Source organism: Mycolicibacter sp. MU0083, from assembly GCF_963378075.1.
In the GTDB taxonomy this organism is placed as follows: domain Bacteria; phylum Actinomycetota; class Actinomycetes; order Mycobacteriales; family Mycobacteriaceae; genus Mycobacterium; species Mycobacterium kokjensenii.
Genome location: NZ_OY726394.1, coordinates 2,632,898 through 2,689,128, shown reverse-complemented (window position 1 = coordinate 2,689,128; position 56,231 = coordinate 2,632,898). Strand labels below are relative to the sequence as shown.

The 56,231-nt window shown below is 68.9% G+C and carries 58 protein-coding genes (2 of these 58 running past the window's edge); 44 read left to right on the top strand and 14 right to left on the bottom strand.

From position 1 onward, the window contains the following. Together RCP38_RS12525 and cofC are read right to left on the bottom strand one after the other, a co-directional pair. Positions 1-2,163, bottom strand: the 5' portion of a protein-coding gene (locus RCP38_RS12525; RefSeq protein ID WP_308473274.1) for an RNA degradosome polyphosphate kinase. The gene continues 42 nt to the left of window position 1, outside the view; the window shows 2,163 of its 2,205 coding nt (coding positions 1-2,163); its start codon is at positions 2,161-2,163; its stop codon lies beyond the left edge, outside the window. Next, on the bottom strand, positions 2,156-2,842 hold the full coding sequence (gene cofC / locus RCP38_RS12520; protein WP_373692351.1) for a 2-phospho-L-lactate guanylyltransferase: 687 nt from the start codon (positions 2,840-2,842) through the stop codon (positions 2,156-2,158). The genes RCP38_RS12525 and cofC overlap by 8 nt, the downstream gene beginning before the upstream one ends. Positions 2,843-2,903: 61 nt before the next feature. Between cofC and RCP38_RS12515 the strand changes: the two genes are divergently transcribed. Further along, entirely contained in the window at positions 2,904-3,932 is a 1,029-nt protein-coding gene (locus tag RCP38_RS12515; protein WP_308473273.1) for an NAD(P)H-dependent glycerol-3-phosphate dehydrogenase, read from the top strand. Between the two features lie 79 nt (positions 3,933-4,011). After that, the gene (locus tag RCP38_RS12510; protein ID WP_308473272.1) at positions 4,012-5,124 is read left to right on the top strand and encodes a D-alanine--D-alanine ligase family protein; all 1,113 of its coding nucleotides are present in this window, start codon (positions 4,012-4,014) and stop codon (positions 5,122-5,124) included. A gap of 28 nt (positions 5,125-5,152) precedes the next feature. On the opposite strand, the gene RCP38_RS12505 is transcribed toward RCP38_RS12510, so the two are convergent. Further along, the gene (locus RCP38_RS12505) at positions 5,153-5,695 is read right to left on the bottom strand and encodes a DUF3515 domain-containing protein (protein ID WP_308477250.1); all 543 of its coding nucleotides are present in this window, start codon (positions 5,693-5,695) and stop codon (positions 5,153-5,155) included. 42 nt (positions 5,696-5,737) lie between these two features. Between RCP38_RS12505 and RCP38_RS12500 the strand changes: the two genes are divergently transcribed. Further along, positions 5,738-6,694 carry a thiamine-phosphate kinase gene (locus tag RCP38_RS12500; RefSeq protein ID WP_308473271.1) on the top strand — a complete coding sequence of 319 codons (957 nt, stop codon included), beginning with the start codon at positions 5,738-5,740 and terminating at the stop codon, positions 6,692-6,694. 41 nt (positions 6,695-6,735) lie between these two features. Then, complete coding sequence (locus RCP38_RS12495; protein ID WP_308473270.1) at positions 6,736-7,416, top strand: uracil-DNA glycosylase; 681 nt, start codon at positions 6,736-6,738, stop codon at positions 7,414-7,416. A gap of 106 nt (positions 7,417-7,522) precedes the next feature. Here the strand turns inward: RCP38_RS12495 and rpmB are convergent, their stop codons facing one another. Next, positions 7,523-7,714 (bottom strand): 50S ribosomal protein L28, encoded by a 192-nt coding sequence (gene rpmB / locus RCP38_RS12490; protein WP_308473269.1) that lies wholly within the window; start codon positions 7,712-7,714, stop codon positions 7,523-7,525. Positions 7,715-7,907: 193 nt separating this feature from the next. Between rpmB and RCP38_RS12485 the strand changes: the two genes are divergently transcribed. Genes RCP38_RS12485 through RCP38_RS12475 form a run of 3 tightly spaced genes read left to right on the top strand, consistent with a single transcriptional unit; the run spans position 7,908 to position 12,495 of the window. After that, a complete protein-coding gene (locus tag RCP38_RS12485; RefSeq protein WP_308473268.1) occupies positions 7,908-9,548 on the top strand; it encodes a DAK2 domain-containing protein in 1,641 nt (546 codons plus the stop codon). Positions 9,549-9,550: 2 nt separating this feature from the next. Beyond that, positions 9,551-11,782 (top strand): ATP-dependent DNA helicase RecG, encoded by a 2,232-nt coding sequence (recG, locus tag RCP38_RS12480; protein ID WP_308473267.1) that lies wholly within the window; start codon positions 9,551-9,553, stop codon positions 11,780-11,782. Next, positions 11,779-12,495, top strand: coding sequence for an HNH endonuclease family protein (locus tag RCP38_RS12475; RefSeq protein ID WP_308473266.1), 717 nt, complete (start codon positions 11,779-11,781; stop codon positions 12,493-12,495). Before recG ends, RCP38_RS12475 begins: the two co-directional genes overlap by 4 nt. A 6-nt stretch (positions 12,496-12,501) precedes the next feature. Here RCP38_RS12475 and RCP38_RS12470 read toward each other — a convergent pair whose 3' ends face one another. Both RCP38_RS12470 and RCP38_RS12465 read right to left on the bottom strand, forming a co-directional pair. Next, entirely contained in the window at positions 12,502-13,341 is an 840-nt protein-coding gene (locus RCP38_RS12470) for an aldo/keto reductase (RefSeq protein WP_308473265.1), read from the bottom strand. A gap of 1 nt (position 13,342) precedes the next feature. Continuing rightward, positions 13,343-14,188 carry an aldo/keto reductase gene (locus RCP38_RS12465; protein WP_308473264.1) on the bottom strand — a complete coding sequence of 282 codons (846 nt, stop codon included), beginning with the start codon at positions 14,186-14,188 and terminating at the stop codon, positions 13,343-13,345. On the opposite strand from RCP38_RS12465, the gene RCP38_RS12460 reads away from it, so the two are divergent. The 6 genes from RCP38_RS12460 (at position 14,187) to coaD (ending at position 21,168) form a co-directional block, all read left to right on the top strand. Next, positions 14,187-15,296, top strand: a complete 1,110-nt coding sequence (locus RCP38_RS12460) for an alpha/beta hydrolase (RefSeq protein WP_373692350.1) — start codon at positions 14,187-14,189, stop codon at positions 15,294-15,296. The genes RCP38_RS12465 and RCP38_RS12460 overlap by 2 nt on opposite strands. Positions 15,297-15,361: 65 nt before the next feature. Further along, positions 15,362-16,114, top strand: coding sequence for a DsbA family protein (locus tag RCP38_RS12455; protein WP_373692349.1), 753 nt, complete (start codon positions 15,362-15,364; stop codon positions 16,112-16,114). Then, the gene (locus RCP38_RS12450) at positions 16,111-16,722 is read left to right on the top strand and encodes a vitamin K epoxide reductase family protein (RefSeq protein ID WP_373692348.1); all 612 of its coding nucleotides are present in this window, start codon (positions 16,111-16,113) and stop codon (positions 16,720-16,722) included. The genes RCP38_RS12455 and RCP38_RS12450 overlap by 4 nt, the downstream gene beginning before the upstream one ends. Positions 16,723-16,730: 8 nt before the next feature. Beyond that, positions 16,731-20,114, top strand: coding sequence for a pyruvate carboxylase (locus RCP38_RS12445; protein ID WP_308473263.1), 3,384 nt, complete (start codon positions 16,731-16,733; stop codon positions 20,112-20,114). After that, entirely contained in the window at positions 20,111-20,665 is a 555-nt protein-coding gene (gene rsmD / locus RCP38_RS12440) for a 16S rRNA (guanine(966)-N(2))-methyltransferase RsmD (protein ID WP_308477242.1), read from the top strand. The genes RCP38_RS12445 and rsmD overlap by 4 nt, the downstream gene beginning before the upstream one ends. A 23-nt stretch (positions 20,666-20,688) precedes the next feature. After that, a complete protein-coding gene (coaD, locus tag RCP38_RS12435) occupies positions 20,689-21,168 on the top strand; it encodes a pantetheine-phosphate adenylyltransferase (protein WP_308473262.1) in 480 nt (159 codons plus the stop codon). A 12-nt stretch (positions 21,169-21,180) separates the two neighbouring features. Here coaD and RCP38_RS12430 read toward each other — a convergent pair whose 3' ends face one another. Then, positions 21,181-21,840: a TetR/AcrR family transcriptional regulator gene (locus tag RCP38_RS12430; protein WP_308473261.1), complete on the bottom strand. Its 660-nt coding sequence runs from the start codon at positions 21,838-21,840 to the stop codon at positions 21,181-21,183. 51 nt (positions 21,841-21,891) lie between these two features. Here RCP38_RS12430 and RCP38_RS12425 point away from each other — a divergent pair, with 51 nt between their 5' ends. From RCP38_RS12425 to RCP38_RS12415, 3 genes are read left to right on the top strand one after another with little or no spacing between them, the layout of a single operon-like run. Further along, complete coding sequence (locus RCP38_RS12425; RefSeq protein WP_308473260.1) at positions 21,892-22,650, top strand: DUF1989 domain-containing protein; 759 nt, start codon at positions 21,892-21,894, stop codon at positions 22,648-22,650. Next, entirely contained in the window at positions 22,647-23,264 is a 618-nt protein-coding gene (locus RCP38_RS12420; RefSeq protein ID WP_308473259.1) for an urea amidolyase associated protein UAAP2, read from the top strand. Before RCP38_RS12425 ends, RCP38_RS12420 begins: the two co-directional genes overlap by 4 nt. After that, positions 23,261-25,270, top strand: a complete 2,010-nt coding sequence (locus RCP38_RS12415; protein WP_308473258.1) for a 5-oxoprolinase/urea amidolyase family protein — start codon at positions 23,261-23,263, stop codon at positions 25,268-25,270. Before RCP38_RS12420 ends, RCP38_RS12415 begins: the two co-directional genes overlap by 4 nt. Here RCP38_RS12415 and purU read toward each other — a convergent pair. Continuing rightward, positions 25,267-26,208: a formyltetrahydrofolate deformylase gene (gene purU / locus RCP38_RS12410; protein ID WP_308473257.1), complete on the bottom strand. Its 942-nt coding sequence runs from the start codon at positions 26,206-26,208 to the stop codon at positions 25,267-25,269. The two genes, RCP38_RS12415 and purU, sit on opposite strands and share 4 nt — an antisense overlap. A gap of 142 nt (positions 26,209-26,350) precedes the next feature. Between purU and sepIVA the strand changes: the two genes are divergently transcribed. Genes sepIVA through mutM form a run of 4 tightly spaced genes read left to right on the top strand, consistent with a single transcriptional unit; the run spans position 26,351 to position 29,300 of the window. After that, positions 26,351-27,088: a cell division protein SepIVA gene (gene sepIVA, locus RCP38_RS12405; RefSeq protein ID WP_308473256.1), complete on the top strand. Its 738-nt coding sequence runs from the start codon at positions 26,351-26,353 to the stop codon at positions 27,086-27,088. Between the two features lie 39 nt (positions 27,089-27,127). Then, positions 27,128-27,736, top strand: a complete 609-nt coding sequence (locus tag RCP38_RS12400) for a YceD family protein (RefSeq protein ID WP_308473255.1) — start codon at positions 27,128-27,130, stop codon at positions 27,734-27,736. Continuing rightward, the gene (rnc, locus tag RCP38_RS12395; RefSeq protein ID WP_308473254.1) at positions 27,733-28,452 is read left to right on the top strand and encodes a ribonuclease III; all 720 of its coding nucleotides are present in this window, start codon (positions 27,733-27,735) and stop codon (positions 28,450-28,452) included. The genes RCP38_RS12400 and rnc overlap by 4 nt, the downstream gene beginning before the upstream one ends. Positions 28,453-28,454: 2 nt before the next feature. After that, positions 28,455-29,300: a bifunctional DNA-formamidopyrimidine glycosylase/DNA-(apurinic or apyrimidinic site) lyase gene (gene mutM, locus RCP38_RS12390; RefSeq protein WP_308473253.1), complete on the top strand. Its 846-nt coding sequence runs from the start codon at positions 28,455-28,457 to the stop codon at positions 29,298-29,300. Positions 29,301-29,400: 100 nt separating this feature from the next. Here the strand turns inward: mutM and RCP38_RS12385 are convergent, their stop codons facing one another. Together RCP38_RS12385 and RCP38_RS12380 are read right to left on the bottom strand one after the other, a co-directional pair. Continuing rightward, positions 29,401-30,171 (bottom strand): PIG-L deacetylase family protein, encoded by a 771-nt coding sequence (locus RCP38_RS12385; protein ID WP_308473252.1) that lies wholly within the window; start codon positions 30,169-30,171, stop codon positions 29,401-29,403. Positions 30,172-30,177: 6 nt separating this feature from the next. Beyond that, entirely contained in the window at positions 30,178-31,299 is a 1,122-nt protein-coding gene (locus tag RCP38_RS12380) for a helix-turn-helix transcriptional regulator (RefSeq protein ID WP_308473251.1), read from the bottom strand. Between the two features lie 208 nt (positions 31,300-31,507). Between RCP38_RS12380 and RCP38_RS12375 the strand changes: the two genes are divergently transcribed. From RCP38_RS12375 to smc, 5 genes are read left to right on the top strand one after another with little or no spacing between them, the layout of a single operon-like run. Beyond that, positions 31,508-31,747, top strand: coding sequence for a hypothetical protein (locus RCP38_RS12375; RefSeq protein WP_308473250.1), 240 nt, complete (start codon positions 31,508-31,510; stop codon positions 31,745-31,747). A gap of 49 nt (positions 31,748-31,796) precedes the next feature. Beyond that, positions 31,797-32,189: a nuclear transport factor 2 family protein gene (locus RCP38_RS12370; RefSeq protein ID WP_308473249.1), complete on the top strand. Its 393-nt coding sequence runs from the start codon at positions 31,797-31,799 to the stop codon at positions 32,187-32,189. 38 nt (positions 32,190-32,227) lie between these two features. After that, positions 32,228-32,644: an OsmC family protein gene (locus tag RCP38_RS12365; protein ID WP_308473248.1), complete on the top strand. Its 417-nt coding sequence runs from the start codon at positions 32,228-32,230 to the stop codon at positions 32,642-32,644. Continuing rightward, a complete protein-coding gene (locus tag RCP38_RS12360; RefSeq protein ID WP_308473247.1) occupies positions 32,631-32,912 on the top strand; it encodes an acylphosphatase in 282 nt (93 codons plus the stop codon). The genes RCP38_RS12365 and RCP38_RS12360 overlap by 14 nt, the downstream gene beginning before the upstream one ends. 19 nt (positions 32,913-32,931) lie before the next feature. Then, entirely contained in the window at positions 32,932-36,522 is a 3,591-nt protein-coding gene (gene smc, locus RCP38_RS12355) for a chromosome segregation protein SMC (protein WP_308473246.1), read from the top strand. On the opposite strand, the gene RCP38_RS12350 is transcribed toward smc, so the two are convergent. Beyond that, positions 36,519-37,088: a Uma2 family endonuclease gene (locus RCP38_RS12350; RefSeq protein ID WP_308473245.1), complete on the bottom strand. Its 570-nt coding sequence runs from the start codon at positions 37,086-37,088 to the stop codon at positions 36,519-36,521. The two genes, smc and RCP38_RS12350, sit on opposite strands and share 4 nt — an antisense overlap. A 119-nt stretch (positions 37,089-37,207) precedes the next feature. Here RCP38_RS12350 and ftsY point away from each other — a divergent pair, with 119 nt between their 5' ends. The 5 genes from ftsY (at position 37,208) to RCP38_RS12325 (ending at position 41,068) form a co-directional block, all read left to right on the top strand. Beyond that, positions 37,208-38,449: a signal recognition particle-docking protein FtsY gene (ftsY, locus tag RCP38_RS12345; protein ID WP_308473244.1), complete on the top strand. Its 1,242-nt coding sequence runs from the start codon at positions 37,208-37,210 to the stop codon at positions 38,447-38,449. A 64-nt stretch (positions 38,450-38,513) separates the two neighbouring features. Beyond that, entirely contained in the window at positions 38,514-39,482 is a 969-nt protein-coding gene (locus RCP38_RS12340) for a glycoside hydrolase family 6 protein (protein WP_308473243.1), read from the top strand. A gap of 25 nt (positions 39,483-39,507) precedes the next feature. After that, entirely contained in the window at positions 39,508-40,227 is a 720-nt protein-coding gene (locus RCP38_RS12335; RefSeq protein WP_308473242.1) for an NUDIX hydrolase, read from the top strand. A 36-nt stretch (positions 40,228-40,263) separates the two neighbouring features. After that, positions 40,264-40,641: a DUF4267 domain-containing protein gene (locus RCP38_RS12330; RefSeq protein WP_308473241.1), complete on the top strand. Its 378-nt coding sequence runs from the start codon at positions 40,264-40,266 to the stop codon at positions 40,639-40,641. Positions 40,642-40,699: 58 nt separating this feature from the next. Continuing rightward, complete coding sequence (locus tag RCP38_RS12325; RefSeq protein ID WP_308473240.1) at positions 40,700-41,068, top strand: SpoIIAA family protein; 369 nt, start codon at positions 40,700-40,702, stop codon at positions 41,066-41,068. A 65-nt stretch (positions 41,069-41,133) separates the two neighbouring features. Here RCP38_RS12325 and RCP38_RS12320 read toward each other — a convergent pair whose 3' ends face one another. Next, a complete protein-coding gene (locus RCP38_RS12320; RefSeq protein WP_308473239.1) occupies positions 41,134-41,910 on the bottom strand; it encodes an SDR family NAD(P)-dependent oxidoreductase in 777 nt (258 codons plus the stop codon). Between the two features lie 117 nt (positions 41,911-42,027). Between RCP38_RS12320 and RCP38_RS12315 the strand changes: the two genes are divergently transcribed. Genes RCP38_RS12315 through RCP38_RS12295 form a run of 5 tightly spaced genes read left to right on the top strand, consistent with a single transcriptional unit; the run spans position 42,028 to position 49,225 of the window. After that, complete coding sequence (locus RCP38_RS12315) at positions 42,028-43,428, top strand: PE-PPE domain-containing protein (RefSeq protein WP_308473238.1); 1,401 nt, start codon at positions 42,028-42,030, stop codon at positions 43,426-43,428. Positions 43,429-43,477: 49 nt separating this feature from the next. Beyond that, a complete protein-coding gene (locus RCP38_RS12310) occupies positions 43,478-44,998 on the top strand; it encodes a hypothetical protein (RefSeq protein WP_308473237.1) in 1,521 nt (506 codons plus the stop codon). A 41-nt stretch (positions 44,999-45,039) separates the two neighbouring features. Then, the gene (ffh, locus tag RCP38_RS12305; protein WP_308473236.1) at positions 45,040-46,596 is read left to right on the top strand and encodes a signal recognition particle protein; all 1,557 of its coding nucleotides are present in this window, start codon (positions 45,040-45,042) and stop codon (positions 46,594-46,596) included. Between the two features lies 1 nt (position 46,597). Beyond that, complete coding sequence (locus RCP38_RS12300) at positions 46,598-47,668, top strand: amidohydrolase family protein (RefSeq protein WP_308473235.1); 1,071 nt, start codon at positions 46,598-46,600, stop codon at positions 47,666-47,668. A gap of 54 nt (positions 47,669-47,722) precedes the next feature. After that, a complete protein-coding gene (locus RCP38_RS12295; protein ID WP_308473234.1) occupies positions 47,723-49,225 on the top strand; it encodes an HNH endonuclease signature motif containing protein in 1,503 nt (500 codons plus the stop codon). Positions 49,226-49,250: 25 nt separating this feature from the next. On the opposite strand, the gene RCP38_RS12290 is transcribed toward RCP38_RS12295, so the two are convergent. Continuing rightward, positions 49,251-50,120, bottom strand: a complete 870-nt coding sequence (locus tag RCP38_RS12290; protein WP_308473233.1) for a D-alanyl-D-alanine carboxypeptidase family protein — start codon at positions 50,118-50,120, stop codon at positions 49,251-49,253. A gap of 47 nt (positions 50,121-50,167) precedes the next feature. Between RCP38_RS12290 and RCP38_RS12285 the strand changes: the two genes are divergently transcribed. The 5 genes from RCP38_RS12285 to trmD all read left to right on the top strand — a co-directional run bounded on the left by RCP38_RS12285 (position 50,168) and on the right by trmD (position 52,747). Further along, positions 50,168-50,587 (top strand): nuclear transport factor 2 family protein, encoded by a 420-nt coding sequence (locus tag RCP38_RS12285; protein ID WP_308473232.1) that lies wholly within the window; start codon positions 50,168-50,170, stop codon positions 50,585-50,587. Between the two features lie 170 nt (positions 50,588-50,757). Continuing rightward, positions 50,758-51,249: a 30S ribosomal protein S16 gene (rpsP, locus tag RCP38_RS12280; RefSeq protein WP_308473231.1), complete on the top strand. Its 492-nt coding sequence runs from the start codon at positions 50,758-50,760 to the stop codon at positions 51,247-51,249. A gap of 8 nt (positions 51,250-51,257) precedes the next feature. Further along, positions 51,258-51,500, top strand: a complete 243-nt coding sequence (locus RCP38_RS12275; RefSeq protein ID WP_019736217.1) for an RNA-binding protein — start codon at positions 51,258-51,260, stop codon at positions 51,498-51,500. An 11-nt stretch (positions 51,501-51,511) separates the two neighbouring features. Beyond that, positions 51,512-52,033, top strand: a complete 522-nt coding sequence (gene rimM, locus RCP38_RS12270) for a ribosome maturation factor RimM (RefSeq protein ID WP_308473230.1) — start codon at positions 51,512-51,514, stop codon at positions 52,031-52,033. Between the two features lie 6 nt (positions 52,034-52,039). Then, on the top strand, positions 52,040-52,747 hold the full coding sequence (trmD, locus tag RCP38_RS12265; RefSeq protein ID WP_308473229.1) for a tRNA (guanosine(37)-N1)-methyltransferase TrmD: 708 nt from the start codon (positions 52,040-52,042) through the stop codon (positions 52,745-52,747). Here trmD and RCP38_RS12260 read toward each other — a convergent pair. After that, positions 52,744-53,640, bottom strand: a complete 897-nt coding sequence (locus RCP38_RS12260) for a serine hydrolase (RefSeq protein WP_308473228.1) — start codon at positions 53,638-53,640, stop codon at positions 52,744-52,746. The two genes, trmD and RCP38_RS12260, sit on opposite strands and share 4 nt — an antisense overlap. 385 nt (positions 53,641-54,025) lie before the next feature. Here RCP38_RS12260 and rplS point away from each other — a divergent pair, with 385 nt between their 5' ends. From rplS to RCP38_RS12240, 4 genes are all read left to right on the top strand, one after another. After that, positions 54,026-54,367, top strand: coding sequence for a 50S ribosomal protein L19 (gene rplS / locus RCP38_RS12255; RefSeq protein WP_046320174.1), 342 nt, complete (start codon positions 54,026-54,028; stop codon positions 54,365-54,367). A gap of 85 nt (positions 54,368-54,452) precedes the next feature. After that, a complete protein-coding gene (gene lepB, locus RCP38_RS12250; RefSeq protein WP_308473227.1) occupies positions 54,453-55,268 on the top strand; it encodes a signal peptidase I in 816 nt (271 codons plus the stop codon). Positions 55,269-55,270: 2 nt separating this feature from the next. Then, positions 55,271-55,981: a ribonuclease HII gene (locus RCP38_RS12245; RefSeq protein WP_308473226.1), complete on the top strand. Its 711-nt coding sequence runs from the start codon at positions 55,271-55,273 to the stop codon at positions 55,979-55,981. Further along, positions 55,978-56,231, top strand: the 5' portion of a protein-coding gene (locus tag RCP38_RS12240) for a DUF2469 domain-containing protein (protein ID WP_308473225.1). 52 nt of this gene lie beyond the right edge of the window; 254 of the gene's 306 nt are visible here — the first part of the coding sequence; its start codon is at positions 55,978-55,980; its stop codon lies off the right edge, out of view. Before RCP38_RS12245 ends, RCP38_RS12240 begins: the two co-directional genes overlap by 4 nt.

The window sequence follows — 56,231 nt, the reverse complement described above, 5'->3', positions numbered from 1 at the left end:
GCGGACCGTCGCGCCGGCCTGCGGTGAGGCCGTCCATCGGCCGTCCGGTCCGAGTTCCCAACAGCGGGTGGCCGGATCCATCGCGGAGTCGAACACGTCGGCGAGCTGCGCGGTCAGCCGGGGGTTCTTCACCTGCACCATCACCTCGACCCGGCGGTCGAGGTTGCGGTGCATCATGTCGGCGCTACCGATCCAGAATTCGTCGACGGCGCGGCAGTGGATGATGCGGGAGTGCTCCAGGAACCGGCCGAGAATCGAGCGGACATGGATGTTTTCGGAGAATCCCTCGACTCCGGGCCGCAGGGCGCAGATCCCACGCACGAACAATTCGACGCGCACCCCCGCCCGGGAGGCGCGATAGAGCGCGTCGATCACCTGCTCGTCGACCAAAGAGTTGAGTTTGAGTCGGATGCGGCCGTTGCCGCCGTCACGATGGGCGGCGACTTCGCGTTCGATGCGTTCGATGATCCCGTTCCGGACACTGTGCGGTGCCACCAAAAGGTTGCGGTAGGCCACCTTCCGCGAATAGCCGGTCAGCGAGTTGAACAGATCGGTCAGATCCGCGCCGATGTCCGGGTCGGCGGTCAGCAGTCCCACGTCTTCGTAGAGGCGGGCGGTCTTGGAGTTGTAGTTGCCGGTGCCGATGTGGCAATACCGCCGGATCGTCGACCCTTCCCGGCGCACCACGAGACAGACCTTGCAGTGCGTCTTCAAGCCGATGAGGCCGTAGACCACGTGCACCCCGGCCTGCTCCAGTTTGCGTGCCCACTTGATGTTGGCCTGCTCGTCGAATCGCGCTTTGATCTCGACCAAGGCCACCACCTGCTTGCCGGCCTCGGCAGCATCGATCAGCGCGGTCACGATCGGTGAATCACCGGAGGTGCGGTAGAGGGTCTGCTTGATCGCCAGCACGCCGGGATCGGCGGCCGCCTGCTCGATGAACCGCTGCACGCTGGTGGCAAACGAGTCGTACGGGTGGTGGACCAGCACGTCGCCCTCCCGGAGGGTGGCGAAAATGCTTTTGGGGGTTTCCCGTTCGGCGAAGGCCGGGTGGGTCGCGGGGACAAACGTGCGATCCTTGAGATCGGGCCGGTCCTGGCCGTAGATCTGCCACAGCGAGGACAGGTCGAGCAGTCCGGGCACCTCGATGACGTCACCGGGATTCACATCGAGTTCGCGCAGCAGCAGTTCCAGCATGTGCTCGGTCATGTCGTCGGCGACTTCGAGGCGAACCGGTGAGCCGAACCGTCGCCGGGCCAGCTCCCGCTCCAGCGCCTGCAGCAGGTCTTCGTCCCGGTCCTCTTCGACCTCGAAATCGGCGTTCCGGGTGATGCGGAACGCGTGGTGCTCGACGATCTCCATGCCGGGGAACAGCACCGGCAGGAACGCCGCGATCAACTCCTCCATGGGCAGGAAGCGGACGCCGTTGGCGCTGTCGGGATCGGTGGAATCGAGGACCACGAAGCGGTCGACGTTGTCGGGCACCTTGACGCGCGCGAAATGACTCCCGCCGTCTTCGGGCCGCTTCACCGTCACCGCGAGGTTCAAACTGAGCCCGCTGACGAACGGAAACGGGTGCGCCGGGTCGACGGCCAACGGCGTGAGCACCGGGAACACCTGCTCGTGGAAGTACACCGAGAGTTTGTCGCGTTCGGTCGGCAGCAGGTCGGCCCAGGTGACGACGTGGATGCCTTCGGCGGCGAGTCCCGGGCGCACCGATTCGAGGAACACCCGTGCGTGGCTGGTGGCGATCTGCTGGGTCTGTTCGCCGATCCGTCGCAGTTGTTCACGCGGGGTCAGACCGTCCGCGGAGCGCACCGACAGCCCCATCTCGGCACGCCGCTTGAGGCCGGCGACCCGCACCATGTAGAACTCGTCGAGGTTGGACGCGAAGATCGCCAGGAATTTGGCCCGCTCCAACAGCGGCAGCGAGGTGTCGGCGGACAGTGCCAGCACCCGCGCATTGAAGTCCAGCCAGCTCAGTTCACGGTTGAGATACCGGTCGGGTGGCAACTCATCGGCGTCCGGCAGCGTTGTGGTGGCAGCCGGCGGAGCGGTCGGGGCGGCGGGAGCGGTGTCGCGCGGCTGCCAGTCGGTCTTGTCAGCGGGTGCTTCGGTGAGTTCGCCGGCCTCGATATCGTCCACCGGCAAATCATTACTCATCTCGGGTGTTGCCGCCAATGAACTTCGCATGCGCGAGCGCACGAGTCGTCGCCGCGCCTACCCCGAGCCGGCGCGCCACCACCAGATCCGCGGGTGTGTCGATGTCACAGCGCAGGCCCGGCCAGGCGCCGGTGAGCTCCAGCGCACCCGATTCACGGTGAAGCTTCGATGAATTCCGGCCGAACCGCGGGTTCAACGGGACACCGAAGGCAAACAGGGCCGCGGTGCCCATGCCATGCCGGTCCGCGACGAAACTGCGCTGGTGAGGGCGGGCCGCCGCGATCGCCTCGTCGAGATCGTACGCTTGCAGGGCTGGTAGATCACCTTGCAGCACAACAACATTGGGGACTTTAGCGACGACGGATCCCTCGGCGGCCGCCAAGGCGTTGTTCAGCGGGTCGCGGTGACCGTCCGGTGTCGGATCCTCGAGGACCTCGGCGCCCAGTTCGGCGGCGGCCGCGGCGGCGGACTCGTCGGGCGTGACCACGGTGATGTGCGCCAGTCCCCGAGCGGCCGATGCGGCGGTGATGGTGTCGACCAGCATGGCCAGCACGACAGCCTCCCGAAGAGGCGCTGGAAACGCCGGCGCGAGCCTGGTCTTCGCCACGTTGAGTCGTTTGACCGCGATGATCAGGCCGATACCGGACACGTCGGCCTGTGTTGACTGCACGACAGACATCCTGCCAGCGTCGCCCGCGATCCCCGATAGGGTGATGCCCTTATAAGGGAGGTGACCGCAGATGGTCGGGACCGAGGACACGGTTGCGGTGATGGGGGCCGGCGCGTGGGGCACGGCGCTGGCCAAGGTGTTCGCCGACGCGGGCGGCCAGGTCCGGCTGTGGGCACGCCGGCCCGATGTCGCCGAACAGATCAACCGAACCCGCAGCAATCCCGGCTATCTGCCGGAAATCGTGTTGCCCGACGCCGTGCACGCCACCGATGACCCCGCCGAGGCGCTGGACGGGCTGACCACCGTGGTGCTGGCCGTCCCGGCGCAGACCATGCGCGCCAACCTCCAATCCTGGACGCCCTATCTGGACGACGGGGCCACCCTGGTCAGCGTCGCCAAGGGCATCGAACTGGGCACCCTGATGCGGATGAGCCAGGTGATCACGGCGGTCAGCGGCTTCGATCCCGGACAGGTGGCGGTGGTGTCCGGGCCCAACCTGGCCGCCGAGATCGCCGCCGGTCAGCCGGCGGCGACGGTGGTCGCCTGCACCGACTCCGGGCGCGCGGTGGCGTTGCAGCGGATGTTGCGCACCGCCTACCTGCGGCCCTACACCAACGCCGATGTCATCGGCACCGAGATCGGTGGGGCCTGCAAGAACGTCATCGCCCTGGCATGCGGGATGGCTGCCGGGGTCGGGCTGGGGGAGAACACCGCGGCCGCGATCATCACCCGCGGGCTGGCCGAGATCATCCGGCTGGGCGTGGCGCTGGGCGCCAAGGGCGCCACGCTGGCCGGGCTGGCCGGGGTCGGTGACCTGGTGGCCACCTGCACGTCGTCGCATTCGCGCAACCGCTCGTTCGGCGAGCGGCTCGGCCGGGGTGAGGAGATGCCGCCGGTACCGGGCTCGACGGGGCTGCTGAGCACCGCGGAAGGCCATGTGGTCGAGGGCGTGACGTCGTGCCAGTCGGTGCTCGCGCTGGCGTCGAGCTACGACGTGGAGATGCCGCTGACCGATGCCGTGTACCGGGTCTGTCACGAGGGCCTATCGGTCACCGAGGCCGTGGCACTGCTGCTGGGACGTCGCACCAAACCGGAGTAGGCCGGCGCCGGTTTAGGGGGCGGTCCGGCTTCACCTCTCCTGCGTCGAGGTTCGCCTCCCGCCCGGTACCCTCTGGCGTGTGAATTCCCACCAACGCACCCGGGTCGCCGTCGTCTTCGGGGGCCGCAGCAGCGAGCACGCCATTTCCTGCGTTTCGGCGGGCAGCATCCTGCGCAATCTCGACGCGCAGCGTTTCGAGGTGGTGGCGGTTGGCATCACCCCGCAGGGGGCGTGGGTACTCACCGATGGCGATCCCGAGACCCTGACCATCACCGATCGCCGGCTGCCGGCGGTCCACGCGGGATCGGGTGCCGAACTGGCCCTGGCGGCCGATCCGCAGCGGGCCGGCCAGCTGGTGGCGTTCTCCGCGGCGGGCCCCGCCGAGGTGCTGGAGTCGGTCGACGTGGTCTTTCCGGTGTTGCACGGGCCTTACGGCGAGGACGGCACCATCCAGGGGCTGTTGGAGTTGGCCGGGGTGCCCTATGTGGGGGCCGGCGTGTTGGCCAGCGCGGCCGGCATGGACAAGGAGTTCACCAAGAAGCTACTGGCGGCCGAAGGATTGCCGATCGGTCCGTACGCGGTGTTGCGGGCCGGTCAGCAGACCCTGTCGGTCGAGGACCGGGACCGGTTGGGGCTGCCGCTGTTCGTCAAACCCGCCCGCGGCGGATCGTCGATCGGGGTGAGCCGGGTGACGAACTTCGACGAATTACCCGCCGCGATCGCCGAAGCACGCCGGCACGACCCGAAGGTCATCATCGAAGCGGCGATCGTCGGCCGTGAAATCGAGTGCGGGGTGCTGGAATTCCCGGACGGCACGGTGGCGGCCAGCGAGTTGGGCGAGATCCGGGTAACGGGCGTCGCCGACCGGGACGATTCCTTCTACGACTTCGCCACCAAGTATCTCGACGATGCGGCGGAGCTCGAGGTGCCCGCGGCGGTCGACGACGCGGTGGCCGACGCGGTGCGGCGGCTCGCCATTCGTGCCTTCGCCGCGCTGGACTGCCAGGGGCTGGCGCGGGTGGACTTCTTCCTGACCGAGGACGGCCCGGTGATCAACGAGATCAACACCATGCCGGGATTCACCACCATCTCGATGTATCCCCGGATGTGGTCGGCCAGTGGCGTCGACTACGCGACGCTGCTCGCGACGATGGTCGACACCGCGCTGGCCCGCGGCGTGGGCCTGCGCTGAACCGGCGGGCCGCCGGCTCCCGGCGTGGCTAGGCCGGTGGTCCCGGCCTGATCGCGACGGCGTCGAGGCTGCCGTCGATCAGATCCGACAGCACCTGGATCGGGGTGGGGCCGGACCCCGGCGGCAGCGTCAGCGCCAGATAGACCTTCCGGTCCACCGCGTACCAGGTGGCGCGGTCGCCTTCCCGGACCTCGAACCACCGCACGTGATCGACCATCTGGATCGGCGAACCCACCACGAAATCGGCGGGCCGGTCCAGTCCGCAGCGCAGCACCACCGACCCGCCGTCGTCGCCGGTCCAGGCAGCAGCACCCAGCGGAGCCGGTGCGGCGAGCTCCGCGCGGCGAAAATCACCCAGATGCTCGGGAAGTGCGTCCAGCACCGACCGGCATTCGGGGCCCTCGGCATCGGGTGCGGGCACCGCTGCGAGGCGGACGGGTTCGGCCGGCGTACGGCCCGGCTGGCGCACCGCCGCGACGCCCAGCGCGACGCCCACCGCGACGACGGCGACCACCAGTGCGGCGATCAGCGCCGAGCGGGACGGCCCATCGGCTTCATCGTCGGGATCGATCACGCTCGGCCTACCAATCTGTTCGCACCTACACTCCAGGCTGTGCGCGGTAACGAGCCCACGCTGGGTCAGCTTGGAGAGTTTCCCATGATCGCCCGGCTGGTCGCCGGGCGCCGTCAACCCGCCACCACCCAACTGGGCCCCGGGGACGACGCCGCGGTGGTGCGCTGCGCCGACGGCCGGACCGTCGTCTCCACCGACATGCTGATCGAAGGACGGCATTTCCGGTTGGACTGGTCCACTCCAGAACAGATCGGGCGCAAGGCGATTGCGCAGAACGCCGCCGACGTCGAGGCGATGGGGGCCGGCGCCACCGCATTCGTCGTCGGTTTCGGCGCCCCGGCACACACGCCCGCCGCGGACGCCGCCGCGGTCGCCGACGGAATGTGGGCCGAGGCCGAACGGCTGGGTGCGGGTGTGGTCGGCGGGGATCTGGTTCAGGCCGACCACTGGGTGGTGTCGGTGACGGTGCTCGGTGACCTGGCCGGGCGTGCACCGGTGCTGCGCTCCGGAGCGCGACCCGGAGCGGTGCTCGCGGTGGCCGGTGAGCTGGGCCGCTCGGCAGCCGGGCTGCGGCTCATCGGTGCCGGTGGCAACGGTTTCGCCGAGCTGCGGCAGCGGCACCTGGTCCCGGCGCCGCCCTACGGGCAGGGCGCGGTGGCCGCCGACGCCGGCGCGCAGGCCATGACCGATGTCTCCGACGGGCTGATCGCCGACCTGGGGCATCTGGCCACCGCATCCGAGGTCACCATCGACGTGTCCACGGCCGGCCTGGCGGCGGATCACCGGGCGTTGGTGGCGGCGGCCGCCACCGTCGGCGCGGACCCCTGGGCGTGGGTGCTGGGCGGGGGAGAAGACCATGCGCTGGTGGCGGCCTTTCCCGGCGCGGTGCCCGACGGCTGGCGGATCATCGGGCGGGTGCTCGACGGGCCGGCCCGGGTGTTGGTGGACGGTGCGGCATGGCGCGGGGAGGCCGGCTGGCAGTCGTACGACGGTTAGGGTGACGCGGTGACCGTCCACGCCATCACGAAGGATCCCGCATGACCGCGCGTCCGCTTCCCGAACTCGTCGAAAGCGGTTGGGCCACCGCGTTGGCGCCGGTGACCGACCAGGTGGCCACGCTGGGGCGGTTTCTACGGGACGAGACGTCGGCCGGACGGGGGTATCTGCCCGAGGGAGACAACATCCTGCGGGCCTTCACCTTTCCGTTCGACCGGGTGCGGGTGCTGATCGTCGGTCAGGATCCCTATCCGACGCCCGGGCACGCGGTGGGCCTGAGTTTCTCGGTCGCCCCGCAGGTACGGCCGCTGCCGCGCAGCCTGGAGAACATCTTCACCGAGTACACCGCAGACCTGGGGTATCCCAAACCGTCCAACGGTGACCTGTCGGTGTGGGCGCAGCGCGGCGTCCTGCTGCTCAACAGGGTGCTCACCGTGGCGCCGGGCAGCCCCGCGTCACACCGCGGCAAGGGTTGGGAGGCGGTCACCGAGTGCGCGATTCGGGCATTGGTGGCCCGTCGCAAGCCGATGGTGGCGATCCTGTGGGGCCGCGATGCCCAGACGCTCAAGCCGATGCTGAACGAGCACTGCCTGACCGTCGAGTCGCCGCATCCCTCGCCGCTGTCGGCGTCGCGGGGGTTCTTCGGGTCACGGCCGTTCAGCCGCGCCAACGATCTGCTGGCGCAGTTGGGTGCCGACCCGATCGACTGGCGACTGGAATAGCGCGGTTCGACTCTTCAGCGGGCGTGCGTCGGCCCGGACCCCGCAAGCGGGAGGTACCCAGCACGCCGACCGAACGGGTCGAACGAACCCCGAAGGGTGAGCGGCGTCAGCCGCGGGCGACCTTGCCGGCCTTGATGCACGAGGTGCAGGCGTTCAGGCGCTGCTTGTTGCCACCGGGACGCGCGGCGTGCACGACCTGGATGTTCGGGTCCCACCGACGGTTGGTCCGCCGGTGCGAGTGGGAGACCGACTTGCCAAAGCCGGGGCCCTTTCCGCAGATATCGCACACGGCAGCCATATGTGACACTCCTCAAAACGTTTGCTTGAGGGCCAACGACCTCAGCGGGTGGCCCGACAACCTGATCAGAATACCCGGCAGGCGGTGCAACCGCCAAAACGCCCCGTCCCGGCCCGGCGTACGTGAGCTGTGCCGTCGCCCGAAGTGGTTAGGCTGGCGGCCACCGGAGGTGGCGACAGAAGGGCGGGTGCAGGTGGGCGACTCCGATCGTCGGCTGGATGCGGCCACCTTGCGCGACTGGGCGCACACCGCCGTCGGTGACCTGATCACCCACACCGACGAGATCAACCAGCTCAACGTCTTCCCGGTCGCCGATTCCGACACCGGCACCAACATGTTGTTCACCATGCGTTCGGCACTGGCCGAGGCCAACACCGAGGCCGCCTCCGGGGAGGTGGGGCGGGTCGCGGCCGCACTGTCGTCCGGGGCGCTACACGGGGCGCGCGGCAACTCGGGGGTGATCCTGTCGCAGATCCTGCGCGGATTGGCCGATGTGATGACCGGACCGCAGCGCATCGACGCCGTCGACCCCACCCTGCTCGGGGCCGGTCTACGGCACGGTGTCGACCTGGTGGTCACGTCGATGGGCGGCCGCGAGGTTCCCGGCACCATCGTGTCGGTCCTGCAGGCCGCCGCCGCGGCGGTCGAACGCTCCGCGGCCGACGGGCACGGGTTGGGTTCGGCGCTCATCGCCGCCACCGATGCCGCCGCGGCCGCGCTGGATGCGACCACCGCGCAACTCGACGTGCTAGCCGAGGCGGGTGTGGTCGACGCCGGTGGCCGCGGTCTGCTGGTGCTGCTCGACGCGCTGCGCTCGACGGTCACCGGGCAGGCTCCGGTGCGGCGGGCCTACCCGCCGGCCCAGCGGTCTCGGCTGCCGGAAGCGGGCACCGATTCGCCCGCACCGCAGTTCGAGGTGATGTACCTGCTGGGCGAATGCGAGCCCGACGACACCGAAGTGCTGCGGGAACGGCTCAACCAACTCGGCGAATCGGTGGCGATCGCCACGTCGGGCGTGGTCGGCGGATATTCGGTGCATGTGCACACCGATGACGCCGGTGCCGCCGTCGAGGCCGGCCTGGAGGTCGGGCGGCCGCGGCGTATCCAGATCTCGGCGCTGGCCGGTCCCACCGGCCTGCCCCCGGGCAGTTGGGCGCGCGAGCGCGCCGTGCTGGCCGTCGTCGACGGCGACGGGGCCGGATCCCTGTTCGGCTCCGAGGGCGCCTGCGTGCTGCGGCCCGACCCGCACAGTGCCGAGCCGGTCACCATGGTCACCGCCCAGCAACTGTTGCGGGCGCTGGTGGACACCGGGGCCGCCCAGGTGATGCTGCTGCCGAACGGGTATGTCGCCGCCGAGGAACTGGTGGCCGGCTGCACCGCCGCCATCGGCTGGGGCATCGACGTCGTGCCGGTGCCCACCGGGTCGATGGTGCAGGGCCTGTCCGCTCTGGCGGTGCACGATCCCGGACGCCCGGCCGTCGACGACGGCTACACCATGGCCAGGGCCGCGGGTAGCACCCGGCACGGTTCGGTGCGGGTGGCCACCGAGCACGCGTTGACCTGGGCCGGTTCCTGCCGGCCCGGTGACGGCCTGGGGATCGCGGGTGACGAGGTGCTGATCGTGGCCCGGGATGTCGCCAAGGCGGCCATCGGCCTGATCGACCTGTTGCTGGCGGCCGGCGGTGAACTGGTGACGGTGCTGTTCGGAGCGGGGGTGGACGGACAGGTCGTCGATGTGCTCATCCGGCATGTCCACGACCAGCACCCCGGCACCGAACTGGCCACCTACTTCACCGGGCACCGAGGGGACGCCCTGCTGATCGGGGTCGAATAGCGATGGCCACGTTGCGCGACCGGCTGGACTACGTCCTCGGCTCGGACGCCGCGGTCAAGCTCGACGAGTCCTTCGGTATCCGTACCGTCGACGACCTGCTGCGACACTACCCACGCACCTACGTCGAGGGGGCGACCAAACGCGGCGTCGACGACGCCCAAGCCCTCGAGGGCGAGCACATCACCCTGGTCGACACCATCGCCACGGCCGTCGCCAAACCGATGAAATCGCAGCCCGGCCGCAAACCCAACGTCTACCTGGTGATCACCCTCGGCAGCGGCCAGAAAGCGGTCAGTGCAACCTTCTTCAACGCCCGCGGCCTGCAGTACAAACTCATCCCCGGGACTCGGGTGATGCTGTCCGGGGAAGTCGGCTACTACCGGCGCAAGCTCCAGCTGACCCACCCGGATTTCCTCATCCTGGATGCCCCGGACAAGGACAACTTCGGCAGCGACTCGCTGCGCAACATCGCCGACGCCTCCCAGCGGATCAGCGGGCAGGTGCTGCAATCGGAGTTCGAACGGGCCTGCTATCCGATCTACCCGGCCAGCACCAAAATGCAGAGTTGGGACATCTTCGCCTGTGTCCGCCAGGTTCTCGAGCTGCTGGATCCGGTACCCGAACCGTTGCCGGCGGAACTGCTGGCCGAGCGTGGCCTGATCGGCGAGGACGAGGCACTGCGTGCCATCCACCTGGCCGAGAGCCCCGCGCAGCGGCAGCGGGCCCGGGAACGACTGACCTTCGACGAGGCGCTCGGGCTGCAGTGGGCGCTGGCCGAACGCCGCAACGGTGAACTGTCCCAATCCGGTCCTGCGGCGCCGGTGCGTTCCGACGGACTGTTCGCGGAGATGCTCGCGCGGTTGCCGTTCGAGCTGACCGGGGGGCAGCGTGAGGTGCTCGACGTGCTGCACGCCGAACTGGCCGCAACCCGGCCGATGAACCGGATGTTGCAGGGCGAGGTCGGCTCCGGAAAGACCGTTGTGGCATTGCTGGCGATGCTGCAGATGGTCGACGCCGGCTACCAGTGCGCCCTGCTCGCCCCCACCGAAGTGCTTGCCGCCCAACATGCTCGGTCGATCCGCGACATGCTCGGTCCGCTGGCGCTGGGGGGCCGGCTCGGCGGAACCGACGACGCCACCGCGGTGGCGTTGCTCACCGGTTCGATGTCGGCATCGGCCAAGAAGCAGGTGCGAGCCGAGATCACCAGCGGCACAGCAGGAATCGTGGTCGGTACCCACGCCCTGCTGCAGGACGCCGTGGCGTTCCACAACCTCGGCATGGTCGTCGTCGACGAACAGCACCGGTTCGGCGTGGAACAACGGGATCAGTTGCGTGCCAAAGCCCCCGAGGGGTTGACCCCGCACCTACTGGTGATGACCGCCACGCCCATCCCGCGGACCGTAGCGCTGACCTTCTACGGTGATCTGGAGACGTCCACGCTGCGCGAACTCCCGCGGGGACGCCAGCCGATCAGCTCCACGGTGATCTTCGAGAAGAGCAAACCCGACTGGCTGCGACGGGGTCTGCAGCGCATCCGAGAGGAGGTCGCCGCCGGCCGGCAGGCCTACGTGGTGGCGCCGCGCATCGACGAGAACGACCAACCGGCATCGCCGAAAGATCAAGAGCAGCACAACGTCCAGCCGTCGGCGACGGCGGTGGATCTCTACCGGCGGCTGGGCTCGGGGGCACTGGCCGGATTGCGGCTCGGTCTGATGCACGGCCGGCTGTCCGCCGACGAGAAGGACGCGGTGATGAGCGCCTTCCGGTCGGGGGAGGTGGACGTACTGGTGTGCACCACGGTGATCGAGGTCGGTGTCGACGTCCCGAACGCCACGGTGATGTTGGTGGCCGACGCCGATCGTTTCGGTATCAGCCAGTTGCACCAGCTACGCGGCCGGATCGGCCGCGGTCGACATCCCAGCCTGTGCCTGCTGGTGACCGCCGCCGGAGAACGGTCCAAAGCCGCGAAGCGGCTCAACGCGGTGGCCGGGACGCTGGACGGATTCGTGCTCGCGGACTTGGACCTGCGTGAGCGCGGTGAGGGGGATGTGTTGGGCCGCAATCAATCCGGATGGCGAGGTGGCCTGAAACTACTGTCGCTGGCCGACCACGGCGAGGTGATCGAGGCAGCCAAAGACTGGTGCGACAAGGCCTGGGTGGCCAACCCGGACGATCCCGGGCTGGCGATGCTTGCCGCGCAGTTCACCGATATCGACTACCTGGACAAAGCATGAGCGTGAACCGCAAGACCCTGCTCTGGCTGGCGGTGGCGGCGGTGCTCGCCGTGATCGTCGCCTATCAGACGGTCTCCTCGGTCGGTCATCGCAGCCGTGCGCTGGCCGCCCAGGCCGGGATGCCCACCGTGGTCCCCGGCACCGATGTCCTGGCCGGCATCACGGTGGTTCCGACCCGCACCCACCGCTACGACTACCGGCGGCAGGCGTTCGGCGACGCCTGGGACGACGACAACGACGCGCCGGGCGGCCACAACGGCTGCGACACCCGCAACGACATCCTCAATCGCGATCTCGTCGACATCACCCATGTGTCGACCAAACGCTGTCCCGACGCGGTGGCCACCGGCACCCTGCACGATCCCTACACCAACGCCGTCGTCGCCTTCACCCGCGGCGCCAAGATCGGCGAGGCGGTGCAGATCGACCACATCGTGCCGCTCGCCTACGCATGGGACATGGGCGCCTCGGCCTGGCCGTATCGCCAGCGCCTGCGCTTCGCCAACGATCCGGCCAATCTGCTGGCGGTCGCCGGGCAGGGCAACCAGGACAAGGGCGATGCGGGCCCGGGACAGTGGATGCCGCCGAACACCGCCTTCGCCTGCCAGTACGCCATCGCCTACATCGAGGTGCTTCGCGGCTACGCGTTGCGCGTCGATCAGGCGTCGGCCGACGTGCTACGCGGGGCCGCGGCGACCTGTCCGGCCGGCTAGGCCGACTCAGATACCGGCGTAGGTCAGCGGGTCTTCGCGCACCCGGGTGCCGTCGTTGAGCCCGTTGAGGCCGGCCATGTGCTCGTCGGCCAACTCGAACCCGAACACGTCGAGGTTGGCCGCGATGCGCTCCGGCTGGGCCGAGCGCGGGATCACCACGTTGCCCAGCTGCAGGCTCCACCGGATCAGCACCTGGGCCGGGGTCTTGCCGTACTCCCCGGCGATCGAGGTCACCGTCGGGTGGTCGAGCAGCCGACCCACCGCCAGCGGACTGTACGCCTGGGTGACGATGCCGCGTTCGGCGTTGGCCGCGCGCAGTTCGGCCTGGTTGAGCAGCGGATGCAGCTCGATCTGGTTGACCGACGGCGTCTCGAACGCCAGGTCGATCACGTCGTCGAGGTGCTCGGCGGTGAAGTTGCACACCCCGATCGAGCGGGCCAGGCCCTGCTCACGCAGCTGGATCAGCCCGCCGAAGCTGTCGACGTACATGCCCAGCGAGGGGGCGGGCCAGTGCACCAGGTACAGGTCCACGTAGTCCATGCCGAGCCGCTCCAGGCTGGCCTGGCAGGCCTCGATGGCCGCGGTGAGCCCCTGGTCGGCGTTGGCCAGCTTGGTGGTGACGAACACCTCGTCACGCGGGATGCCCGACGCGGCGATCGCCCGTCCCACCGCGGCCTCGTTGCCGTACACCTTGGCGGTGTCGATCAACCGGCAGCCCAACTCGAGGGCGGTCGCGACCGCCCGCTCGGTCTCGGCCTCTGACAGCTCAGCCACCCCGATGCCCAGAGTCGGCATCGTCCGCTCGTCGTTGAGGGTGATGGTGGGGATCGCAGTGCCCGACGTCATTTCACCTACCTGTGTAATCGAATACTCGTGGATCCGGACCCAATCGGGCGCCGTCGTCGAGCGAGGATATCGCGGACATCTCCGATGCACCGAGTTCGAAGTCGAAGACCTCGAAGTTGCCGACGATGCGCTCCGGGTGCACCGATTTCGGTATCACGATATTACCCAATTGGATATGCCACCTAATCAACACCTGCGCCGGCGTCTTGCCGCAGCGCCGCGCGACCTCGGCGACACTCGGATGTGCCAGCAGCGAACCCTGTCCCAGTGGGGCCCACGCCTCGGTGGCGATCCCCAGGCGGGCGTGCACCGCACGCAGTTCGGCCTGGCTGAACCGGGGGTGCAGTTCGACCTGGTTGACCACCGGCACGATCCCGGTCGAGTCGATGAGGACCTCGAGGTGCTCGGGCGCGAAGTTGCTCACCCCGATCGACCGGATCCGGCCCTGGTCACGCAGGTGGGCCAGCGCCCGGAAGGTCTCGACGAACTTGCCCCGGGCCGGCAGCGGCCAATGGATCAGGTAAAGGTCCAGATAATCCAGGCCGAGGCGGTCCATGCTCGCCTCGAACGCCGTCAGGGTGGAGTCGTAGCCCTGGTCGGCGTTCCACACCTTGGTGACCACATAGACTTCCCGGCGCGGCAGTCCCGACGCCGTGACGGCCCGGCCCACCTCGCGCTCGTTGCCGTACAGCGCAGCGGTGTCGATGTGCCGATAGCCGGCCTCGAGTGCGGTGCCCACCGCCCGTTCGGCGTCGGCGGGCGAAATCTTGTAAACCCCGAAACCGAGGCGAGGGATGGAATTACCGTCGTTGAGCGTGACCGAGCGTAAGTCGTCTTCAGCAGCCATGTCCGGAAGTCTGCCAGGTGGCGCGGGTTCCAGCGCACGGGCGCAGTGGGCCGGCCGACTGCAGAACACCGCCCTGACCGTCGGGATGAAGGCCATGCCGATGCTGCCGATCGGCGTGCAACGACTGCTGACCGGTGGCCGGGGGATAAGCATCGAGGGCAACACCTTGGATCCGACGCTGCGCCTGTCGCTGGCCGGGCAGCAGGCCATGGGCATCGACGGCCTGGTGACCGGCGACGACGCCGTCGCGTCCCGGGCACAACTGCTGCGGCTGATGGCCGGTCTCAGCGGTCCCGACATCCACGTCGAAACCCGCGACCTGACGCTGCCCGGCCCGGCCGGTGACCTCGGTGCCCGGCTCTACCGACCGGCCGGATCGGGCGATTCGGCCCGGCCGGTGCTGGTCTTCTATCACGGTGGGGGATTCGTGGTCGGTGACCTGGAGACCCATGACGCGGTGTGCCGGCTCACCTGCCGCGACGCCGACATCGCGGTGCTGTCGATCGACTACCGGCTGGCGCCCGAGCATCCCGCCCCGGCCGCGCTGGACGACGCCTACGCGGCGTTTCGCTGGGCCTGCGACCACGCCGCCGAACTGGGCGGCATTCCCGGCCGGGTCGCGGTCGGCGGCGACAGTGCGGGCGGCAATCTGGCGGCCGCGGTGGCGCTGCGGGCGCGCGACGACGGCGGCCCGGCGCCGATTCTGCAATGGCTGATCTACCCGGTGACCGACCAGGCCGCCGAGACCCGCTCCCGCACCCTGTTCGCGGACGGCTTCCTGCTGACCAAACACGACATGGACTGGTTCAGCGACCAGTACGTGGGCCGCTCCGAGCTCGAGCCGACCGATCCCCGGGTCTCGCCGCTGCGGGCCGCCGACCTGTCCGAATTGCCCCCCGCGGTGGTCGCGATCGCGGGATTCGACCCACTGCGCGACGAAGGCGAACAGTTCGCCGTGGCGTTGCGGCAGGCCGGCGTCGTCGTCGACCTGCGACGCATGCGGTCGCTGACCCACGGGTTCATCAACCTGTTCCCGCTCGGCGGTGGTTGCGCCACCGCGACCACCGAGTTGATCTCGGCGCTTCGGGCCCATCTCAGCCGCAGCTGAGGCCGGTGACCCACGCCGGTAGTCTGAACCGCAAACGACCCATCGAACACGAGGATCAAGCGACTGTGGCCAGCAAACCCAAACGCCCCGGTTCCTCCGGCTTGAGGGCCGGCGACAACAAACGCAACCTCGCCACGCAGATCGGCCTCGTGGCGATCGTGGTGGTCTTCGCGGTCGGATTGCTGGGCTGGATCGTCTGGAACGGCAAGCACGGCAAGGTGGCCGCCGACGCCGGCGAGGGCATCCGGGTGACGTCGAGCAAGCTGGTCACCAAGGACGGCACCGACGAACCCAAGGCCGTCGTCACGTTCTACGAGGACTTCCTCTGCCCGGCGTGCGGCAACCTGGAGCGCGCGTTCGGGCCGACGGTGTCGCGCCTGATCGACAGCGGGGCGATCGCCGCCGACTACCACATGGTCGCGATCGTCTCCGGCCGCGATGACTACTCGAAGCGGGCCGGTGCGGCGGCCTACTGCGTCGCCGACGAGAGCAACGACGCCTTCCGACGGTTCCACACCGCGCTCTACACCAAGGAACTGCAGCCCGACGAGATGGACCTCAGCTTCCCCGACAACGCACGCCTGATCGAGCTGGCCCGCCAGGCCGGTGCCGGAGGCACCGTTCCGGCCTGCATCAACAGCGGCAAGTACCTCAAGATGGTCGGCGGCATGGTCGCGGCCAGCGGCATCCACGGCACGCCCACCCTGCGCATCAACGGTGAGGACTACACCCCGTCGACTCCGGAGGCCCTGGTGGCGAAGATCCGTGAGATCGTCGGCGACGTTCCGGGGATGGACGCTCCGGCGCAGGGGTCGTGACCGTCGCCGACGAGGCGGTCGCACCGCCGGCCCGGGCGGTGCCGGTATCGGCATCGCGGTCCTGGGCGATCCTGGTCGGCGGACTGATCGGGCTGGGCGCGTCGGTCACGCTGACCGTCGAGAAGATCCAGCTGCTGCTCGACTCCGGGTACGTGCCCTCCTGCAACCTCAACCCGGTGCTGTCCTGCGGGTCGGTGATGGTGACCCCTCAGGCTTCGGTGTTCGGTTTCCCCAACCCGCTGATGGGGATCGTCGCGTTCACCGTCGTGGTCGTCACCGGGGTGCTGGCCGTCGCCGATGTCGCACTGCCGCGGTGGTATTGGGGCGGTCTGGCGATCGGCACCGCGGCCGGGGCGGGCTTCGTGCACTGGCTGATCTTCCAGAGTCTGTACCGGATCGGCGCACTGTGCCCGTACTGCATGGTGGTCTGGGCGGTGACGCTGTGCCTGCTGGTGATCTTCGCAGCACTGGCATTCGAGCCCGCAGATATACACAAGAATTTGCAGCATTTGCACCGCTGGCGGTGGACGTTGGCTGCGTTATGGTTTATTGCGCTATTCCTGTTGATATTCATTCGGTTTCAGGATTACTGGATAACGCTGTTGTAGGGGTGGATGTGATCTCCAAAGTGTTGGTGGCGAACCGCGGGGAGATCGCTGTCCGTGCGTTCCGGGCCGCCTGCGAACTCGGGGTGGGCACCGTCGCCGTCTACCCGTACGAGGACCGAAATTCGCTGCACCGGCTCAAGGCCGACGAGTCTTATCAGATCGGTGACGAAGGCCATCCGGTGCGCGCCTACCTGTCGGTGGACGAGATCGTCGGGACAGCGGTGCGATGCGGGGCCGACGCGGTCTACCCGGGCTACGGCTTCTTGTCCGAGAATCCACAACTGGCGCAGGCGTGCGCGGACGCGGGAATCACCTTCGTAGGCCCCAGCGCGGCCGTGTTGGCCCTGACCGGCAACAAGTCCCGTGCCGTGGCGGCCGCACGCGAGGCCGGACTGCCGGTGCTGTCGTCGTCGGAGCCGTCGGCATCGGTGCCCGAACTGCTCGCCGCGGCGGACCGGATGACCTTCCCGCTGTTCGTCAAGGCCGTCGCCGGCGGCGGCGGGCGGGGAATGCGCCGGGTCGCCGACATCGACGCGCTGGCCGAAGCGATCGAGGCCGCCAGTCGTGAAGCGGATTCGGCGTTCGGCGACCCCACGGTCTACCTCGAGCAGGCCGTGCTCAATCCGCGCCACATCGAGGTGCAGATCCTGGCCGACACCCACGGCAACGTGATCCACCTCTACGAGCGTGACTGCAGCGTGCAGCGTCGCCATCAGAAGGTCGTCGAACTGGCACCGGCGCCCAACCTGGACTCGGCGTTGCGGGCGAAGATCTGCGCCGACGCGGTCGCGTTCGCACGGCACATCGGTTACACCTGCGCCGGCACCGTGGAGTTCCTGCTCGACGAACGCGGCCACCACGTATTCATCGAGATGAACCCGCGTATCCAGGTGGAGCACACCGTCACCGAGGAGATCACCGACGTCGACCTGGTGTCGTCGCAGTTGCGGATCGCGGCCGGGGAATCGCTGGCGGATCTGGGCCTGTCCCAGGACTCGATCGAGGTGCACGGTGCCGCGCTGCAGTGCCGGATCACCACCGAGGACCCGGCCAACGGATTCCGGCCCGACACCGGCAAGATCACCGCATACCGCAGCCCCGGCGGGGCCGGGATCCGGCTCGACGGCGGCACCAACCTGGGGGCGGAGATCAGTGCCCATTTCGACTCGATGCTGGTCAAGCTGACCTGCCGGGGCCGGGATTTCCCCACCGCGGTCAATCGCGCGCGCCGCGCCATCGCGGAGTTCCGGATCCGCGGGGTGGCCACCAACATCTCGTTCCTGCAGGCCGTGCTCGACGACCCGGATTTCTCCGCCGGCCGCATCACCACGTCGTTCATCGACGAGCGTCCGCAGCTGCTGACCGCACGTTCCTCGGCCGACCGGGGCACCAAGATCTTGAACTACCTGGCCGACATCACCGTCAACAGCCCGCACGGCACCCGGCCGACCACGGTGTACCCGCGGGACAAGCTGCCCGAGGTGGACTTCTCGGTCCCGCCACCGGCCGGATCCAAGCAGCGCCTGACCGAACTCGGTCCGGAGGGTTTTGCCCGCTGGCTGCGGGAATCGCCGGGCCTGCGAATCACCGACACCACCTTCCGTGACGCCCACCAGTCCCTGCTGGCCACCCGGGTGCGTACCAGCGGCCTGGTGAAGGTGGCGCCGTATGTGGCCCACACCATGCCGGAACTGCTGTCGGTGGAATGCTGGGGCGGGGCGACTTACGATGTGGCACTGCGGTTTTTGAAGGAAGATCCCTGGGAGCGGCTGGCCGCGCTGCGCGAAGCGCTGCCGAACATCTGCCTGCAGATGCTGCTGCGGGGTCGCAACACCGTCGGCTACACCCCCTATCCGGAGTCGGTCACCTCGGCGTTCGTGGAAGAGGCCGCGGCAACCGGCATCGACATCTTCCGGATCTTCGACGCGCTCAACAACGTCGACTCGATGCTGCCCGCCATCGACGCGGTCCGCGAAACCGGTGGCGCGGTAGCCGAAGTCGCCATGTGTTACACCGGGAATCTGACCAGCCCGGCGGAGAACCTCTACACCCTGGACTACTATCTGCGGCTCGCCGAGCAGATCGTGGACGCCGGCGCGCATGTGCTGGCCATCAAGGACATGGCCGGGCTGCTGCGGCCGGCGGCGGCCACCACGTTGGTGAGCGCGCTGCGTAGCCGCTTCGACCTGCCGATCCACGTGCACACCCACGACACCGCCGGCGGACAGTTGGCCAGCTACGCGGCGGCCTGGCAGGCCGGGGCGGATGCCGTCGACGGCGCCGCCGCACCCCTGGCCGGCACCACCAGCCAGCCGGCCCTGAGCTCGATCATCGCGGCGGCCGCCCAGACCGATTACGACACCGGGATATCACTGGATGCCGTCGGCGACCTGGAACCCTACTGGGAGGCGTTGCGAAAGGTGTACGCGCCGTTCGAATCCGGGCTCGCCGCGCCGACCGGGCGGGTGTATCACCATGAGATTCCCGGTGGGCAACTGTCCAACCTGCACCAGCAGGCCAAGGCGCTCGGTCTGGCCGACCGGTTCGAGGACGTCGAGGCCAACTATGCCGACGCGGATGCCGTCCTGGGCCGGCTGATCAAGGTCACACCGAGTTCGAAGGTGGTCGGGGATCTGGCACTGGCGCTGGTCGGTGCGGGGGTCAGCGCGCAGGAGTTCGCCGCCGACCCGTCCCGTGTCGACATCCCGGATTCGGTGATCGGTTTCCTGCGCGGCGAACTGGGTGACCCGGCCGGTGGTTGGCCGGAGCCGCTGCGCACCAAGGCGTTGGCCGGCCGCGGGTCGGCTCGCGAGATGCAGCAGCTGTCGGCCGACGACGAGGCCGTGCTGGCACGGCCCGGACCGGAACGTCGGGCCCGCTTGAACCATCTCTTGTTCCCCGGCCCGACAAAGGAATTCGAAATCCATCGCGAGCTCTACGGTGACCTCTCTCGACTGTCGGCCAACCAGTTCTTCTACGGTCTGCGCCAAGGCGAGGAACACCGCGTCAGGCTCGAGCGCGGAGTCGAACTGCTCATCGGCCTGCAGGCCATCTCGGAGCCGGACGAGCGCGGCGTGCGCACCGTGATGTGCATCATCAACGGTCAGTTGCGTCCGGTGGAGGTGCGCGACCGCAGCATCGCCAGCGACGTACCGGTGGCCGAGAAGGCCGACCGCACCAAGCCCGGTCACGTCGCCGCGCCGTTCGCCGGCGTGGTCACCGTCGGGGTGGCCGAGGGCGATCGGGTGACCGCCGGGCAGACCGTCGCCACCATCGAGGCGATGAAGATGGAGGCCGCCATCACCGCACCGACCGACGGCACGGTGGCCCGGGTGGCCGTCGCCGCCACCGCGCAGGTCGAGGGCGGCGACCTGCTGGTGGTGTTGAACTGACTCGCATCGTCTCGGGGCTGGCCGGTGGCCGGCGGATCGCGGTGCCGCCGCGCGGAACCCGGCCGACCACCGACCGGGTACGGGAGGCACTGTTCAACGTGCTGGAGGCCCGCCTGGACCTGGACGGGATGGCGGTGCTGGACCTCTACGCCGGGTCGGGTGCACTGGGCCTGGAGGCGCTGTCGCGGGGTGCGGCGACGGCGGTGTTCGTCGAATCCGACCGCCGCGCCGCAGATGTGCTGGCCGCCAACATCGCCGCGCTGGGCCTGCCCGGCGCGACGCTGCGCCGCGGCACCGTGGCCGCGGTGCTGACCGGCGGCGCCACGGCGCCGGCAGATCTGGTGCTGGCCGACCCGCCATACGACGTCGGCCCCGCCGACATCGATGCGCTGCCGGGACTGTTGACCGCCGGTGGCTGGGCGCAGCAGGGCACCGTCGTGATGATCGAACGGGCCGCGTCCAGCCCGCAGGTGAGCTGGCCGACGGGCTGGGAGGTCTGGCCGTCGCGGCGCTACGGCGACACCCGGTTGGAGCTGGCGGAGCTGGCGTAGCCCGACTGCTAGCGTCGTCAGTTATGAGTGGCGCGCTATGCCCGGGGTCCTTCGACCCGGTGACGTTGGGACACATCGACATCCTGGAGCGCGCGGCCGCCCAGTTCGACGAGGTGGTGGCCGCCGTCCTGGTCAATCCTTCCAAGCAGGGCATGTTCAGTCTGGAGGAGCGCCTCGAGATGATCACCGAGGCCACCGCGCATCTGCCGAACGTGCGCGCGGAGTCCGGCCGCGGCCTGGTGGTCGACTTCGTCCGGGAGCGGGGCCTGACCGCGATCGTCAAGGGACTGCGCACCGGCACCGACTTCGAGTACGAGCTGCAGATGGCGCAGATGAACAAGCACATCGCCGGAGTCGACACGTTTTTCGTGGCGACCAGCCCGCGGTATTCGTTCGTGTCGTCGTCGCTGGCCAAGGAGGTCGCCTCGATGGGCGGGGATGTCTCGGACCTGTTGCCGGACCCGGTGAACCGGCGGCTGGCCGCCAAACTGGCCGCCCGCTGACCTGCCCACCGGTCACTGCGGCGGCAGCCCCAATCGGGTCGCGGTCGATGCCCGCATCGCGGCGAACCCGCTTGCACAGCCCAGCACCCGCAACGCGGCCTCGGCGGTGGTGAACGGATAGTCCGGGGGACAGGTTCCGTCGTCCAAGCGGCGGTTGATCACCGCCTCCACCAGGCGGAACGGCAGGTCCTCGGCGGCGAGCGGGCCGTCGTGGTCGGCGATCACCGCCCGGGAGAGTTCGCGGTAGTGGTCCCGCAACCGATCGCGTTGCGCACGGAATTCGGCGAAGCGGTCCACGTTGAGCTCCGGCAGCAGATACAGGGTGCCCAGATTCCAGGACCCGCCGCACAGCTGTGCGGTATCGGCGACGACGAGGGTGTGCAGGCGCGGCGCGCCGGGACCGGCTTCGGCGACCAGGTCCGCCGCCAGTTGCGCAGAGGCCTCGACGGTCCCGGCCAGCAGGGCCTCGAGGATGTCGTCCTTGGCGGCGAAATGGTGATACAGCGAGGCCTGCCGCATCCCGACGCTCTCGGCGATGCGCCGAGTCGAGGTGGCCGCGTAGCCGACGGTGGTGAACAACTCGGCTGCCGCATCGAGGATTTCGTCGCGGGGGCTGTGGCCGGGCCGTCGAGATGCCACCAGTCGCGGACGTCCCCGCCGGTCAACCTGCATACCGCGCTCCTTAATCTGTCAGTCGATAGGAAATATGCTACCGTCCCCACCATGGACGAAGCACGCACCGACTCCACAACGGGGGCACGCTCCCACGCCAGAGCCCAGGCCGAGCACGCATCGATGCGCATCCCGGCGACCCCCCGCGACGTCGATGCCGCGGCCGTGGTCTGGGCGGAATCGGTCCCGCCGAACGGCTACGCCACCAAGGTGCTCGCCCGCGGCAGCCGCGTCCGGCTCATCGACGTCGACGGCGGCGCCTGTGCGCACCTGCTGCTGCACCGTGCCGAGGCGCCCTGGGAACGGCTCAACGTCGCCGACACCATGAAGATCCCCTGGCAGGCCTACCTGGGGGCCGGGCATCCGCTGCTGTCCGATCAGGGCCGCGTGCTGGCCACCGTCGTCTCCGACACCTCCAACCGCCACGACCTGATCTGCGGTCCCGACGACACCGGCCGGCAACTGCTGCTGCTGGGTGCGATGAAGCACGGCATGGACATCCGCGACGTCGCACCCTCGGTCGCGCTGTTCCGCGGAATCCGGGTCGAACCCGCCAGTGGCGCACTCGAATTCACCGGCTCAGCGGGAGCGGGGGCGGCGATCGATCTGCTGATCCATCTGCCGGTGGTGCTGTCGGTGGCCAACACCGCGCACCCGCTGGACCCCGATCCGACACCCGGACCCCTGGACGTCGTCGGCTGGCGGGCGGGCGACGAACTGGGCAACACGATCAACCACGACCCGGAATACCTGCGGGCACTGGAGAACACCGAGGCGGCATGGGCCGCCGGAGCGGGGGAACGAGCATGACCGAGCAGCGCCGGGTGATCTCCGATGAGGTGGTGCCGGCCCGCTCGCCGTGGTCGGCGGTGGTGCGCGCCGGGCAGCGCCTGCAGATCATCGATCTGCACGGTAACCAGGCGGTGGACTGCCTGCTCTACGACGCCGACGACCACACCCGCCGCTACAGCGCCCAGGCCACCATCACCGCCCAGCGAAACATCTTCCTGACCACCGGTTCGGTGCTGCGCGCCGCCGACGGCACCGCCCTGATGACCGTCGTCGCCGACGACGTCGGCAACCACGACACCATCGGCGGAGCCTGCTCGCAGGAGTCCAACACGCTGCGCTACGGACACCACACCGTGCACCAGCACGCCTGCGTGGAGAACTTCCTCGCCGAGGGCGCCAAACACGGCCTCGGCAAACGCGATCTGGTCTCCAACATCAACTGGTTCATGAACGTGCCGGTCGAAGCCGACGGCACCCTGGGCATCGTCGACGGGATCTCTGCGCCCGGCAAGAGCCTGACGCTGCGCGCCGAGACCGACACCCTGGTGCTGGTGTCGAACTGCCCGCAGATCAACAACCCGTGCAACGGATTCGACCCGACACCGGTGCGCATGGTGATCACCAGCAGATGATCGGCATCGAGGTGGTCCGGCCGGGGATGTTCACCACCGTGCAGGACTGGCCCGGCCGGGTGGGGTACTGGCACGTCGGCGTCCCGCCGTCGGGGCCGATGGACGACCTGTCGTTTCGGCTCGGCAACCGGGCACTGGGCAATCCCGAAGGCGCCGCCGGGCTGGAGTGCACCAAATCCGGACCGGCCCTGCGCTTCACCGCACCGGCCTGGGTGTGCCTCACCGGTGCGACGGTCCCGGCGACCCTCGACGACGCCCGGCTGCCGCAGTGGCAGTCGGTGCGGGTGCCCGCCGGCGGCGTCGTCGACATCGGCACCGCGGCCGGTCCCGGAATGCGCAGCTACCTGCTGGTCGAGGGCGGCCTCGACGAACCCGATTTCCTTGGCAGCGCAGCAACGTTCACCCAGGGGGTGTTCGGGGGACACGGCGGCCGGGCGCTGCAGGCGGGGGATCGGCTCAGCGCCGCCGGCCGCGGCGGCGCCGCACCGGTCCTCGACCGCGTCCCCGCCGGAATCCAGCCCAGCATCGGCCGGCACTGGGAACTGGCGGTGACCGTGGGACCGCACGCCGCCCCGGAATTCCTGACCCGGGCGGACATGGCGACGCTGACCGGCACCGACTACACGGTGCACTTCAACTCCGATCGCACCGGGGTGCGGCTCGTCGGGCCGAAGCCGTCGTGGGCACGCCGTGACGGCGGGGAGGCCGGCCTGCACCCGTCCAACATCCATGACAACGCGTACTGCGTCGGGGCCCTGGACTTCACCGGCGACACCCCGATCCTGTTGGGTCCCGACGGTCCCAGCCTGGGCGGGTTCGTCTGCCCGGTGACGGTGGCACGCGGCGACCGGTGGAAACTCGGCCAACTGGCCCCCGACGACACCGTGCGACTGGTGCCGGTGCGCGCCGAGCGCGTCCCGCCGGCGGCGTCGCTGGGGCCGCGCCGGCGTGCCGCGCTGCCCGTGGTGGTCTCCGGCGGCGGGGACTGCGACGACGGGGTGTTGCAGCGCTACACCGGGCGCGACGGTACCGCCGTGACGCTGCGGCGCTCCGGTGACGGTGGCGTCCTGCTCGAATACGGTCCGATGATCCTGGATCTCGCGCTGCGGGCGCGCGTGCAGGTGCTCTACGACCGGCTGCGTGAGCAGGGGCTGCCCGGTCTGCTCGAACTGACACCCGGGGTTCGCTCGCTGCAGGTCCAGTTCGACACCGACCGGGTGTCCTGCACCGAGGTGGTCGAGCGGATCGCCGCCCACGACGATGCGCTGCCGCCGTGCGACGAACTCGTCGTACCGAGCCGTTCGGTGCGGCTGCCGCTGTCCTGGGACGACCCCGGAACTCACGAGGCCATCCGCCGCTACATGTACGGCGTGCGCCCCGATGCGCCGTGGTGCCCGTCGAACATCGAGTTCATCCGGCGCATCAACGGGCTCGACGACATCGCGGACGTCTACGACACGGTCTTCGGCGCGCAGTACCTGGTCCTGGGGCTGGGCGACATCTATCTGGGCGCACCGGTGGCCACCCCGCTGGATCCCCGGCACCGGCTGGTGACGACCAAGTACAACCCGGCGCGGACCTGGACGCCGGAGAACGCCGTCGGAATCGGCGGCGCCTACCTGTGCATCTACGGCATCGAGGGGCCCGGGGGCTACCAGTTCGTCGGCCGCACCACCCAGGTGTGGAATCACCGCAACGCCACCGCGGGTCTTTTCGAACCCGAAACACCATGGCTGCTGCGGTATTTCGACCGCATCAGCTTCTACCCGGTCAGTGCCGAAGAACTGCTGGACCTGCGTGCCGACACCGCCGCCGGCCGCGGCCGGGTCGACATCGCCGACGGCGAGTTCTCGCTGCCGGCCTATCGGGGTTTCCTCGCCGACAACGCCGGATCCATCGCCGAGTTCCGTGCCCAGCAGTCGGCGGCGTTCGCCGCGGAGCGTCGGGCCTGGCAGGCATCCGGAGAATTCGCCGCATCCCCGCCCGGCGGAGAAGACCCGGGTTAGAAGACGATCGTTTCGCCGCCGACCCGGACCACACGGTCCTGGCAGTGCCACTGCACGGCCCGCGACAGCACCGCGCGTTCCACGTCGGCGCCGAGCCGTACCAGGTCGGTCACGCTGTGGGTGTGGTCGACCCGGACCACGTCCTGCTCGATGATCGGCCCCTCGTCGAGGACCTCGGTGACGTAGTGCGCGGTTGCGCCGATCAGTTTCACGCCGCGTTCCCTGGCCCGCTGGTAGGGCGCGGCCCCGATGAAGGCCGGCAGGAACGAATGGTGGATGTTGATCAGCGGACAGCCCACGGCCTCGATGAAATCGCTGGTGATGATCTGCATGTAACGTGCCAGGACCACCAGATCCACGTTGCCGCACAGCAACTGCAGCTGGCGTTGTTCGGCCTCGGCGCGGATGTCGCGGGTGGCGGGGATGTGGAAGAACGGCACCCCGAACGGGCGCACCTGCTCGGCCAGTTCCGGGTGATTGGAGATCACCATGGCCACCGTCATCTCCAGCTCACCGCGCCGGTTGCGCCACAACAGGTCCAGCAGGCAGTGGTCGGTCTTGGAGGCCATGATCGCCACCCGCTTGGGCTTGGTCGCCTCGGTGAACCGGTAGTCCATCGCGAACCGCTGGGCCACGGTGGCGCCGAATCGCTCGCGCAACTCGTCGATGGCCGCCGGCAGGCCCGGAAGGTGGAAGATGGCCCGTTGCACGAAGGTGCCGTCTTCGGGGGCGGTCGAATGCTGATCCAGCGAGATGATGTTGGCCCCGGCGTCGGCCAGGAACGCGCTCACCGCGGCGATGATGCCGTGACTGTCCCGGCAGCTCAGCAGCAGTCGGCCGATGTCGGCTTCTCGCTGGTCTCCGGACCGTCCCGGATAGCCGTGTGGTGCCTGCCCGGTGGGGCCGGGGCCTGCGGAACCTGTAGCGCCGTGCGTCATGGCCGCCCTTCGCCGATGTGGATATCAACCGGTCAGGCTACCGGTGAAGTGGACGGAAATCCGACACACCGGGCAGCTAACGCAATCACACCCGTAACACAGGGCACACTAGTAACACCAACGACGCCTGGAGGGTGCTGCCGTGTACCGAGTGTTCGAAGCCCTTGACGAGCTGGGCTCCATTGTCGAAGAAGCACGTGGTGTGCCGATGACGGCAGGTTGCGTGGTGCCCCGCGGCGACGTCCTGGAATTGATCGACGACATCCGCGACGCCATCCCCGGCGAACTGGACGACGCCCAGGATGTGCTCGACGCGCGCGACACGGTCATCAACGAGGCCAAGGAACACGCGGACTCGATGGTCACCTCCGCCACGGCCGAGGCCGAATCGCTGGTCAGCCACGCCCGGGCCGAGGCCGACCGACTGTTGTCCGATGCCAAGGGCCAGGCCGACCGGATGGTGGCCGAGGCGCGCGCCCACAGCGAGCGGATGGTCGGCGAGGCCCGCGAGGAGGCCGCCCGGCTCAGCGCCACCGCCAAGCGGGAGTTCGAGACCGCCACCAGTCGCGCCCAGGCCGAATGCGACCGGCTCGTGGAGAACGGCAACGCCGCCTACGAGAAGGCCGTGCAGGAGGGCATCAAGGAACAGCAGCGACTGGTCTCGCAGAACGAGGTCGTGACGTCGGCGCGGGCGGAGTCCACCCGGCTGATCGATTCGGCGCACGCCGAGGCCGACCGGATGCGCGGCGAATGCGACATCTACGTCGACGCCAAGCTGGCCGAATTCGAGGACTTCCTCAACGGCACCCTGCGCTCGATCAACCGGGGGCGTCACCAATTGCGCACCGCCGCGGGAACGCACGACTACGCGACTCGCTGACCCGGCAACACCGGGTGCCGTGCTGCGTAGAATCGCGGCATGGCAAGGCACCCCGGCGCAGGAATGAAGTCAGCCCCGCGACAGTCGTCCGCGCCGTTCGTGGTCAACGTCGCTCGGCTGGGCCGGCGTCCCGGTGCGCTGCTGCCCCTGCACGAGCAGCGGATCAGTCCGGCCCGCATCGGCCTGGACCTGGTCGCCATTCCCGCCCAGGCGGCCGTCGATCTGGACCTGCGGGTGGAGTCGGTCTCCGAGGGCGTCCTGGTCAGCGGAGTGGTCTCGGCGCCCACCGCCGGTGAATGCGCGCGGTGCCTGCAACCGCTGACCGGTGCCGTCGAGGTCGAGCTGACCGAACTGTTCGCCTACCCCGACAGCACCACCGACGCCACCACCGATGACGACGAGATGGGCCGCGTCGTCGACGACGCGGTGGATCTCGAGCAGGCCATCGTCGACGCCATCGGCCTGGCCCTTCCGCTGTCGCCGCTGTGCGACGCCGACTGCCCGGGGCTCTGCCCGGACTGCGGAGTGCCGCTGGCTACCGCCGAACCCGGCCATCACCACGACAAGATCGACCCGCGCTGGGCGAAGCTGGCCGGCCTGCTCGAGCCCGGCGAACCGGCCCGGCCGAGCGACGACGGTGAGCGGTGAGCCGCCCCCGACAGGCCGTGCTCGATGCGCTCGGCGTGGACCTGGCCGATGATCTGCTGACGCTGGCCGTCACGCACCGCAGCTACGCCTACGAGCACGGTGGCCTGCCCACCAACGAGCGGCTGGAATTCCTCGGTGACGCCGTGCTGGGGCTGACCATCACCGACGAGTTGTTTCATCGGCACCCGGATCGGCCGGAGGGCGACCTCGCCAAACTGCGCTCCAGCGTGGTCAACACCAACGCCCTGGCAGACGTGGCGCGCGGCCTGACCGCCGACGGCCTGGGCGCGCACCTGTTGCTCGGCCGCGGTGAGGAGCACACCGGCGGCGCAGACAAATCCAGCATCCTGGCCGACGGGATGGAATCGCTGCTGGGTGCGGTGTACCTGCAACACGGGATCGACACCGCCCGGGAGGTGATCCTGCGGCTGTTCGGTCCGCTGCTCGACACGGTGGCCACCCTGGGGGCGGGGCTGGACTGGAAGACCAGCCTGCAGGAGTTGACCGCGGCGCGCGGCCTGGGGGTGCCGACCTACCGGATCACCTCCACCGGACCCGATCACGATCGGGAATTCACCGCCACCGCAGTGGTATCGGAGGTCGGCTACGGCACGGGTGTCGGCCGGACCAAGAAGGAAGCCGAACAGAAGGCCGCGGCCGCCGCCTGGCAGGCCCTGGACGCCATGGAGACGGCGGACGAAGCTCAGCAGGCCTGACGATGCCCGAACTCCCCGAAGTCGAGGTGGTCCGGCGTGGCCTGAACGATCACCTGGTGGGCCGCACCATCGCCGCTGTGCGGGTTCATCATCCGCGGGCGGTGCGCCGGCACGAAGCCGGTGCCGGTGATCTGACCGGACGGCTGCTGGGCGCGAAGATCACCGGAACCGACCGGCGCGGTAAGTATCTGTGGTTGTTGCTCAGCGGTTCAGCGGCCGACGAGGCGCTGGTGGTGCATCTGGGTATGAGCGGCCAGATGCTGCTGGGGGAGTTGCCCGACAGCAGGCATCTGCGGATCGCGGCCGTGCTCGACGACGGCATGAAAGTGAGCTTCGTCGATCAGCGGACCTTCGGTGGCTGGCAGCTCACGGATCTGGTCACCGTGGACGGCAGCGTGCTGCCGGTGCCGGTGGCACACCTGGCCCGCGATCCGCTGGACCCGCGCTTCGACGCCGACGCGGTGGTCGAGGTGTTGCGGGGCAAGCATTCCGAGATCAAACGCCAGCTTCTCGATCAGACCGTGGTGTCGGGAATCGGCAATATTTACGCCGACGAAGCCCTGTGGCGGGCCGGGATTCGGGGCACGCGGTCGGCGGATCGGCTGTCCCGGCCGCGATTACGGGCACTACTGGACGCCGCCGCCGAGGTGATGCGCGACGCGCTGGCGGTCGGGGGTACCTCGTTCGATTCGCTGTATGTCAACGTCAACGGCGAATCCGGTTACTTCAGCCGGTCCCTGGACGCCTACGGCCGCGAGGACGAGCCGTGCCGGCGCTGCGGGACGGCCATTCGAAGGGCGAAGTTCATGAACCGCTCGTCGTACTACTGTCCGACCTGCCAGCGCTGACCCGTCTTTCCCGCCATTTCTCGCGAGCGTGCGCGTCTGTACCGCGACACGCCGAAAGAAGTGGCAATCTGCGCACGCTCGTCGGAGTGGTCGCGGGGGCTCACTCGAAGATGTCGCGATACACCCGGCCCGGTGTCAGGGTGGGATCGACGAACCATTCCCGGCCGAAGACCAAGCCGGCGACCTGCGGGGGAAGCCGCATCAACACCGTGAACAGCCGTGCGGCGGCGCCGGCACCGACCTGGGAGCGATGGGCGGCGATGGCATCGCGTTTCTGTCGCGCATACCGAAACACGTTGATGCGGTGGGTGATGTGCGACCGCGGCGCATACGCGGTACCCACCACGTCGCGTCCGTAGGGGGCGGGAAGCCGCAGGAATTCCGCGATCCCGGCGACCCGGACCAGCATCTCGCGGGGCATCGTCGCCTCGAGTATCCGCGGGGTTTGCGCAAGCTGCGCAGCGCGCTTGCCGACCCGGTGGACCCGGACGTGATCGCGATGCCCGTAGCCGCCGTTGGGCTGATAGCTCAACAGCAGATCCGCGTCCTCGTCGCGCAAGATCGCCGCCAGACGCTGCGCCGCCTCCTCGATATCGGCGCGGGCGAACCTGACCCGCCCCGGCGGATCGGGCGGGAAAACCTCGCCGTACCCGCTGTCGGCGTAACCTAGGAATTCCACCCGGTGCACGCCGAGAATGTCTGCGCTCGAACGTAGTTCGGTGAGGCGATCACCATCGCGGTCGGTGACCCGCCCGTCGGTGGCGACCACCACGACCACCCGATGGCCCGCGGCGGCCGCGCGGGCCAGGGTTCCCCCGGTCAAGATCACCTCGTCGTCGGGATGGGCGTGGAAGGCGACGACGGTGGCCATGAAAGTTCAGTATGCCGGTCCGTCGGGTCTGTGCAAGGGGTCCAGCATGAACAGCAACCGTACGAGTTCGGCCTGACGGTGGGTGCCGGTCTTGGCGTAGATGTGCTGCAAGTGGGTCTTCACCGTGGTCAGCGACACCGTCAACTCCTCGGCGATCGGGGTCAGGCCCTCGCCGCGGAGCACCATGACCGCCACCTGCGCTTCGCTTTTCGTCAGCCCGTACAGACGCTTCAGCAGTGCGGCGGCGGGCTCCGGGCGCTGTTCGGGATCGACGATCACCAGCATCGCGCGGCCGCCCCGCGGGGCGACGACCGCACTCGGATCGACCGGCAAGACGTGCACGATGTACGGGCGCCGGCCCGATGGGCGCGGGCACAGGAAGGAGCCACCCCAGACGGTCGCGCCAACGGGATCGGCAAGTCTGGCGATGCTGCGGCCCAACTCGGCGTCGGCGCGCGACGACTGCGCCGTCAGATGGCCGTGTTCCACCCGTAAGCCGTCGTTATCGCACAGCACCCGCTCAGCGGTGGTATTGGCGAACACCGGTCGGCGGCCGTCGACGATCACGATCCCGTGGCTCACCGACCCGCAGGCTTCGGTGAGGTCGTGGGCGCGTCGGTCGAGTTGGCTGAGGCTGTCGCGCGTGCGCAGCGCCTGCTGGAGGTGGGGTGTCAGGCGGGTGATCAACGCGACGTAGTCGGGGCGGTCGAATCGGTCCGACTGCCGCACGCTCGCGATGGCGAGACTGGTCATCGGCGTTCCGGATGTGAGGCGGACGAATAGTCCGTCTTGCAGTCCATTCGGCCGGGCCCAGTCGATCTGGAACTCGCAGTTCTGGTAGGGCCACATCAATTCCGCGCCGCTACGGATCACGCCCACCGGCCCGGTCTCTACCGCATGCAGAACGTGATCGAGCCGTTCGTAATGTGCGGAGTAGGCCTGCGCCGCCGCCGGCTGCATCTGTGCGTGAAGAAGCGTTCGAGACCCGCTGTCGGACAATACCAATGACGCGGTATGCGCCTGGAAGCATCGGGCGATCGCGGTCATGACAGCATCCCATTGCTCCGGAACCAGAACTGCGGAGTAAATACAAGAGATCAGTTGTGAGAATTCGTCGATCGTATTCATGGTCGGCCCTGAATTCTTTTACAGGCCTGCATATTTGAAGATTGGGCCGTGGTCAACGGGTTGAGGGGATCCGTGCCTTCTCGACGCAAAAGTTTACTCGGATCTCGTCCATTGGGATGAGGAAATTTTGTGGCCGCGGTGTTTGCCTTATGGATGCCTTGTAAGCGGCTTTTTGCTAAGCCGCCGCCGCACAGAGGAGGCGATCATCATGTCGCAACTGGTCATCAAGCCCTGGATGCCCCTGCCGTTGCCCGCCGGTGAATACCGCGACCTCGTCGGTGAGGCGATCCGGCACGCGGGGCAGCGGAGCCGCCGGCTGGTCTTGGACACCATGGCGCTGGTCGAACGCATCGGCAGCTTTCGAATCGACCCGGCGCGGTGTCGACCCCGGCTCGAATCCGCCTGGTCCGAAAACGCCCGGATGGCCCGCGAGATGTACCGGCTCTGATTCGTTGAATCGAGTTGGGCGCAAGAAAAATTGACGAAAGGAACCAAAGATGTCCGAGCAGAATATCGCCCTGGTGCGGGCCGGCTATCAAGCATTCGGCACCGGCGACACCGAAACCCTGATGGACCTCTTCGACGACGACATCGAATGGCTGCAACCGGGTGACAGTGCGCTGAGTGGAACCTACCGCGGCAAAACGGAACTCATGGGATTCCTGATGCGGTTGGGGGAGAAGTCGCCGGTCATCACCCCGCACCGCTTCCTCGCCGACGGTGACACCGTGATCGTCTTGAGTGAGGCGTCGATCGGCGACGAACATGGCCACAGCGCCGAGGTTTTCACCGTCCGCAACGGCAAGACCGTCCGGGTACAAGTATACGGCGACACCGCGATGATGGAACGGCAGTACGGTCGCAAACCCGCCGGTGCGCCGGTCGGCTGAGAAAGCACGTCGGGCGCGGGGACTGCCAAGATGTCCCCATGACCGAATTGTGGGTGGAACGCACCGGGACACGCCGCTATACCGGGCGAAGCTCCCGGGGTGCGCAGGTGTTGATCGGGAGTGAAGACGTCGACGGCGTCTTCACACCCGGCGAGCTGCTCAAGATCGCGCTGGCCGCATGCAGCGGCCTGTCCAGCGACGCCCCGCTGGCGCGCCGCCTGGGCGACGACTACGCCGCGACGATCCGGGTGTCCGGGGCCGCGGATCGCGACCGGGAGCGCTACCCGCTGCTCGAGGAGGTCTTGGAACTGGACCTGTCCGGTCTCGACGACGCAGACCGGCAGCGTCTGCTGACGGTCGTGCACCGTGCCATCGACCAGGTCTGCACGGTGGGCCGGACGTTGAAATCCGGCACCGAGGTGCGATTCGAGGTCGACGCCGGTGACCGGGCCTGACGTCCGTCTGAACGCCTGGGTGCACGGACACGTCCAGGGAGTGGGTTTTCGCTGGTGGACCCGGTCGCGGGCACTGGAACTCGGGCTCACCGGCTACGCCGCCAACCGCCCGGACGGCCGGGTTCACGTCGTCGCGCAGGGGCCGCGTGCGGACTGCCAACGCTTGTTGGACCTGCTGCGGAGCGGTGCCACACCGGGCCGGGTGGACACCGTCGTCGCCGATTGGGCCGACGCCGGAGAGCGGATCGACGGATTCGCCGAACGCTAGACCGGTAGTCTCACCTCCCGTGCATCTCAAGAGTCTGACGCTGAAGGGCTTCAAGTCCTTCGCCGCGCCGACGACTCTGCGATTCGAACCGGGCATCACCGCGGTGGTCGGCCCCAACGGCTCCGGTAAGTCCAACGTGGTCGACGCCCTGGCGTGGGTGATGGGCGAGCACAGCGCCAAGACGCTGCGCGGCGGAAAGATGGAAGACGTCATCTTCGCCGGCACGTCGTCGCGTGCCCCGCTCGGCCGCGCCGAGGTCACCGTCACCATCGACAACTCCGACAACGCGCTGCCCATCGAATACGCCGAGGTCTCGATCACGCGGCGGATGTTCCGCGACGGCGCCAGCGAATACGAGATCAACGGCGCCAGCTGCCGATTGATGGACGTTCAGGAGTTGCTGAGCGACTCCGGTATCGGCCGCGAGATGCACGTCATCGTCGGGCAGGGCCGGCTGGCGCAGATCCTGGAATCACGCCCCGAAGACCGCCGCGCCTTCATCGAAGAGGCCGCCGGGGTGCTCAAGCACCGCAAACGCAAAGAGAAGGCGGTCCGCAAGCTGGACGCGATGGCGGCCAACCTGGCCCGCCTGACCGACCTGACCACCGAGCTGCGCCGCCAGCTCAAGCCGCTGGGCCGACAGGCCGAGGTGGCCCGCCGCGCCGCGACCATTCAGGCCGACCTGCGTGATGCCCGGCTGCGCCTGACCGCCGACGACCTGGTCAGCCGGCAGGCCGAATTCGCCGGAACCACCGATGCGGAGGCCACGCTGCGCCGCGAACACGACCAGATCACCGAGCGACTGACGGTGGCCGCCGACGAGCTGACCGCCCACGAGTCCGCGGTCGCCACCTTGACCCAGCGCGCCGAGGCCGCCCAACAGACCTGGTTCGCGCTCTCGGCGCTGGCCGAGCGGGTCAGTGCGACGGTCCGGATCGCCAGCGAACGGGCCCAGCACCTCGACGAGGAGCCGATCACCACCGGCGGCGTCGACCCGGATGCTCTCGAAGCCGAGGCCGAGCAGGTGGCCGTCACCGAGCAGCAACTGCTGGCCGAACTGACCGACGCCGGTATCCGGCTGGAGGCCGCCCGCGCCGAACTGGCCGAGCGTGAACGCCGTAGCACCGAAGCCGAGAAGGCCCACCTGGCCGCGGTCCGCGCCGAAGCCGACCGACGGGAGGGGCTGGCGCGGCTGACCGGTCAGGTCGAGACCATCCGGGCACGCGTGGAGTCGATCGACACCCACGTCGGACAGTTGTCGACCCGTATCGAGGAAGCCGCAGCCCGCGCCCAGGCCGCCCAGGCCGAGTTCGAAACGGTGCAGGGCCGGGTCGCCGAACTCGATCAGGGTGAAGTCGGCCTGGACGAACACCACGAACGGACCGTGGCGACCTTGCGGTTGGCCGACCAGCGCGTCGCCGAACTGCAGGCGGCCGAGCGGGCCGCCGAGCGGCAGGTGGCGTCCTTGCACGCCCGCATCGAGGCCCTGTCGATGGGGCTGGAGCGCCGCGACGGTGCGGCCTGGCTCGCCCAGAACCACGCCGACCCCGGACTGTTCGGTTCCATCGCCACGCTGGTGAAAGTGCAGTCCGGCTATGAGGCCGCGCTGGCCGCGGTGCTCGGTTCGGCGGCCGACGCGCTGGCCGCCGACGACGCGGGCGCCGCCCGGTCGGCGCTGCACGCTTTGAAATCCGCCGACGGCGGCCGGGCGGCGATCGTGCTCGGGGATTGGCCGCTGCCGGCGACCGAGCAGCGGGCAGCGTTGCCCGACGGCGCCCGGTGGGCCGTGGACCTGATCGAGGCACCGGCGAAGTTGCGCGGCGCGATGGCGGCCATGCTGGCGTCGGTCGTGGTGGTCGGCGACCTCTCCGAAGCACTCGACCTGGTCGCGGCACGTCCCGGTGTGCGCGCGGTGACGCTGGATGGCGACCTGGTGGGTGCCGGGTGGGTCAGCGGCGGCTCGGACCGCAAGCCGTCCACCCTGGAGATCAACAGCGAAATCGACAAGGCACGTGCCGAAGCGGCGGCCGCCGAGACCCAGGCCGCCGAACTCGGCGCTGCCCTCGCCGGCGCGCTGGCCGAACAGAGCGCCCGCCAAGACGCCGCCGAGCAGGCGTTGGCCGCGCTCAACGAGTCCGACGCCGCCATCGCCGCCACCCACGAACAGCTGGGACGGCTCGGTCACGAGGCACGGGCGGCCGAGGCGGAGTGGCACCGTCGGCTGCGCGAGCGCGACGACCTGGAGAAGGGCCGGGCCCAGACCGTCGCCGAACTGGGTGAGCTGGAGGCCCGGCTGCGCAACGCCGAAGAGGACCAGCCGACCGAAGCCGCGGAGCCGGTGGACCGCCAGCAGATCGCCGCCGCCGCGGAGGCAGCCCGCAGCGTCGAGGTCGAGGCCCGGCTGGCGGTGCGCACCGCCGAGGAACGCGCCAACGCGGTGCGCGGCAAGGCGGACTCCCTGCGCCGGGCCGCTGCGGCCGAACGCGAGGCGCGGGTGCGTGCCGAACAGGCCCGCGCCGCCCGGGTACGTGCCGCGACCACTGCGGCCGTGGTCGCCGAAGCCGCCGGCGCGCTGGCCCAGCGCCTGCAACACGTGGTGGCCGCCGCGTCGCGGATCCGCGACGGACTGGCCGGGGAACGCCAGCAGCGGGCCGAGGCGATGGTGGCCGTGCGTGACGAGGTGAACTCCCTGAGCACCCGGCTCACCGCGCTCACCGAGTCGCTGCACCGCGACGAAGTCGCCAAGGCTCAGGCCGCACTGCGCATCGAGCAACTCGAGCAGACCGTGCTCGAGCAGTTCGGGATGAGCTCGGCCGACCTGATCGCCGAGTACGGCCCCGACGTGCCATTGCCGCCGACCGAACTGGAGATCGCCGAATACGAGCAGGCCCGCGACCGCGGTGAACTGGTGATGGCGCCGGCCCCGATGCCGTTCGACCGCCCCACCCAGGAACGTCGCGCCAAACGCGCCGAGCGCGAACTGGCCGAACTGGGCCGGGTCAACCCACTGGCCCTCGAAGAGTTCGCCGCCCTCGAAGAGCGGTACAACTTCTTGTCCACCCAGCTCGAGGACGTCAAAGCGGCCCGCAAGGACCTGCTCGACGTGGTCTCGGAAGTCGATGCCCGCATCCTGCAGGTGTTCACCGACGCCTACGCCGACGTGGAGCGCGAATTCACCGAGGTGTTCGCCGCACTGTTCCCCGGCGGCGAAGGACGGCTGCTTCTGACCGATCCCAACGACATGCTGACCACCGGCGTCGACGTCGAAGCGCGTCCCCCCGGCAAGAAGGTCAAGCGGCTGTCGCTGCTGTCCGGTGGCGAGAAGTCACTGACCGCGATCGCCATGCTGGTCGCGATCTTCCGGGCCCGGCCGTCACCGTTCTACATCATGGACGAGGTCGAGGCCGCACTCGACGACACCAACCTGCGTCGGCTGCTGGCACTGTTCGAGATGCTGCGCGCCCGTTCGCAGCTGATCGTCATCACCCACCAGAAGCCGACCATGGAGGTCGCCGACGCGCTGTACGGCGTGACCATGCAGGGCGACGGGATCACCGCGGTGATCTCCCAGCGCATTCGCGGCGAAGAGCTGGTGTCCAGCCCGGGTTAGCCGGTCAGCTCGCCGAGGCTGAATGCCATGGCGACCGGCTCGTGCACCTCGACATGGTCCCCGTCGGGTGTGGCAACCGGCCGATACAGGTCGCCGTCGAGGCGATACTGCAGAAACCACGCGCCGTCTGGAACCTCGGCGTCGACGATCCAGTAGTGCTCGATGCCCGCCTTGGCGTACTCGTGCAACTTCATGACGGTGTCCATCCGTCGCGAGCCGGGCGAGACGATCTCGATGAGGAGTACCACATCGGCCGCCGGGATGCGGGCTGCACGTCCTTCGACCATGCCGCTGCGGATCACCACGATGTCCGGGTCGCGGACACTGGGCGGGAACGAGGCGATGGTGGTCACCTCGATTTCGGCCAGCGCCTCCAGACCGTCCGGTAGGTGATCTTGCAGGAGTCGGATGAGCTGTCGTGAAATCCGCTGATGGGTGATCTGTGGGCGCGGCGACATGATGATCGAACCCTCACTGAGTTCCCACCGTCGCGTGTGGGCGACCTCAAGTGCGTCCCACTGCTCCAGGGTCATCAAGTCAAACGGCCCATCCAGCAGCTCGGACACGGTGCCCCCTCTCGATGGCAACTCGAATAGTTGCAGGTTACGCCCGACGGCGTCTTGCCCGCAGTCTGCCGAGCACCACCGACAGACCCCGCCCAACGGGGCCCTGAAACAATGGCGGCGTGTCTGAAGGTCTCTGGATTGCCCTGGCGGTCGCCGCCGCACTCGCCGTCATCGCCGCCGTGGTCTTCGGCCTGGTGCGTCACCGCCGAGGCCGCATCAGCCTGTCGGCGCCGCAGCGCGAAAGCCTGGACCGCTCGGGCGGTTACACCGCCGAATCGGGCATCACGTTCAGCCGGACCGAGACGTCCGAACCGCCGGCTCCCAATGTCGGCGACGACGCGGCCGTCGTCCACGAGGCCCCGCGACGCACCATCACCGATGTCGACCTGCCCCAAGCGCCGCCCGAAGAGGTGGCTGCCCCCGAGCCCGAGCCGGAGATCGAGCCGGTCGACGGCCGGATGCAGCGGCTGCGCGGCCGGCTGGCCAAATCCCAGAACGCGTTGGGCCGCAGCATGCTCGGGCTGCTCGGCGGCGGAGACCTCGACGACGATTCCTGGCAGGACGTCGAGGACACCCTGCTGGTGGCCGACCTGGGCCCCGTCGTCACCGAATCGGTGGTGACGCAACTGCGGGAGAAACTGGCCGGCGGCCAGGTGCGCACCGAAGACGACGCCCGCGCCGTACTGCGGGATGTGCTCATCGCCGAGCTGCAACCCGGCCTGGAGCGCTCCATCCGGGCGCTGCCGCACGACGACCACCCGTCGGTGCTGCTGGTGGTCGGGGTCAACGGCACGGGCAAGACCACCACGGTCGGCAAGCTGGCCCGCGTCCTGGTGGCCGACGGACGCCGGGTGGTGCTGGGTGCGGCCGATACGTTCCGGGCGGCGGCGGCCGACCAGTTGCAGACCTGGGCGGCACGGGTGGGTGCCGAAGTGGTTCGTGGCGCCGAGGGCGCGGACCCCGCGTCGGTGGCGTTCGACGCCGTCGACAAGGGCATCTCCGACGGCGTCGACGTCGTGCTCGTCGACACCGCGGGCCGACTGCACACCAAGACCGGCCTGATGGACGAGCTGGGCAAGGTCAAGCGGGTGGTGGAACGTCGCGCGGCCGTCGACGAGGTCCTGCTGGTGCTCGATGCCACCATCGGACAGAACGGTCTGGCTCAAGCCCGGGTGTTCGCCGACGTCGTCGACATCACCGGGGTGGTGCTGACCAAGCTCGACGGCACCGCCAAGGGCGGGATCGTGTTCCGGGTGCAGCAGGAGCTCGGTGTGCCGGTCAAACTGGTCGGCCTCGGTGAGGGCCCCGACGACCTGGCTCCGTTCGAGCCCGGAGCGTTCGTGGATGCGCTGCTGGGCTGACCGGGTCGGGGCCGACCGTGACCGTCCTGTTATCCGGGTTTGAGCCTTAGGGTAATTTTTCCCTGTGACTTCCTCAGTTTTTAGTGCGGTTGCGCGCTGCCTCGCTCCTGTTCTTGCTGCCGCGGCACTGGCCGGCGCGGCCCCGGCCCAGGCAGACGACAACCCGCTGGCCGGGATGCCTTTCTACGTCGACCCCATCTCGGCGGCCATGCGCGCCTCGGCCGCGCAGCCCGACAGCGCTGAACTGGCCCGGGTCGCCAACACCCCGCAGGCGTACTGGCTCGACCAGGCGTTCCCGGCCGGCACCGTCGGCTCCACGGTGGCCCGGCACACCGGTGCCGCCGCCGCGGCCGGAGCCATGCCGGTACTGGTCATCTACGCCATTCCGCACCGCGACTGCGGCAGCTACGCCGCCGGCGGATTCTCCTCCGGTGCGGCCTACCGCACCTGGATCGACAGCGTCGCCGACGGGATCGGCGGCAACCCGGCCGCGATCATCCTCGAGCCCGACGCGCTGGCCATGGCCGACTGCCTCTCCGGGGACCAGCGCCAGGAACGCTTCGACCTGATCAACTACGCCGTCGACACCCTCGGCCGCAACCCGGGCACCTCGGTCTACGTGGACGCCGGGCACTCGCGCTGGGTCAGCGCCGGCGAGATGGCCAACCGGCTCAACCAGGCCGGGGTGGGCCGGGCGCGGGGCTTCGCCCTGAACTCCACGAACTACTTCACCACCGAAGAGGAAATCGGTTACGGCGACGAGGTTTCGGGCATGACCGGTGGCGCGCACTACGTGATCGACACCTCCCGCAACGGCAACGGCCCGGCCGAAGGCGACCCGTACGGCTGGTGCAACCCGGCCGGCCGGGCCTTGGGCGTGGCACCGACCACCGACACCGCCAGTCCCCGCGCCGACGCCTACCTGTGGGTCAAGCGGGTGGGGGAGTCCGACGGTAGCTGCGGCTCCGGTGAGCCCGCCGCCGGCCACTTCGTCAGCGACTACGCCATCAACCTGGCGCGCAACGCCGGGTAGGCCCCGCGCCGCCCGGGGACACGCCGTGACGATCGGATACGACGAAGCGCTGCGGGAGCGGATCCGGGCGCGCCTGGACGCGCACGACCGCCGCGCCGTGCACGACCCGTCGAAGCGTCACGCCGCCGTCGCGGTGGTGATCGTGGACTCCGAGATCGGCGAAGACCGCGTCGATCCCGCGCCGGTGGACGACTGGATCGGCGGCCGGCCCATGCCGGAGGCCGGCCTGGACGGCCGGATGGTGGACGTCTCCGGAGGCGCCGCTTTCCTGCTGTGCCGCAGGGCATCTCGGCTGAGATCACATGCTGCACAGTGGGCGTTGCCGGGCGGTCGGCTGGATCCCGGTGAGACCGCGGTGCAGGCCGCACTGCGAGAGCTCGACGAGGAGGTCGGCATCCGGCTGCCCGACAGCGCGGTGCTGGGCCTGCTCGACGATTACCCGACCCGCTCGGGATACGTCATCAGCCCGGTGGTGATCTGGGGCGGTGGGCGACTCGACCTGCGGCCCGCACCCGACGAGGTGGTGGCGGCCTACCGGGTGGGACTACACCAGTTGCAGCGCGAAGATTCCCCGCGGTTCGTGTCCATCCCGGAGAGTCCGCGGCCGGTGGTGCAGATCCCGTTGGGCAACGATCTCATCCATGCACCGACGGGTGCGGTGCTGCTGCAACTGCGGTGGTTGTGCCTGGAGGGGCGGCACGACCCGGTCGACGAGCTCGAACAACCGGTGTTCGCCTGGAAATAGCTCCCGGTGTCGCGGCGCGGCCGTAGGCTCCGGTGCATGGTGAAGGACCGTGCCGCGTTTGTGGTCGGCAGCATCCGGATGGCGTCGGGGATCTCGTTTCTGATCGATCCGCTCCGGGCGAACCGCTGGTGGGGTGAGCGGGACGATCCGGGGCCGTCCGCGCGACTGCTGCTTCGGTCGATGGGCTACCGCGACGCCCTGATCGGGGGACTGCTGCTGTATGCGGCGGCGCGGGGGCGCGATACCCGCGGCTGGTTTCTGGCCTCCGGCGGTGCCGATGCGGCCGACCTGCTGGGCGGGATGAGTGTGCACGCCGACCTCAAGCGTGGTCAGCAGCTGATCGGGCTCGGCGGCGCGATCGTCGGGATCGGCGTCGGGCTGTGGGGCGCGACGCGGCGCCGCTCCGACGACTGAAAACGGCAGGCCGATCCCCGGACTACCGTGGCGGTATCGACGGGAAGGGGAGCGTCCCATGATCGAGCTACTGCCGGACATGCCGCCGGGAGTCACCGGCGTCCGGGTCTCCGGGCGGCTGCGCGGTGACGAACTCCGCAAGATCAGGCCCTTGTTGCACGAACGCCTGCGCGACGGTGACGTCCGGATCGTCGAAGTCATCGCCCCGGACTACGACGGCTTCGGGCGCGGTGGGCTGGTCGAGGACATCAAACTCGGGCTGGGCGCAGTGCTACCGCATCACTCGGCGTTCAAACGCATCGCGGTGGTCTCCGACAAAGAATGGGTCGGCCATGTGCTGCATGCCCTGGAATGGATGATTCCCGGTGAGCTGGCGGTGTTCGGCCTCGACGATCTCGAACGCGCCAAGCAATGGGCCGCCGGCTGACCCGTGGTTCGCCGACGCAGAAGGCCCCCGCGTGAGCGGGGGCCTTCGCGGTCAGCGGTCCCGAACTACTTCGGAGGCATCCGAATGCCGCCGTCCACGCGGACGACCTCGGCGTTCATGTAGGAGTTGGTGAGCAGTTCGACCACCATCGAGGCGAGCTCTTCGGGCTTGCCGAGCCGGTGCGGGAACAGCACGGACTCGCCGAGCTTGGCCTTGAACGCCTCCGACGCCTCGCCCTCGCCGTAGATCGGGGTGTCGATCAGGCCCGGGGCCACGGTGTTGACCCGGATACCCGCGGCCGACAGGTCGCGTGCCACCGGCAGGGTCAGGCCGACGACGCCACCCTTGGACGACGAGTAGGCGGCCTGGCCGATCTGCCCGTCGAACGCGGCAACACTTGTCATGTTGACGATCGCACCGCGCTCGCCGGTGTCGGTGAACTCGTTGCGGCTCATCGCGGTGGCGGCCAGTCGGATGCAGTCGAAGGTGCCGATCAGGTTGATCGCCAGCACCTTCCGGTAGGCGTCCAGGCTGTGCGCCGAGTCGAATTGGCCGTCCTTGCCGATGGTGCGCTGGGCCCAGCCGACGCCGGCCGAGTTCACCAACGCCCGCAGCGGGCCCAGGTCCGTGGCGGTGTTGACCGCATCGATGATCTGGTCGGTGTCGGTCACGTCGACGGACACGAACACGCCGCCGATCTCGTGGGCCAGTGCCTCACCCTTGTCCGCCTGCAGGTCGGCGACGACCACGCGGGCGCCCCTGTCGGCCAACTGGCGGGCCGTGGCCGCGCCGATTCCTGATGCGCCACCGGTTACGATCGCGCTTGCTCCGTTAATATCCACGAACGACACTTTACGCGGACGGACTTCCGCATCGGGATGGGGCGGGTATAACTCCGAATCTTTATCACGCCCCAATAACGACAGTTATGTCAATCTGGCTGGCTTTCCGGCGAATGGGTGACTAAAACTGTTGTGGGTGATCTAATTTCGGGTGGGGTTCCGCGTTCCGCGGTGCGTTCGAAGGTATTTCAAGGGGTGTCCATGGCTGGTGTCGGTGCGATGTTCGGTCCGCGCGGGGCTCGTGTCGTTATCGCGGTGGTAAGCGCTCTGGTCGTCCTGGCTGGGATGGCCGGACCGGTGGTCGTGCCGGCGCTGTCGGGGCAGTCGTCCCCGGCGGTTTCGCGGGCCGTCGAACTGTCCGCCGGCGAGGTCGCCTTCGTCATGGGCGGTAGCGGGATTCCATTGCCGTCGGACGGCTACGTCAACGCCGCCGACGAGTTGTACCTGCGGCCGCACGGCTTTACCGGAACCGCCGAGTCCCTGTTCACGCCCCAGTTGTACTTCCCGGGCAACCTCTCGGAAGTCGAAGGAGCACGGCTACTCGCCGAGGCGATCAACAACCAGATCGCGGCCGGCGGGGTCAGTGCGGACAATCCGGTGTACGTGTTCGGCTACTCGCAGAGTTCGGCGATGTCGTCGATGACGATGGAGCAACTCCAGCACCAGGGTGTCGCACCGGAAGACGTCCATTTCGTCATGGTCGGAAATTCGGCGAACCCCAACGGCGGGTTGATCGAGTTGCTGAACTTCTGGGGCGGAGACCTGACGTTCTGGAACGGAATGACCCTCGGGCATCCCACTCCGGACTACTTCACCACCGACGTCTACACAATGGAATACGACGGGTACGCCGATTTTCCGCGCTATCCGCTCAACCTTTTGGCCGATCTCAATGCGATAGCGGGCATGTTCCTGCTGCACGACGGATATTTCGGATTGAGTGAAGACGATATCGCCAATGCCATTCAATTGGAAACGAGCGGCGACAGTCTGACCAATTACTACATGATTCCCTCCGAGACGCTGCCGTTGCTGGACCTCTTGCGGCTGAACCCGGTCTGGGGCAACCCGCTGGCGGAGCTGCTGGAACCGAGCATGCGCATCCTGGTCAATCTCGGGTACGGCAGCCTCACCGAAGGCTGGAACCAGGGACCGGCGAACGTCCCCACCACGTTCAGTTTCGAGTTGCTGCCGAGCAACATCAGCTGGGACGAGGTCAACGCCGCGCTCAGCGATGCCTGGTCGCAAGGTGTGCAGGCCGCCATTCGCGCCTTCCAGGACCCGGCGAACTACATATTCGGGTCGTTTATGGAGCAGGAACCGTTCTCCACGCTGTGGAACGCGGCGCAGCGCGTCTTTTTCGATATCCAAGATCCGACGCCGCTGTTCGGCGGTCTCTTCGGTGGCTCCGCGGAGGCCACCGACCCCGGGGTATCGGCGGATTCCGTCGTCGACGGCCAGCCCGATCTGTCGTCGATCACCGATTTGCTCGGTCTTGACCTGAGCAACCCGGCCTAGGTCGACTTCGGCCAACCAGATCTGATTTGTCTGAGAAAGGTCTTTGGAAATGAATCGTCGAGTTCGTCGCAGCGCTATCGGTCGGTTGTGTCTCTCCCTGGGCGGCGCGGCGACGGCCCTGGCGCTCGCGGTGGCCCCCATGGCCGCCGCACCGGCGGCCCACGCGGATTTCGACTTCTTCGACCCCGGCAGTTGGTTCGACACCATCGACGTCGGCCCGATCGTCGACCCGGACGACATCGGCGTGGCCGGCTTCGATCCCGGTGACGTCGGGCCCGCCGCCTTCGACATCTTCGACGGCGGGGACTGGGCGCAGCTCTACCAGGAAAACTTCTACCTCCCGATCCACGACGCGTTGGCGGACTTCCTGCACGACGCGGGCAATCAGCTGCTGATCGACCTGATCAACACGCCGACGGTGTTGATGTTCGGCCGGGATCTGATCGGCGACGGCATCGATGGCTTCACCGGCCCCAACAACTCGTTGTTCGGGTGGCTCGGTCTGGGCGACCTCGGCGACGGAGGCTTCCTCTTCGGTGACGGCGGCCAGGGCGCGGCCGGGGTGGCCGGAGTCAACGACGGCATGGGCGGAGCGGGCGGCGACGCCGGATTGTTCGGCAACGGCGGCGCGGGTGGCCAAGGTGCTGCCGCCTATCTCGGGGCGGACGGCGTCGTGATCGAGGCCGGCCAGGGGGGCCAGGGCGGTGCCGGCGGCATGTGGTTCGGCGACGGTGGCACCGGTGGCCAGGGCGGCACCGGCTTCTACGACACCTTCGACGGGTCGACGCTGGTCACGCACGACGGTGGGGTCGGCGGCACCGGCGGTAACGCGTTGGCCGGTTGGGGCTTCGGCGGCACCGGCGGTCAAGGCGGCTCCGGTTGGGCCGGCATCAACGGCCCGGAGGTGACCGCCTTGAACGGCGGCGACGCGGGCAACGGCGGCACGGGCGGTAACGCCGGCTGGTTGCTGGGGTTCAGCGGCAACGGCGGTGCCGGTGGGATCGGCGGAGTCGGGGCGGCCGGCGGCGTCGGCACCGCCTCTCAGCCCCTGGGCGGCAACGGCGGTGACGGCGGTGACGGCGGGCGAGGCGGACAGGCCGGCAGTGGTGCCGGATGGCTCGGCGGTATCGGCCAGGTCGGCAATGCCGGTGACGGCGGCGCCGGTGGCGCCGGCGGCGCCGGGCTGAACAACCCCGCCGGTATCGGCGGGCACGGCGGTAACGGCGGTGCCGGCGGTGCGGCGGGCACCGGTACGCCCGGCGGCAACGGCGGCGTCGGGGGAGTCGGCGGGGCCGGGGGTAGCGGCCGGATCGGCGCGGACGGCGGCAACGGCGGCAACGGCGGTGCCGCGGTGGGTCCGGGGGCCGGTTCCGGCGGCCGCGGTGGCAACGGTGGGGCGGGCGGCAACGGTTCGCTCGGTACCGGCGGCGACGGCGGGCACGGCGGGCACGGTGGAACCACCGGAAGCACCCCCGGCGGCGCGGGACAGCCCGGCGACCCCAACGTCGGCGGGACCGGCGGCGACGGTGGCGACGGTGGCGACGGCGGCGCACCGGGTGGGTCCGCCTAGCGGCCCCGACCGCACCGCGGTGACCCACTAGGCTGACTCCCGTGTTTGAATCGCTCTCCGACCGGTTGACCGGGGCCCTGCAGGGGCTGCGCAGCAAGGGCCGTCTCACCGACGCCGACATCGATGCCACCGCCCGGGAGATCCGGCTGGCGCTGCTGGAAGCCGACGTGTCGCTGCCGGTCGTGCGGGCGTTCATCGGCCGGATCAAGGACCGCGCCAAGGGTGCGGAGGTCTCCGGCGCGCTCAACCCGGCCCAACAGGTCGTCAAGATCGTCAACGACGAACTCGTCGGGATCCTCGGTGGTCAGACCCGCCAGTTGACGTTCGCCAAGACGCCGCCGACGGTCATCATGCTCGCCGGTCTGCAGGGTGCCGGTAAGACCACCTTGGCCGGCAAACTGGCCACCTGGCTGCGCGGACAGGGCCACACCCCGCTGCTGGTGGCCTGTGACCTGCAGCGCCCGGGCGCGGTCAACCAGTTGCAGGTCGTCGGGGAGCGGGCCGGGGTCGCGGTGTTCGCGCCGCATCCGGGCACTTCGGTAGCCGGTGACACCGGGACCCCGGGCGACCCGGTCGCCGTGGCCGCCGCCGGTCTGGCCGAAGCCAAGGCCAAACACTTCGACGTCGTCGTCGTCGACACCGCCGGACGTCTCGGTATCGACGAGGAGATGATGGCGCAGGCTGCCGCGATCCGGGCCGCGGTCAACCCCGACGAGGTGCTGTTCGTCCTCGACGCCATGATCGGCCAGGACGCGGTGACCACCGCCGACGCGTTCCGCGAGGGCGTCGGTTTCACCGGCGTGGTGCTGACCAAACTCGACGGCGACGCCCGCGGTGGTGCGGCACTGTCGGTGCGCGAAGTCACCGGTGCGCCGATCCTGTTCGCCTCCACCGGCGAGAAGCTGGAGGACTTCGACGTCTTCCACCCCGACCGGATGGCCAGTCGGATCCTCGGGATGGGCGATGTGCTCAGCCTGATCGAGCAGGCCGAGCAGGTCTTCGACGCCCGCAAGGCGGAGGAGGCCGCCGCCAAGATCGGCTCCGGCGAGCTGACCCTGGAGGACTTCCTCGAGCAGATGCTGGCGATCCGCAAGATGGGTCCGATCGGCAACCTGCTGGGCATGCTGCCCGGGGCCGGGCAGATGAAGGACGCACTGGCCGCCGTCGACGACAGCCAGCTGGACCGGCTGCAGGCCATCATCCGCGGCATGACTCCGGCCGAGCGGGCCGATCCCAAGATCATCAACGCCTCCCGCCGGTTGCGCATCGCCAACGGTTCGGGTGTCACCGTCTCCGAGGTCAATCAGCTGGTCGACCGGTTCTTCGAGGCACGGAAGATGATGTCGTCGATGATGGGCGGTCTGGGACTGCCCGGCATGGGACGCAAGAACACCCGTAAAGCCAAGGGCGGCAAGAATAAATCCGGCAAGAAGGGCAAGGGTCGGGGACCGACGCCGCCGAAGGCTCGGGGCATGTTCGGGCCGGGGATGCCGGCCGGGTTCCCCGACCTGTCGCAGCTGCCCGCCGGGCTGGACGAACTGCCGCCGGGGCTGGCCGACTTCGACCTGTCCAAACTGAACTTCCCGGGGCAGAAGTAACTTGGCGTTGCACCTTCGCGGCCGCGGCCTGCCCGATGAACAACCGGTGCAGTACTGGGTCGTCGACGGCACCATCAGTCTCGAACCGGTGGACGGGGCCGAAACGGTCTTCTCCGACGGCTGGATCGTCCCGGGCCTGGTCGACGCGCACTGCCATGTCGGGATCGGCCCGGGCGGTCCGGTGGCCGCCGACGAGGCGGTACGGCAGGCCGAGACCGAACGCCGCGCCGGCGTGCTGCTGCTGCGGGACGCCGGCTCACCGATCGATACCCGCGCCTTCGACGACCGGCCCGACCTGCCGCGGATCGTGCGGGCCGGACAGCACCTGGCCAAGACCAAGCGCTACATCCCCGGACTGCCGATCAATGTCGATGACGAAGCCGATCTAGCCGAAGTCGTTGCCGCCCAAGCGATGCGGGGTGATGGCTGGGTGAAGCTGGTGGGTGACTGGATCGATCGAGGCATCGGTGACCTGGCCCCGCTGTGGTCCGACGAGGCCGCCAAAGCCGCCATCGACGCTGCGCACGCCCACGGCGCCCGGGTCACCGCGCACGTCTTCGGGGAGGACGCGCTACCGGGGCTGATCAACGCCGGCATCGACTGCATCGAGCACGGCACCGGCATCACCGACGACATCATCGCGCTGATGCTGCAGCACGGCACCGCGCTGGTGCCCACACTGATCAATATCGACAACTTCCCGGGCATCGCCGACTCGGCGGCCAAATACCCGACCTATGCCGCGCACATGCGTGCGCTGCACGCCAGCTGTCGGACGCGGATCGGCGCAGCGCGCGAAGCCGGGATCCCGATCTACGCGGGCACCGATGCCGGGGGAATGGTGGCCCACGGCCGGATCGCCGACGAGGTCGACGCGCTGTCCGGGGTCGGCCTCAGTCGCACCGAGGCGCTGGGGGCGGCCTGCTGGGACGCCCGGCGCTGGCTGGAGGCGCCGGTGCTGGAGCACGGTGCGCCGGCCGATCTGGTGTGTTTCGCCGACGACCCGCGCAGCGGTCCCGAGGTGCTCGGTCACCCCGATCTGGTGATGCTGCGCGGCCGGGTGTACGACTGACTCTCGGCTCCGCGCCGCGCACACGTGTCGCCCGTTTCCATTACAATCGAACACATGTTCGATCAGTCGCGATCGTTGAAGGCTCCTTCGCCGGAGTCGGCGGCGTTGTTGGATCGCATCGGTGCGGCGACACGGGCGGAGAACCGGGCCGCCGCAGCGCAGTTGGTGGCGATCGGGGAACTGTTTGCTCTGCGGTTGAGTCGCTGCGGCGAGACCGAGGAGTGGGCGGTGGACACCGAGGCCGCGGTCGCCGCCGAGGTGGCGGCGGCGTTGCGGATCAGTCAGGGGCTGGCGGCTAGTCGGCTGGGGTACGCCCGGGCGATGCGTGAGGACCTACCGCAAATCGGCGCGGTGTTCGCCGCCGGTGACATCGGCGTTCGGGTGTTCCAGACCATCGTGTACCGGACCGCGTTGATCACCGACCGTGAGGTGTTGGCTGCCGTGGACGCGCAGTTGGCGGTGGGAGTGACACGGTGGCCCTCACTGACCACGCGCCGGTTGGCGGCCAAAATCGATGCGATCGTGGCCAAAGCCGACATCGATGCCCTGCGGCGTCGCAAAGACCACCAGGCCGACCGCCAGATCACCTTCACCGACTACGTCGAGGGCGGGGTCACCGACATTTCGGGCCACCTGTTTCTCACCGACGCCCGCGCGGTCGCCAAAGCGCTCGACGCCCTGTCCGCCACCGTCTGCGAGCACGACCCCCGCACCCGCGAGCAACGTCGCGCCGACGCGATGGGAGCGCTGGCCGTGCGCGCGGACCGGTTGGGCTGCCAGTGCGGCCGGGAGGACTGCACGGCCGCCGGGGCCCCGGGGGTATCGTCGGTGGTTATTCATGTGATCGCCGAGCAGGCCACCGTCGACGGCACCGGCGACATCCCCGGTTCGTTGGTCGGTGTCGATGGGCTGGTTCCGCCGGAGTTGATCGCCGACCTGGCCAAGACCGCCAAGCTGGTGCCGCTGGTCCATCCCGCCGACACCCCGCCCGAACCCGGCTACGTGCCCTCCAAAGCCCTCGCCGAATTCGTCCGCTGCCGGGATCTGACGTGTCGCTGGCCGGGCTGTGACCGGCCGGCATTCGACTGCGACATCGACCACACGATTCCCTACGGCGAGGGCGGCCGCACCCATGCCTCGAACTTGAAATGTTATTGCCGCACACACCATCTGGTGAAGACGTTCTGGGGTTGGCGTGATCGGCAACTGCCCGACGGCACCGTCATCCTCACCGCCCCGTCGGGGCAGACCTATGTCAGCACCCCGGGCAGTTCCCTGCTCTTCCCGCACCTGTGTGCACCCACCGGCCACCTCGCGCCGCCGACCCGACGCCCCGAGGACCGCTGCGGGCAACGCACCGCGATGATGCCCCGCCGCAAACGCACCCGCGCCCAAGACCGTGCCACCCGCATCTACGTCGAACGCAACCGCAACAACCAGGCCCGCCAAGCCCGTTACAGCGCCTGCGAAGCCGCTCGTCAAGCGCTCTGGGGGCCCTGGCCCGGGCCCGACCCGATACCCGCCGACTGCAACGACAAAGACCCACCACCGTTCTAGGCGGCCGCCGTCGTTGTCAGAGCTGTCAGAGACTGCCGACGCCGGACATCGGGCCCTGCGCGAATCCCCAATCCAGCAGGGCGCCGGCCTGATCCCAGTAGTTCGGGCCGCCCTCACGGATCAGCCCGTACATCATCGCGACCACCAGTCGCCGGCCGTCGCGGCTCGCGCCGCCGACATAGGTCTTACGGGCGGCGTCGGTGAATCCGGTCTTACCGCCGAACGCGCCCGGATAGCGGTGCAACAGCTCGTTCATGTTCACCAGCGGGCGCTCACCGGCATCGGTGGGGAACATCGCCGTCGGGGCCGCGGTGATCTCGGCGAACACCGGGTTGGCCATCGCCGCGCGGAAGATAACCGCCAGGTCATGCGGAGTGGTCGCCCCCGGGCCGTCGGGGCCGTCCAATCCGGACGGGGTGCTGGCGTGCGTGGCGGTCGCGCCGACCTCGGCGGCCTTGGCGTTCATCTTGGCCACCGCGGCCTCGGGCCCGCCGAGCATGTCCGCCAAGGCGTTGGCGGCGTCGTTGCCCGACACCAGCAGCAGTGCATCGAGCAGTTGCCGTGCCGTGTAGGTCTGGCCCGGCTTGATCCCCGCACAGTTGCACTCCACCGCGGTGTCGGCCGGGGAGGCGACCACGGTGTCGTCGAGGCCGACCTCGTCGAGCGCCGTCAACGCCAGCAGCACCTTGATGGTGCTGGCCGGCGGGGTGACCGCGTAGCCGTTCTGCTCGGCGAGCACCTGTCCGGAATCCAGATCGGCGATCAGCCAGTTCGGGGCCGGGCCGGCGGGGATCGGCGCCGAGCCGAACGGCTGTGCGATATCTGCGTGAGTGGTCACGGCGGGAGTGGCGAACACGGCTGCCAGAGCCGCGATTGCGGCCAGAAATTTCCGCATGGCGGGTTACCTTACCGCCCCTGACCGCTGCAGTGTTGAATCGAGTAATGCTGAGCCAACAAGAAATTTCGGACCGCTTGGAGATCCAGCAGTTGCTGGTCGACTACTCCACCGCGATCGACACGCGCAACTTCGACGGGCTCGATGCGGTGTTCACCCCCGACGCCTACATCGACTACCGCGCGCTGGGCGGCATCGACGGGCGCTTTCCCGAAGTCAAGGCTTGGCTGGCCGAAGTGCTGCCCAACTTCGCCAACTACTCGCACATGCTGGGTCTGCCCGCGATCCGCATCGACGGTGACACCGCCACCGCCCGCACCTTCTGCTTCAACCCGATGATCTTCTCCGGCGAGAACGACCCCATGATGCTGGTGGGTCTGTGGTACGACGACGAGTTCCGGCGCACCGACGACGGCTGGCGGATGGTCCGCCGTTCCGAAATCAAGTGCTTCCAGAAGATGCCCTGAGCCGATTTCTGTTGAGTGGCCCGGTTCTGGCACAATGGGCCGCTGTCCGTCGTGTGATGCGCCCCGGCTCGGGGCTCCGCGCGGCGTGGCGCAAACACGCGAGGCAAAACCGGATGTGGGCAAACCCGCCCGCATCGCTGAATTGCAGCGTGATACCGCAGGAGTGATTCATGGCTGTCAAGATCAAGCTCACCCGTCTCGGGAAGATCCGCAACCCGCAGTACCGCATCCAGGTCGCCGACGCGCGCACCCGCCGGGACGGTCGCGCCATCGAGGTCATCGGCCGCTACCACCCGAAGGAAGAGCCGAGCCTGATCGAGATCGACTCAGAGCGTGCCCAGTACTGGCTGTCGGTCGGTGCTCAGCCCACCGAGCCGGTGCTCAAGCTGCTGAAGATCACCGGTGACTGGCAGAAGTACAAGGGCCTGCCCGGTGCCGAGGGCCGCCTGAAGGTCAAGCCGGCCAAGCCGAGCAAGCTGGAGCTGTTCAACGCCGCGCTGGCCGAGGCGGAGGGTGGCCCGACCACCGAGGCCACCACCGCCAAGAAGAAGAAGGCGCCGGCGAAGAAGGCCGACAAGGCCGAGGAGAAGACCGAGGCTCCCGCGGAGGCCGCCGCTGAGGCTCCGGCCGCCGAGGCCGCCGAGCCGGCCAGCGAGAGCTGACCGCAGCGATGAGTGCTGTAGTGGCGGATGCCGTCGAACACCTGGTTCGCGGCATCGTCGACAATCCCGACGACGTACGGGTCGACATGGTGACCAACCGCCGTGGCCGCACCGTCGAGGTGCACGTGCACCCCGACGACCTGGGCAAGGTGATCGGTCGCGGCGGTCGCACCGCCACTGCGTTGCGCACCCTGGTCGCCGGTATCGGCGGCCGGGGTATCCGCGTGGACGTGGTGGACACCGACCGGTAGTCAGCCGGTTCATGGAGCTGACGGTCGGGCGGGTCGTCAAGGCGCACGGCATCTCCGGTGAGGTGGTCGTCGAAGTCCGCACCGACGACCCCGAACTCCGGTTCGCGCCGGGCGTCACCCTGCACGCCCGCAAAACGGGTGTGCCGCAACGCGACTACGTCGTCGAGGCGGCACGCCCGCACGGTGTCCGGTTGCTGGTGCGATTAGCCGGCATCGGCGACCGCAACGGTGCCGACGCGTTGCGAGGCAGCCTGTTCGTCGTCGATTCCGACGAACTTCCGCCGATCACCGAGCCCGACACCTACTACGACCACCAACTCGAAGGTCTTGCGGTGCAGGGCACCGCGGGGGAGCCGGTGGGTACCGTGACCGAGGTGCTGCACACCGCTGCGGGCGAACTGCTGGCGATCAAGCGGACCGACGGCCGGGAGTTGCTGGTCCCGTTCATCGCCGCCTTCGTGCCGTCGGTGTCGTTGGCCGACGGCACCCTGGTGATCGACCCGCCCGAGGGTCTGCTCGATCTCGAGGGGTAGCGGCGCGTGCGAGTTGATGTCCTGACGATCTTCCCGTCCTATCTGGATCCGATCCGGCAATCGTTGCCGGGCAAGGCGATCGAGACCGGCCGGGTCGAACTGGGCGTGCACGATCTGCGTGACTGGACCCACGACGTACACCGTTCGGTCGACGACTCCCCGTACGGGGGCGGCCCGGGAATGGTGATGAAGGCGCCGATCTGGGGTGCCGCGCTCGACGAGATCTGTTCGGAACGGACCCTGCTCGTCGTGCCGACCCCGGCCGGAACGCTGTTCGATCAGGCCACCGCGCAGCGGTGGAGCCACGAAGAACATCTGGTGTTCGCCTGCGGACGCTACGAAGGTATCGACCAACGGGTCGCCGAGGACGCCGCGCGCCGGATGCGGGTCGAAGAGGTCTCGATCGGTGACTACGTGCTGGCCGGCGGGGAGCCCGCGGTGCTGGTCATGCTGGAAGCCGTGTTACGGCTGATGCCGGGCGTCCTCGGCAATCCGGCCTCACAACGCGACGATTCGCATTCCCCGGACCGGGACGGCCTGCTCGAGGGCCCCAGCTACACCCGTCCGCCTAGTTGGCGTGGCCTGGACGTGCCCGAGGTACTGCTCTCCGGCGATCATGCCCGGATCGACGCCTGGCGCCGTGCGGCGGCGCTGGAACGGACCCGGCAGCGCCGCCCGGACCTGCTGGGGGAGTCGGTGACCGAACCCGACTAGATCCGGCCGCCGGGGAAGATCGTCTTGACGGCCTCGGTGATGGTGGTGCGGGCGGTGGCGTCGTCGCTGGGCTGCAGTGACTCGATCACCACGATGTAGCGGCGGTCGGCGCCGACCACACCGGTCGACAGGTGCATCCAGTTGTTGCCGATGCAGCACATCCAGCCCTGCTTGACCGCAACGGATTCCTCGTAGAGACCCTCGGGAATCCCGAACCGCTGCGGGTAGCCGTCCAGGCCGTTGGGCGTGGACTGCGCCAGGTCGCCCATGATGATCGCGGCCTCAGCGGGCGGAAGACCGCCGGCGCCGTTGAGCAGCATGTCGTAGTAGCGCGCCAGATCGGGTGCGGTGCTGATGGTGTTCCACCACGCGCCGTTGGACGGCGGCGACGTGCCGACGAGGCCGTAACGGCCGGCGACCCGGGTGACGATCGCGTTGCGGCCGTTCTGGTTCCAGAACGTCTCGGCCGCCCCGTCGTCGGAGGCCCGCAGCATGGAGTCCAGCAGGGCCCGATCGTCGGCGGAGAGCCCTGCTTCGGGTTGCCGCATCAGCAGGTCGTCGGCGATGAACAGCTTGACGACCGACGCCGTCGCGATCGGGCGGGTGTTTCCGTTGGTGACCAGTTGATGCGAGATACGGTCCAGCACGGCCACCGAGATATTGGCGCCCACCTTGGCGGCGTTCTCGGTGGCTTCCTGCATACGTGCCGCCAGGCCGTCGACCACGGCGACCGGCTGGATGGCGGGTGCGCGGGGAGCCTCGATGGAGGTGGCGACCGGCATCACCTCGGGTGCCTGGTAGGGAGCCGGGTGTACGGCGTCGGCGCCGTAGACCTTCTCGTCACATCCGAATACCACCGTCGAAATCACCATGACGATGGTCAGGAGAAGCATCGATGGCCGCACGGCTGGTAAGCCTCCTTGACGCATTTTGCACCGACATCGGGATCACGGGCTCGCCACACTGCAGCCATCGGCCCGCCGGATAGGTTACCGCGTGGGCGCTCCGGTGGTGCAGTTCGGTCGCCTCCAGAACTATCACGACGGCGGGGCTTCTCGAGGAACGACCAGCGGCGATTTGCGCGATTTCGCTGGTTGCGTCGCGTCTGGCACAATTGAGCAGTTGTCGCCCGACAGTTGATTCTGCAGCGGGGCCTGTCGTACCGGCCCTCGCACCGCGCGGCAACGTGCCCGAACCCATCGGCTCGGCTACCGTCTACATGCTCATCAGGCGTGCGGACCGGTCCGCAGCCGCGACTCGCGAGGAAGTGTTTCCGCAATGAACACGCTGGACATCGTCGACAAGGCGTCGCTGCGCGACGACATCCCGGCCTTCGCCCCCGGCGACACGGTCAACGTGCACGTGAAGGTGATCGAGGGCTCCAAGGAGCGCATCCAGGTGTTCAAGGGTGTGGTCATCCGGCGCCAGGGCGGCGGCGTCCGCGAGACGTTCACCGTCCGCAAGGAGAGCTACGGCGTCGGCGTGGAGCGGACCTTCCCGGTGCACTCGCCCAACGTCGACCACATCGACGTGCTGGTGCGTGGTGACGTCCGTCGCGCCAAGCTGTACTACCTGCGTGAGCTGCGCGGCAAGAAGGCCAAGATCAAGGAAAAGCGCTGATCTTGCCTGCGTCGGCCCCGCTCCGGTGGGGCTTCCGCGGCCGGTCGGTCGGCGTCGTCGCCGACGCGGTAACTACCCTGATCTCGTGACCGACACCACGGGTTCGACGCCCGAGAGCTCTCCCGAGGCCGAGACCGAGACCGAGGCAGTGGCCGCCGAGGAGCCCAAGCACGCATCGCGGTTCGAGTCCGTCAAGCTGATCGCGTTGGCCCTGGTGCTGTACTACGTGGTGCTGACGTTCGTGGCGCGGCCCTACCTGATTCCCTCGGAGTCGATGGAGCCGACACTGCACGGCTGCCACGGCTGCGTGGGTGACCGCATCATGGTGGACAAGGTCACCTACCGGTTCGGCACGCCGCAGCCCGGCGACGTCGTCGTCTTCCGTGGCCCGCCCTCGTGGAACGTCGGGTACAAGTCCATCCGGTCGGACAACACCGCCCTGCGCTGGGTGCAGAACGCCCTGTCGGTCATCGGCTTCGTGCCCCCCGACGAGAACGACTTGGTCAAACGGGTCATCGCGGTGGGCGGCCAGACGGTGCAGTGCCGCAACGACACCGGTCTGACCGTCGACGGCAAGGTGCTGCACGAGCCCTACCTCACCCCGGCGACGCTGATGGTCGACCCGATCGTCTATCCCTGCCTGGGCAACGAGTTCGGTCCGGTGACCGTGCCCGACAACCGGTTGTGGGTGATGGGCGACAACCGCACCCACTCCGCGGATTCCCGGGCGCACTGCATCAACGGTCCGACGTACATGCAGGACCGTATCGCCTGTACCGGCGAGGACGCGGAAGCCGGGACCGTGCCGGTGGCCAACGTGATCGGCAAGACCCGGTTCATCGCCTGGCCGCCGTCGAGGTGGGGTTCGGTGTCGGCGATCAACCCGCAGCAGGGCCCGTAGCGATGGCCCCCGCCTGGCCACCGCGCCCGGTGATCCGCCGCTCCACCGGACTGCGCACGCTGGAGTCCGCGCTGTACCGCAGCGGGCTGGGACCGGTCGCCGGGGTCGACGAAGTCGGCCGCGGGGCCTGCGCGGGCCCGCTGGTCGTGGCGTCCTGCGTGCTCGGCCCCGGAAAACCCGCCGCCCTGGCCGCGCTCGACGACTCCAAGAAGCTCACCGAGAAGTCCCGCGAGCAACTGTTCCCGCTGATCCGCCGGCACGCGCTCGCCTACCACGTGGTGTTCATCGAACCGGCCGACGTGGATCTGCGCGGGGTCCATGCGGCCAACATCGAGGGCATGCGGCGGGCGGTCGCCGGATTGCCGGTGCGGCCGGGTTACGTGCTCTCCGACGGGTTTCGGGTGCCGGGGTTACCGATGCCGTCGTTGCCGGTGATCGGCGGCGACGGGGCAGCGGCCTGTATCGCCGCGGCGAGCGTCTTGGCCAAGGTCAGCCGGGACCGCTACATGGCGGCATTGGACACCGATTACCCGGGCTACGGTTTCGCGGTGCACAAGGGTTACTCGACCGCGGCGCACACCGCGGCATTATCGGAGCTGGGGCCGTGCAGCCAGCACCGGTACTCGTTCATCAACGTGCGCAAGTCGGCACTGGCGGCGACGGGTACCGCGACAATGGGGACGAACCGAACAGAAGGACGGCTGAGTAGATGAGTGCCGAAGATCTCGAGAAGTACGAAACCGAGATGGAACTCTCGCTGTACCGCGAATACAAGGACATCGTCGGGCAGTTCAGCTATGTCGTCGAAACCGAGCGGCGGTTCTATCTGGCCAACAGCGTCGAGATGGTGCCGCGCAACGCCGACGGCGAGGTGTACTTCGAACTTCGGCTCGCCGACGCGTGGGTGTGGGACATGTACCGCCCGGCGCGGTTCGTCAAGCAGGTCCGGGTGGTGACCTTCAA

Excerpts from the sequence above, each read along its gene's own strand:
- cofC (WP_373692351.1), bottom strand. The coding sequence starts at position 2,842 with ATGTCTGTCGTGCAGTCAACACAGGCCGACGTGTCCGGTATCGGCCTG.
- RCP38_RS12515 (WP_308473273.1), top strand. The coding sequence starts at position 2,904 with ATGGTCGGGACCGAGGACACGGTTGCGGTGATGGGGGCCGGCGCGTGG.
- RCP38_RS12495 (WP_308473270.1), top strand. The coding sequence starts at position 6,736 with ATGACCGCGCGTCCGCTTCCCGAACTCGTCGAAAGCGGTTGGGCCACC.
- rpmB (WP_308473269.1), bottom strand. The coding sequence starts at position 7,714 with ATGGCTGCCGTGTGCGATATCTGCGGAAAGGGCCCCGGCTTTGGCAAG.
- recG (WP_308473267.1), top strand. The coding sequence starts at position 9,551 with ATGGCCACGTTGCGCGACCGGCTGGACTACGTCCTCGGCTCGGACGCC.
- RCP38_RS12475 (WP_308473266.1), top strand. The coding sequence starts at position 11,779 with ATGAGCGTGAACCGCAAGACCCTGCTCTGGCTGGCGGTGGCGGCGGTG.
- RCP38_RS12470 (WP_308473265.1), bottom strand. The coding sequence starts at position 13,341 with ATGACGTCGGGCACTGCGATCCCCACCATCACCCTCAACGACGAGCGG.
- RCP38_RS12460 (WP_373692350.1), top strand. The coding sequence starts at position 14,187 with ATGTCCGGAAGTCTGCCAGGTGGCGCGGGTTCCAGCGCACGGGCGCAG.
- RCP38_RS12465 (WP_308473264.1), bottom strand. The coding sequence starts at position 14,188 with ATGGCTGCTGAAGACGACTTACGCTCGGTCACGCTCAACGACGGTAAT.
- coaD (WP_308473262.1), top strand. The coding sequence starts at position 20,689 with ATGAGTGGCGCGCTATGCCCGGGGTCCTTCGACCCGGTGACGTTGGGA.
- RCP38_RS12430 (WP_308473261.1), bottom strand. The coding sequence starts at position 21,840 with ATGCAGGTTGACCGGCGGGGACGTCCGCGACTGGTGGCATCTCGACGG.
- RCP38_RS12425 (WP_308473260.1), top strand. The coding sequence starts at position 21,892 with ATGGACGAAGCACGCACCGACTCCACAACGGGGGCACGCTCCCACGCC.
- RCP38_RS12420 (WP_308473259.1), top strand. The coding sequence starts at position 22,647 with ATGACCGAGCAGCGCCGGGTGATCTCCGATGAGGTGGTGCCGGCCCGC.
- RCP38_RS12415 (WP_308473258.1), top strand. The coding sequence starts at position 23,261 with ATGATCGGCATCGAGGTGGTCCGGCCGGGGATGTTCACCACCGTGCAG.
- purU (WP_308473257.1), bottom strand. The coding sequence starts at position 26,208 with ATGACGCACGGCGCTACAGGTTCCGCAGGCCCCGGCCCCACCGGGCAG.
- RCP38_RS12400 (WP_308473255.1), top strand. The coding sequence starts at position 27,128 with ATGGCAAGGCACCCCGGCGCAGGAATGAAGTCAGCCCCGCGACAGTCG.
- mutM (WP_308473253.1), top strand. The coding sequence starts at position 28,455 with ATGCCCGAACTCCCCGAAGTCGAGGTGGTCCGGCGTGGCCTGAACGAT.
- RCP38_RS12385 (WP_308473252.1), bottom strand. The coding sequence starts at position 30,171 with ATGGCCACCGTCGTCGCCTTCCACGCCCATCCCGACGACGAGGTGATC.
- RCP38_RS12380 (WP_308473251.1), bottom strand. The coding sequence starts at position 31,299 with ATGAATACGATCGACGAATTCTCACAACTGATCTCTTGTATTTACTCC.
- RCP38_RS12375 (WP_308473250.1), top strand. The coding sequence starts at position 31,508 with ATGTCGCAACTGGTCATCAAGCCCTGGATGCCCCTGCCGTTGCCCGCC.
- RCP38_RS12370 (WP_308473249.1), top strand. The coding sequence starts at position 31,797 with ATGTCCGAGCAGAATATCGCCCTGGTGCGGGCCGGCTATCAAGCATTC.
- RCP38_RS12365 (WP_308473248.1), top strand. The coding sequence starts at position 32,228 with ATGACCGAATTGTGGGTGGAACGCACCGGGACACGCCGCTATACCGGG.
- RCP38_RS12330 (WP_308473241.1), top strand. The coding sequence starts at position 40,264 with ATGGTGAAGGACCGTGCCGCGTTTGTGGTCGGCAGCATCCGGATGGCG.
- RCP38_RS12325 (WP_308473240.1), top strand. The coding sequence starts at position 40,700 with ATGATCGAGCTACTGCCGGACATGCCGCCGGGAGTCACCGGCGTCCGG.
- RCP38_RS12310 (WP_308473237.1), top strand. The coding sequence starts at position 43,478 with ATGAATCGTCGAGTTCGTCGCAGCGCTATCGGTCGGTTGTGTCTCTCC.
- RCP38_RS12295 (WP_308473234.1), top strand. The coding sequence starts at position 47,723 with ATGTTCGATCAGTCGCGATCGTTGAAGGCTCCTTCGCCGGAGTCGGCG.
- RCP38_RS12290 (WP_308473233.1), bottom strand. The coding sequence starts at position 50,120 with ATGCGGAAATTTCTGGCCGCAATCGCGGCTCTGGCAGCCGTGTTCGCC.
- RCP38_RS12285 (WP_308473232.1), top strand. The coding sequence starts at position 50,168 with ATGCTGAGCCAACAAGAAATTTCGGACCGCTTGGAGATCCAGCAGTTG.
- rpsP (WP_308473231.1), top strand. The coding sequence starts at position 50,758 with ATGGCTGTCAAGATCAAGCTCACCCGTCTCGGGAAGATCCGCAACCCG.
- RCP38_RS12275 (WP_019736217.1), top strand. The coding sequence starts at position 51,258 with ATGAGTGCTGTAGTGGCGGATGCCGTCGAACACCTGGTTCGCGGCATC.
- rimM (WP_308473230.1), top strand. The coding sequence starts at position 51,512 with ATGGAGCTGACGGTCGGGCGGGTCGTCAAGGCGCACGGCATCTCCGGT.
- RCP38_RS12260 (WP_308473228.1), bottom strand. The coding sequence starts at position 53,640 with ATGCTTCTCCTGACCATCGTCATGGTGATTTCGACGGTGGTATTCGGA.
- rplS (WP_046320174.1), top strand. The coding sequence starts at position 54,026 with ATGAACACGCTGGACATCGTCGACAAGGCGTCGCTGCGCGACGACATC.
- RCP38_RS12245 (WP_308473226.1), top strand. The coding sequence starts at position 55,271 with ATGGCCCCCGCCTGGCCACCGCGCCCGGTGATCCGCCGCTCCACCGGA.